We start from the raw sequence: 57,671 nt of genomic DNA on the forward strand, positions 1-57,671 counted from the left end.
ACGCGGTAAATCAGCGGTAATTCGGGTCCCCACTAACTTACCGTTGCGCAGTACAGTGATGCGATCGCAAATACGGTAAACCTGATCGAGGAAGTGGGTGACAAAGATCATCCCCATGCCCTGGCTGCGGAGCTGGCCGAGAATACCCAGTAACATGCTGACTTCTTTGGCATCCAGACTGGCAGTTGGCTCATCCAGGATCAGAACTTTGGCCGACAAGTCGACCGCCCGCGCGATAGCGATAATCTGCTGGATCGCAATGGAGTAATTGCCCAATGGCTGACTGACATCCAACTGTAATCCATACCCCAGCAAAAGCTGCCGGGCCTGGTGCAGCAGCTTTTTTTGATCGACCAGGCCGAAGCGCGTTGGCTCACGGCCAATGAACAAATTAGCCGCCACCGAGATGTTCGGCAGCAAGTTAACTTCCTGATAAACCGTACCAATCCCCAGCAGCTGCGCCTGTGCAGTACTCTGTGGGGCAATGGCGGTACCCTCCAGCAATATCTCACCGGCGGAACGCTGATAAACCCCGGTTAGCGCTTTGATTAGCGTAGATTTCCCCGCGCCATTTTCACCCAGCAGCGCCATAATCTCTCCGCGCTGTAACGTGACATCAACCTGCTCCAGCGCTTTAACGCCAGGAAACTCAACGGATAATCCCTTAATCGCCAATAACGTGGTTTGAGATGTGACCATCTTCTGTCCCGCCGGTGAGTGGATTAATAGCCCATGCTTTTCTTCAGCTCAAATTCCTGTTTCGCGGTATCCGGCTGCAGCAGTTTCGATTCGGTCTGGATAAACTTCGGCGGCTGAGTGCCATCTTTTTTCATCGCCAGCAACGCATCAAACGCCGGGCCGGCCATATTCGGCGTCAGCTCGACCGTGGCGTTGGCTTCACCATTCACCATCGCTTTGAATATGTCAGGGACACCGTCGATAGAGACGATTTTGATCTGTGAGCCCGGTTTTAAGCCCGCCTCTTTGATTGCCTGAATAGCCCCGATCGCCATGTCGTCGTTATGCGCATACACCGCACAAATATTTTTGCCGTTTTGCTCAGCCTTGATAAAGCTTTCCATCACTTCTTTGCCCTTGCTGCGGGTAAAGTCGCCGGATTGCGAGCGGATGATTTTAACGTTGGCAGCGGTGGCTATGCCGTCGGCAAAGCCTTTCTTGCGGTTGATGGCGACGCTGGAGCCCACGGTCCCCTGCAGTTCCACCACGTTACAGGGCTTGCCGGCGACCTCTTTAACCAGCCACTCGCCTGCAACCTTGCCTTCATGCACGCTGTCGGACGCCACCGCTGCGGTATACAGCGAGGGATCGTTCACTTCGATCATCCGGTCGAGCAGGAATACCGGGATCTTGGCCTCTTTGGCCTCTTGCAGTACCGGAGTCCACCCGGTGGCGACTACCGGTGCAATGAAAATGGCATCAACACCCTGGGCGATGAAGGATCGGACCGCTTTGATCTGGTTTTCCTGTTTTTGCTGCGCATCGGCGATTTTTAACGTAATACCACGCTTTTCCGCTTCCTGTTTCGATACCTTGGTTTCCGCAGAGCGCCAGCCCGATTCGGAACCAATCTGAGAAAAACCGACGACCAACGGTGCCGCCTGTACCGTACTTATCAATGCGCCAGTGATGGCGGCCGCTAACAGCAGACGTTTAACCATGTTTGTTCTCCCCGCACTGCCCTGGCTCCTGGTGGCCTCAGACAGCGGTAACTGTTGTTGTGTATGCTGCATATTTTTCTGGTGAACTAGGTATCCAAAGACTCGGACACCCATTAGGTGTAGTCGAAAATCAGGCAGGAATAATGAGCGGCATCACATCACGGGAGAACAACCATTTTGTACATGGATCCAGCTAAAAATGTCTAAATTGGGAACAGGTTTGGTAGGGTTTTTAGGCAATTTATCAGGGGAATAGCGAGGATTTAGGAAAAGTAGAAAGCAAAAAAAACCCTTCGCTTTCGCAAAGGGTTTCTAATATGGCAGGGGCGGAGAGACTCGAACTCGCGACACCCGGTTTTGGAGACCGGTGCTCTACCAACTGAGCTACGCCCCTAAATCATGCTTAACATTATGCCTGCTAAAATTAGCAGGCATAATTTAAATAAGTGGCGGAACGGACGGGGCTCGAACCCGCGACCCCCTGCGTGACAGGCAGGTATTCTAACCAACTGAACTACCGCTCCACCGGTTCTTTCACGTTACATCTTTCGATGTGGCAAAACCGCTCATGGCGATCTTGCTCATTACCGGGTGTCAAACCGATAACGTTTAATTGATGCCTGGCAGTGTCCTACTCTCGCATGGGGAGACCCCACACTACCATCGGCGCTACGGCGTTTCACTTCTGAGTTCGGCATGGGATCAGGTGGGACCACCGCGCTATTGCCGCCAGGCAAATTCTGTTTCATTCCAACCGCCACTCACGTAGCCATCAGAACCAATCTCGGAACATTCGCTGAAAATCTGTCTCTCTAAAACACTTTTGGTGTTGTAAGGTTAAGTCTCACGGATCATTAGTACTGGTTAGCTCAATGCATCGCTGCACTTACACACCCAGCCTATCAACGTCTTAGTCTTAAACGTTCCTTCAGGGGGATCAAGTCCCCAGGGAAGACTCATCTCGAGGCAAGTTTCGCGCTTAGATGCTTTCAGCGCTTATCTTTTCCGCACTTAGCTACCGGGCAATGCCATTGGCATGACAACCCGAACACCAGTGGTGCGTTCACTCCGGTCCTCTCGTACTAGGAGCAACCCCTCTCAATCTTCCAACGCCCACGGCAGATAGGGACCGAACTGTCTCACGACGTTCTAAACCCAGCTCGCGTACCACTTTAAATGGCGAACAGCCATACCCTTGGGACCTACTTCAGCCCCAGGATGTGATGAGCCGACATCGAGGTGCCAAACACCGCCGTCGATATGAACTCTTGGGCGGTATCAGCCTGTTATCCCCGGAGTACCTTTTATCCGTTGAGCGATGGCCCTTCCATTCAGAACCACCGGATCACTAAGACCTACTTTCGTACCTGCTCGAGCCGTCACTCTCGCAGTCAAGCTAGCTTATGCCTTTGCACTAACCTCACGATGTCCGACCGTGATTAGCTAACCTTCGTGCTCCTCCGTTACTCTTTGGGAGGAGACCGCCCCAGTCAAACTACCCACCAGACACTGTCCTCACCCCAGATTATGGGGCCGAGTTAGAACATCAAACATTAAAGGGTGGTATTTCAAGGTTGGCTCCACGCAGACTGGCGTCCACGCTTCAAAGCCTCCCACCTATCCTACACATCAAGGCTCAATGTTCAGTGTCAAGCTATAGTAAAGGTTCACGGGGTCTTTCCGTCTTGCCGCGGGTACACTGCATCTTCACAGCGAGTTCAATTTCACTGAGTCTCGGGTGGAGACAGCCTGGCCATCATTACGCCATTCGTGCAGGTCGGAACTTACCCGACAAGGAATTTCGCTACCTTAGGACCGTTATAGTTACGGCCGCCGTTTACTGGGGCTTCGATCAAGAGCTTCGCCTTGCGGCTGACCCCATCAATTAACCTTCCAGCACCGGGCAGGCGTCACACCGTATACGTCCACTTTCGTGTTTGCACAGTGCTGTGTTTTTATTAAACAGTTGCAGCCAGCTGGTATCTGCGACTGGCTTCAGCTCCGAGAGCAAGTCTCTTCACCTACGCGCCAGCGTGCCTTCTCCCGAAGTTACGGCACCATTTTGCCTAGTTCCTTCACCCGAGTTCTCTCAAGCGCCTTGGTATTCTCTACCTGACCACCTGTGTCGGTTTGGGGTACGATTTGATGTTACCTGATGCTTAGAGGCTTTTCCTGGAAGCTTGGCATCAACTACTTCTGCACCGTAGTGCATCGTCATCACGCCTCAGGGTTAGATAAGTAACCGGATTTACCAAGTCACTCCCCCTACACGCTTAAACCGGGACAACCGTCGCCCGGCTAGCCTAGCCTTCTCCGTCCCCCCTTCGCAGTAACACCGAGTACAGGAATATTAACCTGTTTCCCATCGACTACGCCTTTCGGCCTCGCCTTAGGGGTCGACTCACCCTGCCCCGATTAACGTTGGACAGGAACCCTTGGTCTTCCGGCGAGCGGGTTTTTCACCCGCTTTATCGTTACTTATGTCAGCATTCGCACTTCTGATACCTCCAGCAACCCTCACAGGCCACCTTCAACGGCTTACAGAACGCTCCCCTACCCAACAACGCCTAAGCGTCGCTGCCGCAGCTTCGGTGCATGGTTTAGCCCCGTTACATCTTCCGCGCAGGCCGACTCGACCAGTGAGCTATTACGCTTTCTTTAAATGATGGCTGCTTCTAAGCCAACATCCTGGCTGTCTATGCCTTCCCACATCGTTTCCCACTTAACCATGACTTTGGGACCTTAGCTGGCGGTCTGGGTTGTTTCCCTCTTCACGACGGACGTTAGCACCCGCCGTGTGTCTCCCGTGATAACATTCTTCGGTATTCGGAGTTTGCATCGGTTTGGTAAGCCGGGATGGCCCCCTAGCCGAAACAGTGCTCTACCCCCGAAGATGAGTTCACGAGGCGCTACCTAAATAGCTTTCGGGGAGAACCAGCTATCTCCCGGTTTGATTGGCCTTTCACCCCCAGCCACAAGTCATCCGCTAATTTTTCAACATTAGTCGGTTCGGTCCTCCAGTTAGTGTTACCCAACCTTCAACCTGCCCATGGCTAGATCACCGGGTTTCGGGTCTATACCTTGCAACTATTCGCCCAGTTAAGACTCGGTTTCCCTACGGCTCCCCTATACGGTTAACCTTGCTACAAAATATAAGTCGCTGACCCATTATACAAAAGGTACGCAGTCACCCAACAAAGTAGGCTCCCACTGCTTGTACGTACACGGTTTCAGGTTCTATTTCACTCCCCTCGCCGGGGTTCTTTTCGCCTTTCCCTCACGGTACTGGTTCACTATCGGTCAGTCAGGAGTATTTAGCCTTGGAGGATGGTCCCCCCATATTCAGACAGGATGTCACGTGTCCCGCCCTACTCATCGAACTCACAATTAATGCATTTTAGTGTACGGGACTATCACCCTTTACTGTGCGACTTTCCAGACGCTTCCACTAACACAAGAACTGATTCAGGTTCTGGGCTCCTCCCCGTTCGCTCGCCGCTACTGGGGGAATCTCGGTTGATTTCTTTTCCTCGGGGTACTTAGATGTTTCAGTTCCCCCGGTTCGCCTCATACGACTATGTATTCATCGTATGATAGTGCAACGAATTGCACTGGGTTTCCCCATTCGGGTATCGCCGGTTATAACGGTTTATATCACCTTACCGACGCTTATCGCAGATTAACACGCCCTTCATCGCCTCTGACTGCCTAGGCATCCACCGTGTACGCTTAGTCACTTAACCTCACAACCCAAAAGTGTTTCCACCTTCGTGCTGCTACATTTGAGAGACTCTATGACAGGTTAATCCTTACTCCAATACATCTACGGAGGAGTAAGTTTCAGCTGTCATGTTTCAATTTTCAGCTTGTTCCAGATTGTTAAAGAGCAAAATCTTAAACGTGATTCTTGCGAATCAGTTTTAAGATTTTTTTGATATGGTGGAGCTAAGCGGGATCGAACCGCTGACCTCCTGCGTGCAAGGCAGGCGCTCTCCCAGCTGAGCTATAGCCCCATATCAGAAAAGCATTTTTCTACACCCTGTCTACTACCTTCGCCAATTCGCTTCTAGTCAAAGCGAAGTCCTGCGACGTTTACTCACGTAAACAACCAGGGCGACAACGCAGGATAGGAGGGAATTGGTGGGTCTGAGTGGACTTGAACCACCGACCTCACCCTTATCAGGGGTGCGCTCTAACCACCTGAGCTACAGACCCGACAAGGTGCTTTAAGGCTTAACCGGGAAGATTAAACCTTATGCTCTCTTTCATTTCATCAGACAATCTGTGTGAGCACTACACGCAATCAATATCATTAGGTAAGGAGGTGATCCAACCGCAGGTTCCCCTACGGTTACCTTGTTACGACTTCACCCCAGTCATGAATCACAAAGTGGTAAACGCCCTCCCGAAGGTTAAGCTACCTACTTCTTTTGCAACCCACTCCCATGGTGTGACGGGCGGTGTGTACAAGGCCCGGGAACGTATTCACCGTAGCATTCTGATCTACGATTACTAGCGATTCCGACTTCACGGAGTCGAGTTGCAGACTCCGATCCGGACTACGACGTACTTTATGAGGTCCGCTGGCTCTCGCGAGTTCGCTTCTCTTTGTATACGCCATTGTAGCACGTGTGTAGCCCTACTCGTAAGGGCCATGATGACTTGACGTCATCCCCACCTTCCTCCGGTTTATCACCGGCAGTCTCCTTTGAGTTCCCACCATGACGTGCTGGCAACAAAGGATAAGGGTTGCGCTCGTTGCGGGACTTAACCCAACATTTCACAACACGAGCTGACGACAGCCATGCAGCACCTGTCTCACAGTTCCCGAAGGCACTAAGGCATCTCTGCCGAATTCTGTGGATGTCAAGAGTAGGTAAGGTTCTTCGCGTTGCATCGAATTAAACCACATGCTCCACCGCTTGTGCGGGCCCCCGTCAATTCATTTGAGTTTTAACCTTGCGGCCGTACTCCCCAGGCGGTCGACTTAACGCGTTAGCTCCGGAAGCCACGCCTCAAGGGCACAACCTCCAAGTCGACATCGTTTACAGCGTGGACTACCAGGGTATCTAATCCTGTTTGCTCCCCACGCTTTCGCACCTGAGCGTCAGTCTTTGTCCAGGGGGCCGCCTTCGCCACCGGTATTCCTCCAGATCTCTACGCATTTCACCGCTACACCTGGAATTCTACCCCCCTCTACAAGACTCTAGCTTGCCAGTTTCAAATGCAGTTCCCACGTTAAGCGCGGGGATTTCACATCTGACTTAACAAACCGCCTGCGTGCGCTTTACGCCCAGTAATTCCGATTAACGCTTGCACCCTCCGTATTACCGCGGCTGCTGGCACGGAGTTAGCCGGTGCTTCTTCTGCGAGTAACGTCAATGCAATGTGCTATTAACACACTACCCTTCCTCCTCGCTGAAAGTGCTTTACAACCCGAAGGCCTTCTTCACACACGCGGCATGGCTGCATCAGGCTTGCGCCCATTGTGCAATATTCCCCACTGCTGCCTCCCGTAGGAGTCTGGACCGTGTCTCAGTTCCAGTGTGGCTGGTCATCCTCTCAGACCAGCTAGGGATCGTCGCCTAGGTGAGCCATTACCCCACCTACTAGCTAATCCCATCTGGGCACATCTGATGGCGTGAGGCCCGAAGGTCCCCCACTTTGGTCCGAAGACGTTATGCGGTATTAGCTACCGTTTCCAGTAGTTATCCCCCTCCATCAGGCAGTTTCCCAGACATTACTCACCCGTCCGCCGCTCGTCACCCAGAGAGCAAGCTCTCCTGTGCTACCGCTCGACTTGCATGTGTTAGGCCTGCCGCCAGCGTTCAATCTGAGCCATGATCAAACTCTTCAATTAAAAGCTTGATTTGCTTCAACTCGTGAAGCGATGCTCGAAAATAACTTTCGTAATAGTCGTTCTGTTGGACAAGCCAACGAAACAACGTATTGCTTGGTCACTCTTCAAGACTTGATATTTTTTCGAACCCGAAGGTTCTGGATATCGTCTTGTGGAGTGCCCACACAGATTGTCTGATAAATTGTTAAAGAGCGTTCGTTACTGAGATAACTCTCGGTAACGCGGGAGGTGCATATTACGCTTTCCCGCTGAAGAGTCAAGCTTTTTTCTTATTAAGAAACGGTGTTTTCACCGGCTTGCTTCTTCCTGGCTGGGCGACTGGTTCTCGTTAGAGGAGTCGTTGTTCCCGGTCAGTGGAGGCGCATTATAGGGAGTTCTCAGAACGCCGCAACCCCTAATTTCAATATTTTTTCCGACCGTTGAATGTTTAACCAAAACAGCCTTAAACAGGCAGTTTTTTCAACGATTTAAAGCCATATCCCTGCAGAACGGGCAATAAAGCATCAGTGTCTTCATTTAACGCCATGCAATACGCCAAATTGTCTTCCTGAGTCGACACCAGATTTTCCTGCGTTGAAATCAGCCAGGCGGTACGACGGGCAATCGCCGCGCCGGAATCGATCAGCCGGGTTCCCTCAGGCAACACCTGCATTAACTCTTCTGCTAATAGAGGGAAGTGGGTGCAACCGAGTACGACAGTATCCGGCGGTTCGCGCATGCTCAGCCATGGCTGCAGGATTTTCTTCAGCGTCGCCAACGGTACGACGTCACCGTGCAACTTGGCTTCTGCCAGTTCCACCAGCTCTGAAGACCCCAATAGTTCGATCTTGCAATCGGTAGCGAAGCGGGCAATCAACTCATGGGTATAGGTGCGCTGTACGGTACCACGGGTAGCCAACAGGCCGACGACGCCATTGGCGGTCAGACGGGCAGCAGGTTTGATGGCAGGCACCACGCCGACGACCGGGAAGGTAAAGCGTTCGCGCAAAGCCGGCAGGGATACGGTACTGGCAGTGTTACAAGCGATGATGACTATCGCCAGAGGATGGCGCTGTTGCACCGCGCTGACAATCTCCAGCACGCGCTCAACAATAAACTCTTCGGATTTCTCACCGTAGGGAAACGCCACATTATCGAAGGCGTATATATAGTGGAGGTCCGGCAGCAGTTGCCGAACCTCTTGATACACCGATAACCCGCCGACGCCGGAGTCAAATACCAGTACCGTCGGACGGGCCTTCGCGGTGGTGTTAGAAGGTATAGCTTCCAGTGAGGTAGTATTCTCTTCCTGGAGTAGCGTAGCCATAAGCCGTCTCATAATCTTTATCAAACAGGTTGGCGATTCTACCACGAACTGTCAGATGAGATGTGACCGGATACGAAACTGCGAGATCCCACAGGCTGACGCCGCCGAGTTTGACGCTTTGCTCGGGGTAGGTGCTGTAGTCTTTGTCATAGCGCTCCCCCAGGTATTGATAGGTGACCGCCCAGTCAAAATCATAGACCTGCCAGTCCAGCTCATACTTCACTTGCTGTTTGGCGCGACGCAGCAGCACTTCGTTGGTTTTGGCATTGCGTGGGTCGACATAGTCGTAGCCGATGTGGTGGGTTAATGGCCCGGTATCAAACGAGGCCGTGGCTTCTATACCTTTAATAGTAGCCTTGCCGATATTGTAATAAACGTAATTGGTCTCCCCAGTGGAATCAATCAGGTTATCAATATCATTACGGTAGCCGGAAACGCGCCAGGTCACTGGACCTGTCAAACCTTCAAAACCGCCTTCCCACTGTTTACTTTCTTCCGGCTTCAAATCGGTATTATTACCAAAGTTGCCATACAGCTGGCCCATATTTGGGGCTTTAAACGCCGTGCCATAGGAAGCAATAAAGCGGTACCCTTCGACAAACTCCCAGCCCGCGCTGGTTTGCCAGGTGCCATGCCAGCCGAATTCAGAATGATCGTCACCACGCACCGCCCCTTCCAGGGTTACCGGGCCAACCAACTGCTGTGCGGTCAGATAGATACCGGCGTTACGCTGACTTTTCTCACCGTTGACCGTAGTGGAGTTCGGCTTGATCTCCTGGTGTTGCCAATCAACCCCTGAGCTGACCGTCCCCTGGCCCAACTGCAGGGTATTCCCCCACTGCAGGTTGTATTGCTCTGAATCCACCAAACTTGCCGAACTGTCATGCATACCCAGTCGAGGATCGTAATCATAATCCTTGCTATGGCTATAGCTACCAATCAGTTGTGTCGCGTAGATACCTTCTTTATAACGCAGGCCGGTATCCCAGGTCTGGCTGTACAGCTTGCGAGTATCTACCAGTGGGCTGGTCGGGGAGGAATAATAAGCATCGTAAGCCGTACGGTTGTCATAACCATAACCACGCACAAAGCCGCTAATGGCCTCATTGAACTGATGGTCAACGGCGCCGTACAGCGCTTTACTCATGTAGCCATCGCGATCCTGCTGGCTCTGCATACCGGTACTGCCGTAAGCCACTACATCATAGCCTTTGGTATAGGTATAGTTACCGGCGAGCGTCGCCACCGTGCTGTCGCCCAACTGTTGCTGAGTGGAAGCGTCATAGGCCTGATAGCCGTTTGAACCCACACCGGCAGAAAGCGTAGTGCCGTTCTTTTCACGGGTGGTAATAATGTTCACCACGCCACCGATGGCATCGGAACCATAGACAGCCGAACGCGGTCCGCGAATATATTCGACTTTCTGCACCAGCGAAATCGGGATCTGGCTAAGGTCAGAAGAACCACTGATGCCGGCCTGGTTAAGGCGAATACCGTCGATCAGCACCAGGACATGGCTGGAGTTGGTACCGCGGATAAACAGCGAGCTTTTTTGTCCCAGGCCACCATTCTGCCCGACATCTACCCCCGGCAGGCGGCGCATCACGTCGGTCAGGCTTTTTGCCTGCCAGCGGTCGATATCATTGCGGGTGACGACAGAGGTGGGTGCCAGTACGGAAGAAACCGGCTGTGGAAAGCGGTTGGCGGAAACCACCAGATCATCGCTGTTATTGGCTGTGGTGTTGTCTTGCGCCCATCCAGAAAAAGCCGTGATGGAAGAAACCACCGCCAGCAGTGTATTTTTTGTAATTGTCATGAAAAAGCATCCAAACTTAATTGGTGGATGCCGCAGGATCATGGCCGGTATTTCGCGACGGCCACGGACATTGCGACGTAACACCGGCAGGTCTTCGGGCTTGGGAGTTGCGGGCAGCCTGTGAGCTACCTGCACCGGGCGATGACTTCCCATCCTGCAATGGACAGTGTCTGCGTAAAACGCTATCGCCGTGACTTCCCCTTACCGCTGCGCGTCAGCTCCGGATTCAAACCGGATTCCCTTTTCACTCGCTGCTTGAGGCCGGATGACAATGCTACGATCAATGTAAATAGATGTCTAGACTGCTACCAATGTTACAAATAATAAACACGACAAAACTGGACTTCACGGGCTGATTCCCTACAATCCCCGCTGATCAAATTTGCCTGACGAGAAGAAACATGACGCCCGAGAATTTGCCTATTGAACGTTACGATGACCAACTGGCGGAGAAAACTGCCCGGCTGAAGACGCTGATGTCACCGTTCACGGCACCCGAGCCGGAAGTGTTCCGCTCGCCTGTCAGCCACTACCGCATGCGCGCCGAATTCCGCATCTGGCATGATGAAGACGAGATGTACCACATCATGTTTGATCAACAGACCAAGCAGCGCATCCGTGTCGATCAGTTCCCCGCCGCCAGCGAATTGATTAACCGTCTGATGAGTGCACTGATCGCCGCCATCAAGCCAGAGCCTGTTCTACGCCGCAAACTGTTCCAGATTGACTACCTGTCGACCCGCAGCGGCAAAATCATCGCCTCACTGCTGTATCACCGCAAGCTGGACGACGCCTGGCAGCAGCAGGCAGAAAAGCTGCGTGATGATCTGCGCGCACAGGGCTTTGACCTGCAGCTGATTGGCCGTGCGTCGAAAATGAAAATCATGTTGGATCAGGATTACGTCGACGAAGTGCTGCCGGTCGCCGGCCGCGACATGATCTACCGTCAGGTGGAAAACAGCTTCACCCAGCCGAATGCGGCGCTGAACATACAGATGCTGGAATGGGCGCTGGACGCGACAGCCGGTTCCAAAGGCGATCTGCTGGAGCTGTATTGCGGCAACGGTAACTTCTCGTTGGCACTGGCACGTAACTTCGAGCGGGTACTGGCGACCGAAATCGCCAAACCTTCGGTCGCGGCGGCGCAATACAACATTGCCGCCAACCATATCGATAACGTGCAGATTATCCGCATGGCAGCGGAAGACTTTACTCAGGCGATGAACGGAGTCCGCGAGTTTAATCGGTTGAAAGGTATCGACTTGAGCAGTTATAACTGCGAAACCATCTTTGTCGATCCGCCACGCAGTGGGCTGGATGATGAAACGGTGAAAATGGTGCAGGCCTACCCGCGTATTTTGTATATCTCATGCAACCCGGAAACGCTGTGCGCCAATCTGGAAACCTTGCAGGAAACCCATCGGGTCAGCCGCCTGGCGCTGTTTGACCAGTTCCCGTACACCCATCATATGGAATGCGGCGTACTGTTGGAAAAACGCGTTTAATCTGACAGGGGCGCCATTATTGCTGCGCCCCTGCTTTACGCCCATCAGGCCGGCGTATTCTCATCCAGCGCCTTGCGCGCCTTCAGCTTGATACCAATCCAGAACACCAACGCCACGGAAATGATCGCCGGCAGGAAGTTAGAGCCAATCTGCGGGTATTCGGCCCGGACGATCGCACTGTACAACAACACCCCCAGCAGGAAACTCGCGGCGGCCAGTTTGGGCATGCCGTCCGGCATCGCACGGTGCAAATAACGCTGGTGCAGACAGTAAACCGCCAACACCAAAGTCAGGATAGGGAAAATCGAAAACGGCACCACCGAGCTGAACAGCGCGGCGAACGAACCGTTGATCGACAGGCCGGCAATCAACGCCAGCAGTAAGGTGCCATTCTCACGGCTTGGTTTTTCCATCGCTTTCTACCTTTTATACGTGGGATACAGAAGCTTTTTCTTGTTGGCGGCGATACCAATAATAAGCACCCTTGGAAATCATCCGCAGTTGCAGCACTAAACGTTCCTCAAGCCGACGCCGCTGTTCGATATCGATGTCCAGCGCTTCAGCACCGGCACTAAACACGATGGTCACCATGGCTTCCGCCTGCGCCTCGGTGAAACTGCGCGGCATATGGTTTTCCAGCTCGAGGTAATCTGCCAGTTCGGCGATAAAATGTTGGATCTCACGCGCCACCGCCGCACGGAAGGCCGACGAGGTGCCGGAGCGTTCACGCAGCAACAGACGGAAGGCGTTGGGATTGTTACCGATAAACTCCATAAAGGTGGAGACCGAGGTGCGGATCACGCTGCCGCCCTTGGCAATACGCTGGCGTGCCTGGCGCATCAGTTGACGCAGCATCAGGCCGCTTTCATCAACCATGGTTAATCCCAGCTCATCCACGTCACGAAAGTGACGGTAAAATGACGTCGGTGCGATGCCCGCTTCACGCGAGACTTCACGCAGGCTCAGGCTGGCAAAGCTGCGTTCGGCGCTTAGCTGGCTGAAGGCCGCCTCAATGAGGGAACGACGAGTCCGTTCTTTTTGTTGTGCTCTGACGCCCATATGCATATCCAGATAAGATCCATTTTGTCAGTCTAACGCCGTAGACCCGGCAATATAGCAAATTTTATTGCAACAGCATTTATACAAACGCGTCCTGTCACAGTTTCCGCCTGCACCATTTTGTGCTTTGCCTCAAAAAGCCTAATGGTGATTGGGCACTCAGCGCTATGATGTTAAGATACCGTTGTAATTTTGTATAAGACAGGTCTCTCCCCTATGCAACAGCACTATCAATTTGATGCCATAGTTATTGGCTCGGGCCCTGGTGGTGAAGGTGCCGCTATGGGGTTGGTGAAACAGGGCGCCCGCGTGGCCGTTATCGAACGGTACAATAACGTAGGCGGCGGATGTACCCACTGGGGTACCATCCCGTCCAAAGCCCTCCGCCACGCCGTTAGCCGCATTATCGAATTCAACCAGAACCCGCTTTATAACAATTCACGCACGCTCAGCGCGACATTCCCTGATATTTTACGCCACGCCGATAACGTGATTAACCAGCAAACCCGGATGCGCCAGGGATTCTATGAGCGTAACCAATGCAAGCTGTTCGCCGGCGATGCGCGCTTTATTGACGCCAACACCGTCAGCGTCAGTTATATGGACGGCACCCAGGACACCATCCGCACCGATCATATCGTCATCGCCTGCGGCTCACGCCCTTACAACCCGTCGAGCGTCGACTTTAACCATCCGCGCATTTATAACAGCGATTCCATTCTCGAATTAAACCACGAGCCGCGCCACGTAATCATTTACGGCGCCGGGGTCATCGGCTGTGAGTATGCGTCTATCTTCCGTGGTCTGAACGTGAAGGTCGATCTGATCAACACCCGCGACCGCCTGCTGGCGTTCCTCGATCAGGAAATGTCGGACTCGCTGTCTTATCACTTTTGGAACAACGGCGTGGTGATCCGTCACAACGAAGAGTTCGAGAAGATCGAAGGCACCGACGACGGCGTGATTGTTCACCTGAAGTCCGGCAAGAAAGTGAAAGCAGACTGCCTGCTGTATGCCAACGGCCGTACCGGTAACACCGACTCACTGGGGCTGGAGAACGTCGGTCTGGAGTCAGACAGCCGTGGCCTGCTGAAAGTGAACAGCATGTACCAGACTGCGCTGTCGCACATTTATGCCGTGGGTGACGTGATTGGTTATCCGAGCCTGGCATCTGCCGCTTACGATCAGGGCCGTATTGCCGCGCAGGCGATTGCCTCCGGTGAAGCCAGCGGACATCTGATTGAAGACATCCCGACCGGTATCTACACCATTCCGGAAATCAGCTCCGTCGGTAAAACCGAGCAGGAACTGACGGCGATGAAGGTGCCGTATGAAGTGGGCCGCGCCCAGTTCAAACATCTGGCTCGTGCGCAAATTGCCGGGATGAATGTCGGCAGCCTGAAGATCCTGTTCCATCGCGACACCCTGCAGATCCTCGGGATCCATTGCTTCGGTGAGCGTGCGGCGGAGATCATCCACATCGGTCAGGCGATCATGGAGCAGAAAGGTGAAGGCAATACTATCGAGTATTTCGTTAATACGACCTTCAACTATCCGACCATGGCCGAAGCCTACCGGGTGGCTGCGCTGAACGGCTTAAACCGCCTGTTTTAACTTGGTACCCAGGTAGTTTTGCATGTGCTCGCGGATCGCCTCGGCCAATTGCTCATAACGACTGCGCAATGGAGAGCCGGGGCGGTACACCAGCGCAATGGTGCGCTTGGGTTCGGGTTTATAACACTCGAGATAGCAAACTCCGTCACGCTCACGCTGTGGCGGTACCGCCAATGAAGGCAACAGCGTAATACCGCTGCCTGCCGCTACCATGTTACGCAGCGTTTCCAGACTGGTTGCCCGGAAATGGGTATCCTCGTCAGCCCCGGCCTGGAAGCAAAAGCCCATCGCCTGATCGCGCAAGCAGTGGCCGTCTTCCAGCATCAACAGCTTTTCCCCTGCCAAATCCGGCATTGCCACGCGGTCGCGCTGCGACCATGGGTGATCGGAGTACACCGCCAGCTTCATGGGTTCATCAAACAGCGGGACTTCAATAAAGGCTTCCGTTTCCTTCACCAGGGCCAGGATCGCGCAGTCCAGTTTGCCGCTGTCGAGTTGCGCCAGCAGCTGTTGGGTTTGCGCTTCATGCAGGTACATTTCCAGCTTGGGAAAGGTTTTGTGCAGCGTAGGAATGATCTGCGGCAGCAAATAAGGCCCGACGGTCGGGATCAGGCCGATATGCAGCGGCCCGGACATGGCTTCACCCTGCTGGCTGGCCATCTCTTTCAGAACTTTGACTTCGCGCAGCACGGTACGCGCCTGTTCCACCAGCAGCAGACCTGCCTGGGTGAATAACACCTTGCGGCTGGTACGTTCGAGCAACATCACACCCAGTTCGTCTTCCAGCTTGCGGATCTGCCCACTGAGCGTGGGTTGGCTAACATGGCATGAATCGGCGGCACGGCGGAAATGCCGGTGCTCGGCCAAGGCGACCAGGTACTCTAAATCACGAATATTCATTGTTTCCCTCCAGACCACGATAGCTCATGGCGATAGATAAGATAGCAACGAGCGATTAGATCTATCAAGCCCCGGCGGCAATAATGTGTCCCAACAAAGCGGCACAACGCTGATAGCAAAAATTTATTTTTCCTAATTAAGGGGTTAATTCATGTTTACCAGCCAAGAAGGCAAAAAAATTCCTCAGGTGACCTTCCATACTCGTCAGGGTGACCAATGGATCGATGTCACTACCCAGGATCTGTTTAAAGATAAAACCGTCATCGTATTTTCGCTGCCGGGTGCGTTCACCCCAACCTGCTCTTCCAGCCATTTACCGCGCTACAACGAGCTGTCCAGCGTATTCAAACAGCACGGCGTTGACAGCATCCTGTGCGTCTCGGTGAACGACACCTTCGTGATGAACGCCTGGAAAGCCGATCAACACGCTGAGAACATCACCTTCGTGCCGGACGGCAACGGTGAGTTCACCAAAGGCATGAACATGCTGGTCGAGAAAGCCGATCTGGGCTTTGGCCCACGGTCATGGCGTTATTCGATGCTGGTGCGTAACGGCGTAGTGGAAAAAATGTTCGTCGAACCCAACAAGCCAGGTGACCCATTTGAAGTGTCGGATGCCGACACCATGCTGAAATACCTGGCGCCGGAATTCAAAGTGCAGGAGTCGGTTTCGCTGTTTACCAAGCCGGGTTGCCCGTTCTGCGCCAAAGCCAAACAAATGTTGCAGGAGCGCGGCATTCAGTATGAGGAAATCGTACTGGGTCAGGACGCGACGACCGTCAGCCTGCGCGCCGTCAGCGGCCGTGCCACGGTACCGCAAGTGTTCATCGGCGGCCGTCATATTGGCGGTAGCGATGACCTGGAAACTTTCCTGTCAGCCTGATTAATAAGTAATAACAAAGCCAACGTGAACTTTTGGCGGGCTCTGGCCCGCTCTTTTTTTAGCTTTCAGGAGCGGATATGAAACAGTTGAATGTTGACGTCGCGGTTATCGGCGGCGGCACCGCCGGTCTGGGTGCCTATCGCGCCGCCAAGCTTTCGACCCCCAGCGTGGTGATGATTGAGGGCGGAGCCTACGGCACCACCTGTGCACGCGTTGGCTGCATGCCGTCCAAACTACTGATCGCCGCCGCCGAGGCGGTACATCAAATCGAGCGAGCGCCGGGCTTTGGCGTGTATCCCGCAGGCAAAACCACCGTCAACGGTCGCGAAGTGATGGAGCGCGTCAAACGCGAACGCGACCGCTTCGTCGGCTTTGTGTTGGAAGGCGTCGACCAGATCCCTGCCGGCGACAAAATTAGCGGCTACGCCCGCTTTCTCGACGACAACACCCTGCAGGTGGATGAGCATACGCGCATCGTGGCGCAGCGGATCGTTATCGCCACGGGTTCCCGTCCAAGCTGGCCGGCAGCGTGGAATGCGCTGGGTGACCGACTGATCGTCAATGACGATGTCTTCAACTGGGATGATTTACCACAGTCCGTGGCGGTGTTCGGGCCAGGTGTGTTTGGTCTGGAACTGGGTCAGGCGCTGCATCGTCTCGGGGTCGAGACCAAAGTGTTTGGCGTTGGCGGCGCCGTCGGCCCCTTGACCGACAGCACGGTGCGCAATTACGCGGCCAAAGCCCTGGGCGAAGAGTTCTATCTTGATGCCGATGTGAAAGTCGAGATGATGCAGCGCGAAGGCGACAAAGTGTTTATCCGCTATCAGGATTTACACGGCAAGCCGCAGGAGATCATGGTGGATTACGTACTGGCCGCTACCGGTCGCCGCCCGAACGTCGATAATTTGGGCCTGGAGAATACCGGCCTGCGACTCGACGCCCGGGGCGTACCCGAGGCCGATCGCCTGACGATGCAAACCAGCTTGCCGCATATTTTTATCGCCGGCGATGCCAGCAACCAACTGCCGTTGTTGCACGAAGCCAGCGATCAGGCACGTATTGCCGGGACCAATGCCGGCAGCTTCCCTGAAGTCACGCCGGGCCTGCGCCGCAGCGCGATCTCGGTAGTATTTTCCGATCCGCAGATCGCCATGGTCGGCTCCACCTTCCGCGAATTGAGCGAGAAATTCAGCGCCTGCGGCTGTTTTGAAATCGGTGAGGTGTCGTTCGAGAATCAGGGTCGCTCGCGCGTAATGTTGCGCAATAAGGGCATCCTGCACGTCTACGGCGAACAGGGCACCGGGCGTTTTCTCGGCGCGGAGATGATGGGGCCGGACGTTGAGCATATCGCCCACCTGCTGGCCTGGGCACACCAACAACAAATGACCATCAACCAGATGCTGGACATGCCGTTCTACCATCCGGTCATCGAAGAAGGCCTGCGCACCGCGCTGCGCGATCTGCAAGCCAGGCTCAAACTGGGCGAGGCCGAGGCGGAACGCTGCCAGCGCTGCCCGGGCGAGTAATCCTTCCAAAAACAAAGGGCACAGTTCTGCATATGAACTGCGCCCTTTATACATGTCAGAATCAAACGGACTCAGCGTTTAACTCTTTCCATCCATCACCTTCACTATCATTCGCCTTTAATTCCTGCAAAGTAACACTGAGGAAGTATCGACGAGGATTCCCGCACATCCAGCAACTGCAATCAGGCGCTGTAGTAACTAACTTACCTGCTCTGCGGGCAATTCCCTGCGCCGTAGATAGCTCCGGATAAATTATTCCGCCGTAGTAATCTTTACGATTACTTTTTAGACGATAATAGTGATGACGACGTAATCCACGCTTTCTGTTTTTGTACATTGATTTCTCCATATCCGGCAGAGACTTTGTTTGCCTCTGCCTTGCGTATGTAGAAATCAGTAAAAACAGGCACTAACTGTAAATAATGCATAAACATCCTTGTTATTTACTTTGAGTTAAGCCAAGCGCTGTTTCGCTGCGGCGATCGCGCTGGCGACCTGCTGAGGAGAAACGCCGCCTTTGGCTGAGCGCTTATCCAGGCAAGATTGCAGCGCCAGAATCGGGTACACATCGTCGCCAATGATCGCACTGAACTTCTGCAAATCAGTCAACGGCAGGGCTTCCAGCGCCTTGCCCTGACGGATGGCTTCCACCACCGCTTCACCGACAATATGGTGCGCCTCACGGAACGGCACGCCTTTGGCGACCAGATAGTCCGCCAGTTCTGTCGAGTTGGCGTAACCCTGCTCCGCCGCTTCTTTACAGCGCGGACGTTTCACCTGAATACCATCCAGCACCAGGGCCGCCATCTGCAGGCAGTCCATCCAGGTATCGAGCGCGTCAAACAGCCCTTCCTTGTCTTCCTGCATGTCTTTGTTGTAAGCCAACGGCAGGCCTTTCAACGTCATCATCATGCCGGTCAATGCGCCCTGCACGCGGCCACACTTACCGCGGATCAGCTCCAGCGCATCCGGGTTTTTCTTTTGCGGCATCAGCGAGGAGCCGGAGGTCACGCGGTCAGACAGATCGACAAAGGCTGCTTCGCCGCTGTTGAAGAAGATCAGGTCTTCGGCAAAGCGCGACAGGTGCACCATGCTGATGGAGGCATTGGATAGCAACTCCAGCACGTGGTCACGGTCGGAAACGCTGTCCAGACTGTTGCGGGTGGCGGAGGCAAAACCCAGCCAACCGGCCAGTTGTTCACGATCAATCGGATAGGCGGTACCGGCCAGCGCGCCGCTGCCCAACGGGCTGACGTCCAGGCGCTTCAGCGTGTCCTGCAGGCGGCTTTCGTCGCGCGCCAGCATTTCCACATAGGCCAAACACCAGTGGGCAAAGGTTACCGGCTGCGCGCGCTGCAGGTGAGTATAGCCCGGCATCACCGCGTCCTGGTTGGCTTCGGCGGTTTCCACCAGCGCCAGTTGCAGTTGCACAATCGCCTGATGCAGCTCGCCGATCTGCTGTTTGCACCACAATTTCAGATCGGTCGCGACCTGATCGTTACGGCTGCGGCCGGTGTGCAGCTTTTTGCCCAGATCGCCGACTTTGTCGATCAGCTTCTGCTCCACCCAGCTGTGAATATCTTCTGCATCGCTGCTGACAATCGCCTGCGGATCGGCCTGCACTTCCGCCAACAGCCCGTTCAACGCCTGTTCAAGCTGCTGCTGCTCGGTTGCCGTCAATACGTTGACGGTGACCAGCGCTTTCGACCAGGCCACGGAACCCACGATGTCCTGTTCCGCCAGGCGATAATCAAAGCGCAGAGAATCGTTTAATTGTTTGAACCGCTGATCTGCCGCCTGACTGAACCGTCCGCCCCAAAGTGCCATACCTTTACTCCTGTACCCGTCATACTTCAAGCAGCAGGTGTGTTGGCTACGAACGCTCACCCAAATCACTTACCAGCGTAAGCTCATCGGGACTCTCGCTCTTGCCGCCTTCCTACAACTCGAATTATTTAGGGTATAAATTTTATACGAAAAGGGCGCTGTACGCTGCGCCCCTATCAAGTCACGCCGAATGGTTAATAAGTTACTTGTTCTTTATCTCGTTCAGCGCGCGAATGCGTGAAGAGAGTGAGAACAGACGGATAAAACCGCCCGCGTGGCTGTGATCGTAAACTTCGTCTTCGCCGAAGGTCGCGAACTCTTCGGAATACAGGCTGTTGGCGGATTTTTTCTGAATCGCCGTCACCTGGCCTTTGTACAGCTGCAGTACCACTTCACCGTTAACTTCTTCGGCCAGCGCTTCGGCAGAGGCCTGCAGTGAACGACGCAGTGGAGCAAACCAGCGGCCATCGTACACCACGTAAGACATTTCCAGGCCCAACTGCTCACGCCATTTGAAGCTGTCGCGATCCAGTACCAGTTGTTCAACGCCACGCAGTGCCGCCACCATGATGGTCCCGCCCGGGGTTTCGTAGCAGCCACGGGATTTGATGCCCACCAGACGGTTTTCTACGATGTCGATACGGCCCACGCCATGCTTGGCACCCAGCACGTTCAGGGTTTCCAGACATTTGTACGGGCTCAGTGCTTCACCGTTAACCGCCACTACGCAGCCTTTTGCTACGGTGATGGTTACTTGCTCAGGCTGATCCGGCGCTTCCTGTGGGTCAACAGTCCAAACCCAACAGTCTTTGTTCGGTGCATTCCACGGGCTTTCCAGCACGCCGCCTTCGGTAGAGATATGCCAGGCATTCTCGTCACGGCTGTAGATTTTTTCCAGTGATGCGGTGGTCGGGATGTTGCGCTCTTTCAGGTAGTCCAGCAGCGCTTCACGGGAACGCAGGTCCCACTCACGCCAAGGGGCAACCACTTTCAGGTGTGGGGCCAGCGCGGTATAGGTGGTTTCGAAACGCACCTGGTCGTTACCTTTACCGGTTGCGCCGTGGCACACCGCATCAGCACCGACTTTCAGCGCCAGTTCAACCTGCGCTTTAGCGATAATCGGGCGCGCCATTGAGGTGCCCAGCAGGTAGCTGCCTTCATACAAGGCGCCGGTCTGCAGCACTGGGTAAACATAGTCACGGATGAATTCTTCACGCAGATCAACCACGTGACACTCAGAGGCACCGGATTGCAGGGCTTTTTGCTCCACACCTTCCAGATCGCTGCGCTCCTGGCCGATATCCGCGACGAACGCCACCACTTCGCAGCCGCCGTAGTTTTCTTTCAGCCAGGGAATGATGGCCGAAGTATCCAGACCGCCAGAGTACGCCAGAACGATTTTTTTGATGCCTTGGTTTTGCATGGTCTTTTCCTTTTTAATTCTAAATTTAAGCGAGGATCCGGGTGCCAATTGACACGCCGTTAAACAGAGCAGGAAGCTGATCGGCATGGCGCCAACTGGCGATATCTACCGGGCGACCGAGGGTACGGGCTGCATCGAGCGCCGCATTCACCTTCACCACCATACCATCAGTGATGATGCCCTGAGCAATCAGTTGTTCTGCTTTTTGCGCCGTCATTTCTGCGATGCGTTGTCCTTTCCCGTCGAGGATGCCACTGACATCCGACAGCAGGATCAAATCCGCACCCAGCGTGGCGGCCAGGGCCGTCGCCGCCTGATCGGCGTTCACATTCATTAACTGCCCATCGGCGGTAATGCCGATAGAGCTGATCACCGGCAGGTAACCGGCAGCCAGCAGGGTATTAAGCAGCAGCGGGGAGCCCGGTTGCGCATTGCCCACGTGGCCCAGCGCCGGATCCAGCGGGGTGACGGTGACGCTGCCACCGTCTGCCAGGCTCAGGCCGACCGCATTAATCTGATGCTTGATGGCCCACGCCAACAAGGTTTTGTTGGCAGTGCCGGCCAGTGCGCCGGTGATAATGTCGATCTGATCGGCCGGCGTCACACGCAGGCCATTCTTCTTCACCACTGGCAGGGAAAGCTTTTTCATCAGCTCATCCACCACGCAACCGCCGCCGTGAACGATCACCAACGGGCGCTGATGCTGCTGACGGTAGCTGTCCAGTGCGGTAAACAGACGCTCCAGCGCCTCTTCACTGTCTAATAACACGCCACCTAATTTGATAATTAACGGGTTCATCGCTGTTTACATCCCACGCTGGTGATTTATTAAAGTAATGACTGGGTTTCCGGGAACCCAAAACGGATATTCAGGCATTGCACCGCCTGAGCGGCTGCGCCTTTCAACAGGTTGTCTTCCGCCGCCACCGCGATCAGGTGTTCGCCCTGTACGGCAAAGCCGATATCACAGAACGGCAGCCCGACGACTGACTTCAATGCCGGTACGCCCTGGTCATACAGCCGTACCAGCGGTTTGTCGTCATAGGCGGCGTGGTAAACGGCGGCCACATCCTGTGCGGTCACACCGGCTTTCAGGCGACAGGTAATGGTTTCGAGAATACCACGCGGGAAGTTACCCAAATGTGGCGTAAAGATGACCGGCACGCCCAGATGCGCGACGATTTCCGGATGGTGACGGTGGTTGAAAATACCGTACGGCTGCAGGCTCACCTCGCAAAAACTGGTGTTCACGCTGGCCTTACGGCCCGCACCGCTCACGCCGCTGGTCGCGTTGATCACCGGCCACTGATCCAGGTTCAGCAAGTCTTGATCGATCAGCGGTTTTAGCGCCAACTGCGCCGCCGTCGGATAACAACCCGGTACGGCGATCAATTGTGCCTGTTTGATTTTGTCGCTCTGCCACTCCGCCAGGCCATACACCGCCTGCTCCAGCAGGTCAGCATGCTGATGTTCAAAACCGTAGTATTGGCTATAGAAGGCGGTATCTTTTACGCGGAACGCGCCAGAGAGATCGAACACCACGCAACCTGCAGCCAGAAACGCCGGCGCGATGTCGTGGCTGACCTCATGCGCCGTGGCCAGAAACACCACGTCGATGCCCACCGCGGCTTTGGCAACGTCAACCAGCGGTTGTAACGGCAGATCGACGATACCTTTTAACTGGGGGTGCAAATCGGAAAGCAATTTTCCTGCATCTGCACTTTGCGCTGAAACCGCTAAAGCGGTTATGTTCATGTGTGGGTGACGATTAAGGTACGCCGTGAGCTCTGCTCCGGCATAACCGCTGGCACCGACAATCAGCGTATTCAACATGGGGCCTTTCACCTTCTTGACTTGCGTTGGGTCGTATTCGACTCAGGTTTCCAGGCTCACCAGCGTTGTTTTGCCGTTCACCCACGAGGTCGAGCGTTGATGTTTTTATAATCATCCGGGAATCGGGTTCCCTTACGCTCCAGCTTACTGTATTTTTATTCACAATAACTGCATGAATATTGATACCAACCTAACCAAAGGCTGTCAACAGTGAAGATGAAATTACCTCCATTTATTGAGCTGTACCGGGCGTTGATCGCCACTCCGTCGATCAGCGCCACCGATGGCGCCCTCGATCAGAGTAATGAAGCGTTAATCAACTTGCTGGCCGGCTGGTTTGCCGATTTGGGCTTTAGTGTCGACGTACAACCGGTGCCGGACAGCCGCAATAAATTTAACCTGCTGGCCAGTATTGGCGAAGGCAGCGGTGGCCTGCTGTTGGCAGGGCATACCGATACCGTACCTTATGATGAAGGGCGCTGGACACGCGACCCCTTCACCCTGACCGAACACGACAATAAGCTGTACGGTCTGGGCACTGCCGACATGAAAGGCTTCTTTGCCTTTATTCTGGATGCCGTGCGCGACATCGACGCCAGCAAGCTGACCAAGCCGTTGTACATTCTGGCAACCGCAGATGAAGAAACGACGATGGCCGGCGCACGTTATTTCGCCGCCTCGACCAGTATCCGTCCGGACTTTGCCATTATCGGTGAACCAACCTCGCTGCAGCCGGTACGCGCACACAAGGGTCACATGGCCAACGCCATCCGCATCGTCGGCCAATCCGGTCACTCGAGCGACCCGGCGCGCGGCGTGAACGCTATCGACTTGATGCATGAAACCATCGGCCGCCTGATGGAGCTGCGCAAAACGCTGCAAGAGCGCTTTAACAACCCGGCCTTTGCCGTGCCCTACCCGACTATGAACTTCGGTCATATCAGTGGTGGCGACGCAGCCAACCGCATTTGCGCCTGCTGCGAGTTGCATCTGGATATCCGTCCGTTGCCGGGCATGACGCTCGACAACATCAATGAACTGATGCACCAAACGCTGGAGCCAGTCAGCCAGCGCTGGCCGGGCCGCTTGAGCATTGAGGAACTGCATGCTTCGGTGCCGGGTTACGAGTGCCCGACCGATCACCAGATGGTGGCCGTGATTGAGAAACTGTTGGGCACCCGCACGCAGGTGGTCAATTACTGCACCGAAGCCCCGTTCGTCCAGCAGGTCTGTCCAACGCTGGTGTTGGGCCCCGGCTCTATCGACCAGGCACATCAGCCGGATGAATACATCGATACCGGCTTTATCGAACCGACACGCAAGCTGCTGAGTCAATTGGTCAGCCACTTCTGTCGCCAATAAACCGGATACAAGGTAGGGTTAATGATTTATCATCCTCCTACCTCTTAAGGCGTAGAAAACCAATGAAATAAGCCAGACTGATAACCGGCGTGCCGTAATTAAATTTCAGAAAATGCGCCGATTTTGATGTTTTTTTGCTAAAAATAGTGTCAATTGACCATTGGACAGGAACGTGGCGAGATGAAACAGGCGCTGTTGGCCTGACACGTGAAATTTACTTACAAGATAAAAATCATACAGAATTGGGTCAGGGGTTATATGAACGAACAATATTCGGCAATGCGAAGTAATGTCAGTATGCTCGGCAAATTGCTCGGCGATACCATCAAAGAAGCGCTGGGCGAGCATATTCTCGATCGCGTTGAAACTATCCGTAAGCTTTCCAAATCTTCACGTGCAGGTAACGAAGCGCATCGTCAGGAGCTGCTTTCCACCTTGCAAAACCTGTCCAACGACGAGTTGTTGCCGGTCGCACGCGCCTTCAGCCAGTTTCTCAATCTGACCAATACCGCTGAGCAGTACCACAGCATTTCACCTAATGGTGAAGCCGCCAGCAACCCGGAAGCGCTGGCGCAGTTGTTCACCCGGCTAAAAGACAAAAAGCTCAGCACCAAAGAACTGCAAAATGCCGTGTCGCAGCTTTCCATCGAGCTGGTGCTGACCGCGCACCCGACGGAAATCACCCGCCGCACCCTGATCCACAAGCTGGTTGAGGTCAACACCTGCCTCAGCCAACTCGACCATAACGATCTGGCCGACTACGAGCGCAACAAGATCATGCGCCGCCTGCGTCAATTAGTGGCGCAGTCGTGGCACACCGACGAGATCCGTAAAAACCGTCCGTCACCGATCGACGAAGCCAAGTGGGGCTTTGCGGTGGTGGAAAACAGCCTGTGGGAAGGGGTCCCGGCCTTCCTGCGCGAATTCAACGAACAACTGGAAAACTCCATCGATTACAGCCTGCCCGCAGAAGCGGTGCCGGTACGTTTCACCTCCTGGATGGGCGGTGACCGTGACGGCAACCCAAACGTGACGGCTGAAATTACCCGCCACGTGCTGCTGCTGAGCCGCTGGAAGGCCTGCGATCTGTTCACCCGCGATATTCAGGTGCTGGTGTCCGAGCTGTCGATGACCGAATGTACCCCGGAACTGCGCGCACGGGCCGGTGGCGACGAGGTGCAAGAACCGTACCGCGAGATCATGAAGCAACTGCGCAGCCAGTTGATGAGCTCTCAGGCTTATCTGGAAGGCCGCCTGAAAGGCGAGCGTGTCCTGAAGCCACACGACCTGCTGGTGAAAAACGATCAGCTGTGGGAACCGCTGTTCGCCTGTTATCAGTCGCTGCAGGCCTGTGGCATGAGCATCATCGCCAATGGTCAGCTGTTGGATACGCTGCGTCGCGTGCGCTGCTTTGGCGTGCCGCTGGTACGTATCGACGTGCGTCAGGAAAGCACCCGTCACACCGAAGCCATCGCCGAGCTGACCCGTTATCTGGGCCTGGATGACTACGAAAGCTGGTCGGAAGCCGACAAACAGGCATTCCTGATCCGCGAACTGAATTCCAAACGCCCGCTGGTGCCACTGAAATGGGAACCGAGCGCCGATACTCAGGAAGTGCTGGAAACCTGCCGGGTGATCGCCGAAGCGCCGGAAGGCTCAATTGCCGCCTATGTGATATCCATGGCGCGCACACCTTCTGACGTCCTGGCGGTCCATCTGCTGCTGAAAGAAGCCGGTTGCCCGTTCGCGCTGCCGGTGGCCCCGCTGTTCGAAACCCTCGACGACCTGAATAACGCCGATGACGTGATGACCCAGTTGCTGAATATTGACTGGTATCGCGGCTTTATCCAGGGCAAACAGATGGTGATGATTGGCTATTCTGACTCGGCAAAAGACGCCGGGGTGATGGCGGCCTCCTGGGCGCAGTACCGCGCGCAAGACGCACTGATCAAAACCTGTGAAAAAGCCGGAGTAGCGCTGACCCTGTTCCATGGCCGCGGCGGCTCGATTGGCCGTGGCGGTGCTCCGGCACATGCGGCACTGCTGTCGCAACCGCCGGGCAGCCTGAAAGGGGGCCTGCGTGTCACCGAACAGGGCGAGATGATCCGCTTCAAATTTGGCCTGCCGGAAGTCACCATCAGCAGCCTGGCGCTGTACACCGGTGCGATCCTGGAAGCCAACCTGTTGCCGCCGCCAGAACCGAAAAAAGAGTGGCGCGCGCTGATGGATGACCTGTCAGACACCTCATGCAAAATGTACCGTGGCTACGTGCGTGAAAATCCGGACTTCGTGCCGTATTTCCGCGCCGCAACGCCGGAACTGGAGCTGGGCAAGTTGCCGCTGGGTTCACGCCCCGCCAAACGTAAGCCAAACGGCGGTGTAGAAAGCCTGCGTGCCATTCCGTGGATCTTCGCCTGGACACAGAACCGCCTGATGTTGCCGGCCTGGCTGGGCGCCGGTGCCGGTTTGCAGGAAGCGGTGAAAGCAGGCAAACAGGATCAACTGGAAGCCATGTGCCGCGACTGGCCATTCTTCTCCACCCGTATTGCGATGCTGGAAATGGTGTTCGCCAAAGCCGACCTGTGGCTGGCGGAATACTACGATCAGCGCCTGGTCGACAAATCACTGTGGCCACTGGGCCAGCAGTTGCGCGACCAGTTGGCAAGCGACATTAAGGTGGTACTGACCATTGCCAATGACGCGCACCTGATGGAAGACCTGCCATGGATCGCCGAATCCATCGCGCTGCGTAACGTGTATACCGATCCGCTGAACGTGCTGCAGGCCGAACTGCTGCACCGTTCGCGTCAGCAGGAACACCCGGATGCCCGCGTTGAGCAGGCGCTGATGGTGACCATTGCCGGCGTTGCCGCCGGGATGCGTAACACCGGCTAGGTTGAGCGTTGTAAAAAACGGCTCCTGTTCACAGGGGCCGTTTTTTTATCCGTCGCTGATGGGTTATAAGGCACTCAGCCGTAGCCGCCGGTTGCCGTCAACTTCGGGGTAATTCTCGAACGTATGCGGGTAGGCGAACAGCTGACGGTGGGCGAACCACGTTCGCTGTTTCCTTTGATTCCCGACGCATCGCGCTACCGCTTTATTGCCTGCGGTATTGGCATCACGCCGATTCGCAGCATGATCCTGTGGTGCCGGCGGCACGGATATTTATGGCAACGGCCATGAGGGCCATTGCCATGGGGGAGCACATTTACTGTTGTGGGCCGGAGTCGTTAATGGAAGAAGTACAGCGTCTTGCCCTGGCACAGCAGATCCCTGCCGACAGGCTTAATTTCGAATGTCTTACCGCCGGTGAGGCTATCAGCGAGGAGGGGTTGTGCCGCAGTTATGAAGTCACCTTATTGGCGGGTGAAGCAGACCATCGGGATTATGTTTTAAGTGATGAAGAACGTGCCGCCAACCGCTCGATTCTGATCTGCGTTGCTCGCGCTCGTTCATCAACACTGGTGCCGGATGTGTAACCCGTCATCGGCAAATAACCCTGCCAGTCAGTTTGCACTGACCGACATTTTCTTCAGGCCACGGCCGCCGGACGCACACCCAGCGTGTGGCAAATCGCGTAACTCATTTCGGCGCGGTTCAGCGTATAGAAATGGAAATCCTTCACCCCTTCGCGGCTAAGGATTTTCACCATGTCCATCGCGATATTGGCGCCGACCATTTTGCGGGTTTCGGCATCGTCATCCAGCCCTTCAAACATGCTGGTCATCCAGCTCGGCACGCGCACGTTGGTCATGGTGGCGAAACGCTGCAACTGCTTGAAGTTGGACACCGGCAGAATGCCCGGTACGATCTCCACGTCGATACCCGTCGCCACGCAGCGGTCACGAAAACGCAGGTAACTTTCTACATCAAAGAAGAACTGGGTAATCGCGCGGTTGGCACCGGCATCGATTTTACGCTTCAGGTTGATCAGATCCGCCTGCGGGCTTTTGGCTTCCGGATGCACTTCGGGGTAGGCCGCCACCGAGATGTCGAAATCACCGACGTCTTTCAGCAGCGTCACCAGATCGGTGGCATACATCTCAGGCTTGCCACCGCCCGGCGGCAGGTCGCCACGCAGCGCCACGATATGGCGGATACCACTGTTCCAGTAATCGGTGGCAATCTCACGCAGCTGAGCCGGGCTGGCATCGATACAGGTCAAGTGCGGTGCCGCTTCCAGGCCGGTACGCTCCTTAATCCCTTTGATGATGCTGTGGGTGCGATCGCGCTCGCCAGAGTTGGCGCCATAGGTCACAGAGACAAATTTTGGTTTCAGGCTGCTCAAACGATCAATGGACTGCCACAGGGTGTCTTCCATCTCGCTGGTGCGCGGCGGGAAGAACTCGAATGATACGTTAATCTGGCCGTTTAACTCCGCCAGACTCTGATTCAGCGCTTCCCGCTGGTTTGCGTGAAAAAAACTCATACCCTGTCCGCCTCTTATCGATCACTGTTTTGCTTTGTTTTGATAAGCGTCTATACGTTTAGACGTCTAGATAGAAAATGCCGTATGTTGGCTAAAGAGTCAACAGGAAACTGAGGGTAATAGGATGATTAATCCTCACCCGTTAAGAGAAAGAATTTCATGTTCAGGATAAAGAGAATTATGGCAGGAAAAACGAGGGGCGCGGCAGATCCGCGCCCACAAGAAAATTAAAGCAGCTGCGCCAAACGGTTAAGGTCTGACTGGATAGCCCCCGCGGTGACGTCACGACCGGCACCCGGTCCGCGGATCACCAGTGGGTTATCGCGGTACCAGCGGCTTTCGATGGCAAACACGTTATCGCACGGCAACAAAGATGCCAGCGGATGTTCAGGCCGAACCGCTTCCACACCAACACGCGCCTTGCCATTGGCATCGAAGCGCGCCACGTGTCGCAGCACCAGACCCATTTCACTGGCGGCCTCGAAACGCTGCAGCATCTGCTGGTTCAGCGCATCGCCGTTTTCGAAGAACTGATCGACAGAACCCTGCTCGGCACCCGCAGGCACCAGCGATTCAACTCGCACCTGATTCGGTTCAATATCGTAGCCCGCCTCGCGCGCCAGGATCACCAGCTTGCGCATCACGTCCTGGCCGGAGAGATCGACCCGCGGATCGGGTTCGGTCAGCCCCTGCTGCCAGGCCTGATCCACCAGTTCGGTAAACGGCACCGTGCCGTCGAACTGCAGGAACAACCAGGAAAGCGTGCCGGAGAAGATGCCGCTGATCGCCAGAATGCTGTCACCGCTGTCGCGCAGATCGCGCACCGTATGGTTGACCGGCAGGCCGGCGCCGACGGTAGCGTTATACAACCAGTGGCGACCGGTTTTGGCGAAGGCATCGCGGATTTGACGATAATTATCGCTGCACGATGCACCCGCCAATTTATTGGCGCTGATCACATGGAAGCCGTAGCTGGCGAAATCCAGATACTGCTCGGCCAGTTCTTCACTGGCGGTCACGTCAAGCACCACCAAATCGTCGAACGGATGAGCCCGCATCCACAGGAACAGGGACTCTTCATCCAGCTCCTGCGCTTCGTCCTCAAAGAATGCCAGGGCGCGGCTGGCATCCAGCCCGTCGTAATTCAGCAGGCTACGGCGGCTGTCCACCACTCCCGCCAGGCTGAACTCAAAGCCGCTGCGGGCAGAAATATTTTTCTGCTCGCGGGCAAACAGCTCCAGCCAGCGTGCGCCGATGTTGCCTTTGCCGAACAGCACCAGGCCAATACGTTTTTCCGCGCGGAACAGAGTCTGGTGCAGGCCCTGGATCAGCAACGCGGTCGGCCCCTGACGCAACACCGCCACCAGACTGATGCCGTCTTCGGCCTGCCAGATAAACTCGACCGGCTGGTCTTTCAACTGTTGATAGAAGCGGTGACTGTGCAGCGGGTTCTTGCACACACCCGCGCCCACCAGCGCCACCAGCGCCAGTCCTTCACGCAGTCGCAGCTCACCTGGCAGCCCCGCGTCCTGCAGAGTACGCAGCACGCTGTTCACCACTTCCGAGGTGTAACACAGCTGGACCAGATTACGGTCCGGATGAATGCCGATCGCCAGCGGTTTGATCTGCGCGCGCTTAAGCACCAAATCCAGCTCTTTCTGAGCCAGTTTGAAATCATGCTGACTGGCAACGTTCAGCTCAATCAAACACACGTCGTCATGGCTGGTGACAATCTTCGCGCCGGTGCCGGAGGCCAGCACGCGCTCGATGCGCGTTGAGCCTTGTTCCGGCTGATAACTGCAACGCAGTTGCAGATCGATATCACTGCCGGACACCGGCTGCAGGGTGCGTGTATGCAGCACCGGTGCCGCCAGGCGTGCCAGTTCACTGGCCTCATCTAACCGCAGCAGCGGCAACAGGCAGGCATCTTTCACCTTGCGTGGATCGGCGCTGTAAACCCCGGCCACGTCGCTCCAAATGGTCACGCGTTCCGCACCGGCCAGCGCACCGACCTGGGTAGCGGAATAGTCACTGCCGTTACGCCCCAACAGCACGGTTTCACCGGCGTCGTTGCGTGAAATAAAGCCGGTCACCACCAGGCGTTTACCCGGGTGCTGAGCCAGCAACTGTTGCAGCAGCGGGTAAGAGCGGCCTTCATCCACTTGTGGCTGAGCGGCGCGTTCCGCACGCAGGAAATCGCGCGCATCCAGCCAGGCCGCCTGCATATCCAGTTTGTTCAGCACCGCCGCCATCAGCCGCGCCGACCAGATCTCACCGTGCCCCACCACTTCGGCATACACGGCATCGTCGAGCTTTTCATCTAGCAACACCGCCAGACGCTCCAGATCCTGAATAAATTCGGCGATCAGCGGCTCGGCGGTTTCCGGCGGTAACAGACCACCGATCAATTCGCTGTGATAGCGGCGCAGCGTCTGCTGAACCTGATGCGCAGAAAGACGATCGCTCTGGCTAAGCTTCAGCCAGCTAATCAGTTGGTTGGTGGTGCTGCCGGCAGCCGACACCACCATCATGTCACCCGGCTGGCTGTATTCGGCCATGATCCCGGCCACCCGCAGATAACACTTCACGTCCGCCAGGCTGCTGCCGCCAAACTTGTGCAGTTGACGCCCGCTCACCGGCCCTGCTACCGCAATTGCATTCATGCTTACCTCGTTGCCGCCGCCTGGAAGGCTCGTTCCAGATCGGCAATCAAATCTTCACTGTCTTCAATACCCACGGAGATACGCAGCAGGCTTTCGGAAATACCGGCTGCCGCACGGGCTTCTGCCGCCATACCTGCGTGGGTCATGGTCGCTGCATGCGAGATCAGGCTTTCTACGCCGCCCAGGGATTCTGCCAGAGTAAACAGCTCAAGGGCAGACAGGAAACGACGCAGCAGCGCTTCATCACCGTCCAGTTCAAAGCTGAGCATCGCGCCAAAGCCGCGTTGCTGACGACGTGCAATCTCGTGCCCAGGGTTCTGTGGCAGAGAAGGATGATACAGCTTTTTCACCAAGGGTTGCTGCTGTAAATAACTGACAATCGCATCGGCGTTTTGTTGCGCCGCCTTGATGCGTGGCGACAGAGTACGCATGCCGCGCAGCAGCAAATAACTGTCGAACGCGCCGCCGGTTACGCCGATATTATTGGCCCACCACGCCAATTCCACCGCCAGATCTTTATCTTTGGCAATCACCGCGCCGGCCACCACGTCGGAATGGCCATTGAGGTATTTGGTACAGGAGTGCACCACCAGATCGGCACCCAACCCAATCGGCTGCTGTAACGCCGGGCTGAGGAAGGTGTTGTCCACCACCGTTAACGCCCCCACGGCATGGGCCGCATCGCAAATCGCCGCGATATCTACCACGCGCAGCAGTGGGTTGCTTGGGCTTTCAATCAGCACCAGCTTGGGTTTTTGCGCCAGCGCCTGCTGCAACGCCTCTTCATTCCCCTGATCGACAAAGAGTACGCGGTAAGCACCACGCTTGCTCAGGCTGTCGAACAGACGATAGCTGCCACCGTAGCAATCATGCGGTGCCACCAGCAGATCGCCGGGTTGCAGGAACACCGTGGTCACCAGGTGGATCGCCGACATCCCGCTGCTGGTCATCACCGCACCGGCGCCGCCTTCCAGTTCTGCCAGCGCCCGCTGGACCACATCACGCGTCGGGTTGCCGCGACGTGAGTAGTCATGAGCACGAGGCTGATTGAAGTCGGTGAAATTATAGGTACTGGAAAGGTGGATCGGCGGGACAACGCAGCCGTACTGTTCGTCATCGTTCAGGCCGCTACGTACGGCAATCGTGGCAGGTTTACGCGTCATAGGGTCTCTCGGCTCTCGGGATTCGGATGAATGAGGCCTAAAGATTAATCGCAGCGAGGATAGACGTCAATACATCTGGACATCTAAACTTCTTTGCGTATAGATTGAGCAAAGCCTTAATACCCGCTAAAATTATGCCAGTTTGAGATGACGATACGATGTTAACCCGGAATGCATAGGCGACGCCTATTGATCGTCCGCATTCAGTGACCCTGGTCGCGTAAAATTGACATTTATTTAGTGAGAACAGTGAAGATCGGGCATAATTGGCCGGTTTTTAGAATTTTGTAATTTTTCTGACAAATTTAAGGTGTCCCATGGCTGAGTGGAACGGCGAGTATGTCAGCCCTTACGCTGAACACGGTAAAAAGAGCGAGCAAGTAAAAAAAATCACGGTATCTATTCCGCTGAAGGTCCTGAAAATCCTCACCGATGAACGGACGCGTCGCCAGGTGAATAACCTGCGCCATGCCACCAACAGCGAATTGCTGTGCGAAGCATTTCTGCACGCCTTTACCGGCCAGCCGCTGCCGAACGACGAAGACCTGCGCAAAGAACGCAGCGATGAAATCCCGGAAGCCGCGAAACTGCTGATGCGTGAATTGGGTGTGGATCCCGATACCTGGGAATACTAAGCGCCGGTCTGCAACTGCAGACGGTAGAAACGAAAAAAGGCGCCGAAGGCGCCTTTTTCATCTGACGATAAGAAATCTTATTTCTTAGCGCCTGGCACGCTGAAACGCTTGTTGAAGCGGTCAACGCGGCCACCGGTAGCAACATCACGCTGCTTGCCAGTGTAGAACGGGTGACATTCGCCACAAACGTCCAGGTTCAGATCGTGACCCACTGTAGAGCGGATTTTGATCACGTTACCGCAAGAGCAGTTAGCAGTAACTTCTTCGTATTTTGGGTGGATACCTTGTTTCATGGGAAACCTCAGTTAAGGCCGTGTCGCTATCCAGCCCTGTTTCGCCAGACACCACACGTGGTTGATAAAAAATTTGGTATCGAATTATACCAAAGGCGGCAAATTATACAGAATTAAAAGTACCGCGCAATCGGAACCGTACATTTGCCGGTGCGCCGTGTAAACTGATGGACTGTTTTTTTTACTCTGGATGACCCCATGCCTGTTGTTCACGTTGCTTTGCCGGTACCCCTCGCCCGCACCTTCGACTATCTGCTGCCGCAAGGCCTGCAGCCGGCTGTCGGCGCTCGCGTAGCCGTGCCCTGGGGCAAGCAACGGGCGATCGGTATCGTCACCGGCTGCAGCGAGACCAGCGAATTACCGCTCGATAAGCTCAAACCCATCGACAGCGTAATCGACCACGCCTCCCTGTTCTCCCCCAGCCTGTGGCGCATTCTGCGCTGGGCCAGCGACTATTATCATTATCCGATCGGTGAAGTGCTGTTCCACGCGCTGCCCATCCTGCTGCGCCAGGGGAAACCGGCTGAAACGGCCCCGCTGTGGCAATGGTTCGCTACCGAACAGGGCCGCGCCACGCTGCCAGAGAGCCTGAAGCGAGCGCCCAAACAGCAGCAGGCGCTGGCCGCGCTGCTGCAGCGCCCGGTCTATCGCCACCAGATCAGTGAACTGGCATTAACCGAGAGCGCCTTGCAGGCATTGCGCGCCAAGGGGCTGATCGATCTACGGGCACAGACGGTGGTAACGCAGGACTGGCGGCCCGGCTTTGAAGTGTTGGGTGAGCGGCTGCGGCTGAATACCGAACAGGCCACCGCAGTAGGTGCCATCCGCAGCGAAGACGACCAGTTTGCCACCTGGCTGCTGGCCGGGGTCACCGGTTCCGGCAAGACCGAAGTCTATCTCAGCGTGCTGGAAAATATTCTGGCAGCAGGTAAGCAGGCGCTGGTGCTGGTACCGGAAATCGGCCTGACACCGCAGACCATTGCCCGCTTTCGCGAGCGCTTCAATGCGCCGGTGGAGGTGCTGCACTCCGGCCTCAATGACAGCGAACGTCTGTCAGTCTGGCTGCGCGCCCGCAGCGGCGAGGCGGCGATTGTCATCGGTACCCGTTCGGCGCTGTTTACCCCGTTCTCTCGACTGGGCGTGATCATCATCGACGAAGAGCACGACAGCTCTTATAAACAGCAGGAAGGCTGGCGCTACCACGCCCGCGATTTGGCGGTATTCCGCGCCCGCGAGGAAAACATCCCAATGGTGATGGGCACCGCCACACCGGCGCTGGAAACCCTGCACAATGTGCAATTGGGTAAATATCGCCAGCTCAAACTCACCCAACGTGCGGGTAACGCCAAACCAGCGGCGCAGCACCTGATCGATCTAAAAGGCCTGCCGCTGAAGGTGGGTCTTTCGCAGCCGTTGCTGAAAAGCATGCAACACCATTTGAAGGCCGGTAATCAGGTGATGCTGTTCCTGAACCGGCGCGGTTATGCCCCGGCGCTGCTATGCCACGAGTGCGGCTGGATCGCCGAGTGCCAGCGTTGCGATCATTACTACACCTTCCACCAGAATCATCGTCAACTGCGCTGCCACCACTGTGACAGCCAGCGACCGGTCCCCCACCAGTGCCCTCAATGCGGCTCTACCCATCTGGTGTCGGTCGGCGTCGGCACCGAACAGTTGGAAAACGAACTGGCGCCGCTGTTCCCGGAAACCCCGATCACCCGTATCGATCGTGACACCACCAGCCGCAAGGGTTCGCTGGAGCAGCATCTGGCGGATATTCACCGCGGCGGCTCGCGCATTTTGATCGGCACCCAGATGCTGGCCAAGGGTCACCACTTCCCGGATGTCACGCTGGTAGCCCTGCTGGACGTCGATGGCGCGCTGTTCTCAGCCGACTTCCGTTCCGCAGAACGCTTTGCCCAGCTGTACACCCAGGTCTCCGGTCGGGCAGGCCGCGCCGGTAAGCCCGGAGAGGTGCTGTTACAGACCCACCACCCGGAACACCCACTGCTGCAAATTCTGCTGCAACAGGGCTACGACGCCTTTGCCAAACAAACGCTGGCAGAGCGCAATAGCGTGTTCCTGCCGCCTTACACCAGCCATATTATCGTGCGTTCGGAAGATCACGATAACCAGCAGGCCCCCCAATTCTTGCAGCAGCTGCGCAACCTGTTGGAGGCCAGCCCGCTGAAAGACGATTCGCTGTGGGTGATGGGGCCGGTCCCGGCACTGCAGTCGAAACGCGGTGGCCGCTTCCGCTGGCAATTGCTATTGCAACACCCTTCTCGGCGGGTGCTGCAACAGATAATGAAAAGCTCCCTGCCCCTGGTCAGCACCCTGCCACAGGCGCGTAAGGTGAAGTGGACGCTGGACATTGATCCTATAGACAGTTGAACCCAGAAAAGTCCGATTCAGTTCCTACCAGGCAAACGTTTACCCTTGAAATTGCGAGCGAACGCTAAAAAACCTTCCCAGGTCACACTTTTTATGCAAATTAGGTAACAAAGGCAGGACATATTCTGTTTAGAATGTCTGTGAAGGCAATTTTGTCACCTCTTGCAGCAGCGTGACGGAATGTTTGAACGCGGATGGCGCTAAATGATAACAACACCACCGCACGGTAAGAATTTGTGAGCAACTGAAGTAGTCGCGTTGGCATGGGGCTAACGCAAGGAGAAAGGCGTTGGAACACAAGAAAGAGTTACCCATGGCAACCATGAAAGACGTTGCCGAAATGGCGGGCGTTTCAACGGCAACCGTGTCGCGTGCGCTGATGAACCCGGAAAAGGTGTCAACGCCGACGCGTCAGAAAGTGGAACAGGCCGTGCTGGCCGTGGGCTATTCTCCTCATGCCCTCTCCCGCAATATCAAGCGTAACGAATCCCGAACCATCCTGGTGATCGTCCCCGACATTTGCGATCCGTTTTTCGCCGATGTGATCCAGGGGATCGAGCAAACCGCCGCACAACAGGGCTACCTGGTGCTGATTGGCGATTGCGCGCAGCAAAACCAGCAGGAACGCACCTTCGTCAATCTGATTATCACCAAACAAATCGATGGCATGCTGCTGCTCGGTTCCAATTTGCCGTTCGATGCCAGCAAGGAAGAGCAGCGTAATCTGCCGCCGATGGTAATGGCCAACGAGTTTGCCCCGGAGCTGGAACTGCCGACGGTTCACATCGATAACCTGACCGCCGCCTTCGAAGCCGTACATTATTTGCATCAGCTCGGTCACAAGCAAATCGCCTGTGTCGCCGGGCCGGAGCAGATGCCGCTCAGCCATTATCGGCTGCAAGGTTACATTCAGGCGCTACGTCGTAATGGCATTAGCGTCGAAAGCAGCTATATTACCCGGGGTGATTTCACCTACGAAGCGGGTGCTCAGGCGCTCGCGGCGTTGATGGCACAGCCAAAACCGCCGACGGCCGTCTTCTGCCACAGTGACGTAATGGCGATTGGCGTGCTGTCGCAGGCGAAAAAGATGGGGTTGCGAGTCCCGCAGGACCTGTCTATCGTCGGCTTTGACGACATCAAACTGGCACAGTATTGCGACCCGCCGTTAACCACGGTGGCTCAACCCCGTTACCAGATTGGCCAGCAGGCAATGTTGTTGCTGTTGGAGCAGCTACACGGACAGACAGTGGCAAGTGGCTCCCGGCTATTGGACAGTGAATTGATTATCAGAGGCAGCACCGCTGCCCCTAAACGCTAGTCAAATATTTTAGGGTTCAGTAACATGACGGACTTATCCCCTCATCAGGACACAGCGGAATAATAGTGGCACAAAAAGACTATGTAAGCCGAGGGCGCGCAGCAGGAGCTAAGCGTAAAACCCCCAGCCGTAAAAAACGCAGTTCTCCGAAGGTCTCCAAAACCGTGTTGGCGCTGGCCGTCGCACTTCTGGTGATCTTTATCGGTGGCCTCTATTTCATAACGCACAACAAGCCGGATGACGCACCGCTGCTGCCTGTGCACAGCAGTCGTCCGGGCAACGGCTTGCCGCCGAAGCCGGAGGAGCGTTGGCGCTACATCAAAGAGCTGGAGAATCGTCAGATTGGCGTGCAAACCCCGACCGAACCTACGGCCGGCGGCACCACCAACACCAAGACTCAGTTGACTGCAGAACAACGCCAACTGCTGGATCAGATGCAGGCAGATATGCAACAACGCCCAACGCAGCTGAATGAAGTGCCGTATAACGACCCTTCACAGGCCGCTGCCCGTAGCCGTCTGCAGCAACAGCAGCAGGTGCAACAACAGCAGATCCAGCAGCAGCAGGTACAGCAACCGCAGGTAGCTCAACCGCGCAATCCGTTTAACAGCGGCGCGACGACAGCACCGGTGCAGCAGCCGGCTCAGCCCAAGCCACAACCCAAGCCGCAGACGGTGACACCGCCGCCGGTGCAGGTTAAGCAGCCGAAACCTGAGGTCAAACCGGAAACCAAGCCGGAAGTAAAACAGGAAACGGCCAAGCAGGAAACCAAACCTGAGTCGAAGCAGAAGTGGATGGTGCAGTGTGGCTCATTCCGCGCAACCGATCAGGCGGAGTCCGTGCGTGCGCGTCTGGCGTTTGAAGGTATTGAAAGCCGTATCACCGCCGGCGGTGGCTGGAACCGTGTGGTGCTCGGCCCTTACAGCAGCCGGGCTGCTGCGGACAAAACCCTGTCGCGCCTGAAGGGCGTAGGCATGTCAAGTTGCATTCCCCTCTCCGTTGGGGGTTGAAAAGCGTCAATCCCCCCCCATCTATACTCTCAATATGCCTCGTAGTGTCTGTGCAAGCAGATACTGCGAGGGCTTCTTTCCGTCTTCAACGAGGGTCTGCTCGTGACAACAATTGTAAGCGTACGCCGCAACGGCCAGGTAGTGATCGGTGGCGATGGCCAGGCTACCTTGGGCAATACGGTAATGAAGGGCAACGTGAAGAAAGTGCGTCGCCTGTATAACGATAAAGTGATTGCCGGTTTTGCCGGTGGTACCGCGGATGCCTTCACGCTGTTTGAGCTGTTCGAGCGCAAGCTGGAAATGCATCAGGGTCACCTGGTGAAAGCGGCCGTTGAATTAGCAAAAGACTGGCGTACCGACCGCATGCTGCGCAAGCTTGAAGCGCTGCTGGCGGTAGCGGATGAAAACTCCTCGCTGATCATCACCGGTAACGGTGACGTGATCCAGCCTGAAAATGATTTGATTGCGATTGGCTCCGGCGGTCCGTACGCCCAGGCAGCCGCCCGCGCGATGTTGGAAAATACCGAGCTGAGCGCCCGCGAAATTGTTGATAAGTCCCTCAACATCGCCGGTGACATCTGTATTTACACCAACCATTTCCACACCATTGAAGAATTGCCTTCCAAAGCGTAAGGATCGAATACTATGTCTGAAATGACCCCGCGCGAGATCGTCAGCGAACTGGACAGCTACATCATTGGCCAGAACAAAGCCAAACGTGCCGTTGCCATTGCCCTGCGTAACCGCTGGCGCCGGATGCAGCTCAACGAGATGCTGCGTCATGAAGTCACGCCAAAGAACATTCTGATGATCGGCCCGACCGGTGTCGGTAAAACCGAAATCGCCCGTCGCCTGGCAAAACTGGCCAATGCGCCGTTCATCAAGGTTGAAGCCACCAAGTTCACCGAAGTGGGCTACGTCGGGAAAGAAGTGGATTCCATCATCCGCGATCTGACCGATGCCGCGATCAAAATGGTGCGTCTGCAGTCCATCGACAAGAACCGTACCCGCGCCGAAGAGCTGGCAGAAGAGCGCATCCTTGACGCATTGCTGCCTCCGGCCAAGAACAACTGGGGCCAGGCGGAAGAGCATCAGGAGCCGTCCGCGGCACGCCAGGCATTCCGCAAGAAACTGCGTGAAGGCCAGTTGGACGACAAAGAAATCGAGATCGATCTGGCTGCTGCGCCGATGGGCGTAGAAATCATGGCGCCTCCAGGCATGGAAGAGATGACCAACCAGCTGCAGTCGATGTTCCAGAACCTCGGCGGCCAGAAGCAGAAACCACGCAAGCTGAAGATCAAAGAAGCCTTCAAACTGCTGGTGGAAGAAGAAGCGGCCAAGCTGGTGAACCCGGAAGAGCTGAAAGAACAGGCGATCGAAGCGGTTGAACAGCACGGCATCGTGTTTATCGACGAGATCGACAAAATCTGTAAGCGCGGCGGCCAAAGCTCCGGCCCGGACGTCTCTCGCGAAGGCGTGCAGCGCGACCTGCTGCCGCTGGTGGAAGGCTGTACCGTTTCCACCAAGCACGGCATGGTGAAAACCGATCACATTCTGTTTATCGCTTCCGGCGCATTCCAGACCGCCAGCCCGTCAGACTTGATCCCTGAGCTGCAGGGCCGCTTGCCGATCCGCGTTGAGTTGCAGGCGCTGACCACCGAAGATTTCGAGCGTATTCTGACCGAGCCAAGCGCTTCGCTGACCGAGCAGTACAAAGCGCTGATGGGCACCGAAGGCGTCAATATTGAGTTCACCGCCGAAGGTATCCGTCGTATCGCTGAAGCCGCATGGCAGGTTAACGAAAGCACCGAAAATATCGGCGCGCGTCGTTTGCACACCGTGCTTGAGCGTCTGATGGAAGATATTTCCTATGATGCGAGTGAAATTAACGGTCAATCCATTACAATTGATGCGGATTACGTACGTAATCATCTGGATGAACTGGTAGCGGATGAAGATTTGAGTCGTTTTATCCTATAATCGCTCAATCATGTCCAGTCAGTCATCTGTGGGAGGCATTATGCCTCCCACAATTATTTCTAACGGACGCAGCCACTAACTCTGAAGCGAAAAATGAGCTCATCAACTACCACCTCCCCGGCCAGAGCCTGGCTTGAAAGTTTACGACCGCGCACCCTGCCGCTGGCCTTTGCCTCGATCGTCGTCGGTTCTGCCATTGCCGCCTGGCAAGGTAGCCTGAAGCCTGGCGTGGCACTGCTGGCACTGCTGACGGCCGGCCTGCTGCAAATTCTCTCCAACCTGGCGAACGACTATGGCGATGCGGTAAAAGGCAGCGACAAAGAAGACCGTATCGGGCCGCTACGTGGCATGCAAAAAGGCATGATCACCCAGGCGCAGATGAAACGTGCGCTGATAGTGACGGTGGTGTTGATCACTCTGGCTGGCTGTTCACTGATCGCCGTAGCCTGTGAACAACCCAGCGACGTGGTGGGCTTCCTGGTGCTGGGCGGGCTTTCTATCGTCGCCGCCATTACCTATACCGTGGGCAACAAACCCTATGGTTATTTAGGCCTGGGTGATATTTCGGTGCTGGTATTTTTCGGCTGGCTAAGCGTGGCAGGCACCTTCTACCTGCAAACCCACACCTTTGACAGCATCGTGATGCTGCCGGCCACCGCCTGCGGCCTGCTGGCTGCTGCCGTGCTCAATATCAATAATCTGCGCGATATCGAAAGCGACCGTGCCAACGGCAAGAATACCCTGGCAGTCCGACTTGGGCCGCAGAAGGCACGTTATTACCACGTGTTGCTGCTGATCGGTGCGGTGGCGTGCTTTACGCTGTTCACGCTGCTTAACCTGCATAGCCTGTGGGGCTGGCTGTTTGTCTTGGCCATCCCGTTGCTGGTCCGCCATGGCTTGCGCGTGTTGCGCGATCCGACCCCTGCCGGCATGCGACCTATGCTGGAACATATGGTTAAGGCGGCGTTGCTGGCCAATGTGTTGTTCGCTATTGGCGTGGTGCTCAGTTAGCCATCGAACTGATGATTTTGCCAACAGGGCGAATAAAGGGATATACTGGTTATTCCAGCGGCAAACAGACGTAAAATCCTATGAAATACGATACTTCCGAACTTTGCGACATCTATCACGAAGAGGTGAACGTAGTTGAGCCTCTATTCTCCAATTTTGGCGGGCGTACTTCATTTGGCGGGCAAATCACTACGGTGAAATGCTTTGAGGATAACGGCCTGTTATTCGAGTTGCTTGAAGAAAACGGCCGCGGTCGCGTCCTGGTGATTGACGGTGGCGGCTCGGTACGTCGTGCCCTGATCAACGCAGAACTGGCGCGTCTGGCAACCCAGAACGAATGGGAAGGCATCGTGGTTTACGGTGCGGTTCGTCAGGTAGACGATCTGGAAGAGTTGGACATCGGCATTCAGGCGATGGCGGCCATTCCGGTGGGTGCCGCCAGTGAGAGCATTGGCGAAAGTGACATCCGCGTTAACTTCGGCGGTGTGACGTTCTTCTCCGGCGATCATCTGTATGCTGACAATACCGGTATTATCCTGTCCGAGGATCCACTCGATATCGAGTAATCTTCAGATATGAAAAAGGGCGCCTTGGGCGCCCTTTTCGATCGTGCAATCCGGAATCAGACTTCTTCCATTTTGCCCAACAGCGCACGCAGGCGGTCTTGCCATACGTGCTGCTCTTCTTTCAGTTGCTGGTTCTCACGTACCAGCGATTCGTGGTTGCCGGAGGCAGCCTGAACTTCCTGTGAAAGAGTGTTGTTTTTGTCTTTCAGCTCTTCAATTTCCATCTGCAGCAGGGTGATGGTATCGATCGCCTGCTGAACTTTTGATTCCAATTTCTCAAATACTTCAAATGACATTCTTCAGTCCCCTCATGATAGCAAGGCGTACATCTATAGGTAACGGCCGCAACTCAGGTTGCAACTGCTGCGAATATGCATCGCGCCAAGTGACACACGCTTTTATTGAAAATAACGCGCCTGTCTCGATAAAACGCTTCTTTCGATAAAAACGATTGTAAGTAGCCTGTCCCCGACTGTCTAGCAACATCCGGCTCAACGCGCAGTCTGTTGCAATTTTCCTGCCGTCACCATCAGCAAAAACTGAAAATACCCAGGGTGCGTAAATTGATTTGTTAACGAACGGTGGCTGGAACACTGGTCAGATCACAGTTTTATGGTGCAGAAAGAACACAAAACGACGCGAATTCGCTCAATTTTATGACTCAGCACACACATTTTGATTTCGCTATTTCTCGTTTATGTTCGTTAACGATAAATTTACATCACGTCCTCAATTAATAATTGGACGAGATGAAAAAAACTGTACCCATAGGCCGGGTTGATGCACACCCTGAGCCTATAAACCCACAACCGCCGTTTTGCAGGACAACAACATTATGAGCCAAACCACCAGTCCGACCCTAAAAGGCCAATGTATCGCTGAGTTCCTCGGCACCGGCCTGTTGATATTTTTTGGCGTAGGCTGCGTTGCCGCGCTGAAACTGGCTGGCGCCAGCTTCGGTCAATGGGAAATCAGTATCATTTGGGGCCTGGGCGTTGCCATGGCCATCTACCTGACCGCTGCCATCTCCGGTGCGCATCTCAACCCGGCGGTGACCATCGCGCTGTGGTTGTTTGCCTGCTTTGACGGACGCAAAGTACTGCCTTACATCGTCGCACAGATCGCCGGAGCCTTCTGCGCAGCAGCGCTGGTCTACGGGTTGTATTACAACCTGTTCTTCGACTTTGAAGCGGTCAACCATATGGTGCGCGGCAGCGACGAAAGCCTGGCCCTGGCCGGTATCTTCTCCACCTACCCTAATGCACACATCTCCGTTGGCCAGGCTTTCCTGGTTGAAACGGTGATTACCGCGATCCTGATGTGCCTGATCCTGGCGCTGACCGATGACGGTAACGGTATTCCACGCGGCCCGCTGGCACCGCTGTTAATCGGTATTCTGATTGCCGTGATCGGCGCCTCTATGGGACCATTGACCGGCTTTGCGCTGAACCCGGCCCGTGACTTCGGCCCGAAAATGTTCGCTTATCTGGCTGGCTGGGGCAAAGTGGCCTTCACCGGTGCGCGTGATATTCCGTACTTCCTGGTGCCTATCTTTGGCCCAATCATCGGTGCCTGCCTGGGTGCCTTTGGCTACCGCATGCTCATTGGCCGCAATCTGCCGTGTGATGTCTGTGTAGACGAAGAGCAACCCGCCGCCAAGGCTCAGCAGCGTAAAGCGTGATTGGCACAGTTTTAAAACGGTTAACAACAGCAGGACTAAAATCATGACTGTAGAAAAAAAATACATTGTCGCTCTCGACCAGGGAACTACCAGTTCACGTGCCGTAGTGCTAGACCACGATGCCAATATTGTTGCGGTGTCGCAGCGTGAATTCACGCAGATTTACCCGAAAGCCGGCTGGGTTGAGCATGATCCGATGGAGATCTGGTCGTCACAAAGCTCCACGCTGGTGGAAGTGCTGGCAAAAGCCGACATCAATTCCGATCAGATCGCCGGTATCGGCATCACCAACCAGCGCGAAACCACCATCGTCTGGGAAAAAGAGACCGGCAAACCGATCTATAACGCCATCGTCTGGCAATGCCGCCGCACCGCCGACATCTGTGAAAAACTCAAACGCGATGGCATGGAAGAGTACATTCGTCACAACACCGGTCTGGTGGTTGACCCGTACTTCTCCGGCACCAAGGTAAAATGGATCCTCGATCACGTTGAAGGCGCCCGTGAACGCGCCAAACGCGGTGAGCTGCTGTTCGGTACTGTCGACACCTGGCTGGTGTGGAAAATGACCCAAGGGCGGGTGCATGTGACCGATTACACCAACGCCTCACGTACCATGATGTTCAACATCCATGAGCTGGACTGGGATGAACGCATGCTGGAAGCGCTGGATATCCCGCGCGCCATGCTGCCAAAAGTCCGTTCGTCTTCTGAAGTGTACGGCCAGACCAACATCGGGGGTAAAGGCGGTACGCGTATTCCTATCGCCGGTATCGCCGGTGACCAGCAGGCGGCGCTGTACGGCCAACTGTGCGTTCAACCGGGCATGGCGAAAAACACCTACGGCACCGGCTGCTTCCTGCTGATGAACACCGGCAAAGAAGCGGTACGTTCTAACCACGGCCTGCTGACCACTATCGCCTGCGGCCCACGCGGCGAAGTGAACTACGCGCTGGAAGGAGCGGTCTTCATTGGCGGCGCCTCCATTCAGTGGCTACGCGATGAGCTGAAACTGATCAGCGATGCGGCCGACTCCGAATACTTCGCCACCAAGGTGAAAGACAGCAACGGCGTGTACGTGGTACCGGCCTTCACCGGTCTGGGCGCACCTTACTGGGACCCGTATGCCCGTGGCGCCATCTTCGGCCTGACCCGCGGCGCGAACAGCAACCACATCATTCGTGCCACGCTGGAATCCATTGCCTACCAGACGCGCGACGTGCTGGATGCCATGCAAGCCGACTCCAACACTCGCCTGCAATCGCTGCGTGTGGACGGTGGCGCGGTCGCTAACAACTTCCTGATGCAGTTCCAGTCTGACATCCTCGGTACTCGTGTAGAGCGTCCTGAGGTGCGTGAGTCGACGGCACTGGGTGCCGCATTCCTGGCAGGCCTGGCTATCGGCTACTGGAATGACCTGGATGAAGTGAAGAGCAAAGCGGTCATCGAGCGTGAGTTCCGCCCAAGCATTGAAACCACCGAGCGTAACTTCCGTTACAGCGGTTGGAAAAAAGCGGTTGCCCGCGCACAAGCCTGGGAAGAGCACGACTAACGCTTGTTTGCCCGGTTAACCCCCATCATGCGCTGCCTCCGGGCGGCGCATTTTTTTGCCCCGTCCCCGCCGCCGCGTGCTGTGATAAACTTTGCCGATATTTTCTTCCTTTCTCACAGACAGGTTTTGCCATGAAACGTGAATTAGCCATCGAATTTTCCCGCGTTACCGAAGCCGCCGCGCTGGCGGGCTATAAATGGCTGGGACGCGGCGACAAGAACGCCGCCGACGGCGCTGCGGTCAACGCAATGCGCATTATGCTCAATAAAGTGGATATCGACGGCCGCATCGTGATCGGCGAAGGCGAAATTGATGAAGCGCCGATGCTGTATATCGGCGAACAGGTTGGCAGCGGCCAGGGAGACGCGGTGGATATCGCCGTCGATCCCATCGAAGGCACCCGCATGACCGCCATGGGCCAGCCCAATGCGTTGGCAGTGCTGGCGGTGGGCGATCGCGGCACCTTCCTGCACGCCCCTGACATGTATATGGAAAAACTGGTGGTGGGCCCGGCAGCGCGCGGCGCTATCGATCTTAACCTGCCGCTGGCTGAGAACCTGAACAACGTCGCGGTCTGCCTGGGCAAGCCACTGAGCCAACTGACGGTGGTGATCCTGGCCAAGCCGCGTCACGATGGCGTTATTGCCCAAATGCAGCAGCTCGGGGTGCGAGTGTTCGCTATCCCCGACGGCGACGTGGCGGCCTCAATCCTGAGCTGCATGCCAGACAGTGAAGTCGACGTGATGTACGGTATCGGCGGCGCGCCGGAAGGGGTAATTTCTGCCGCGGTGATCCGTGCTCTGGACGGTGATATGCAGGCACGCCTGCTGCCGCGTCATCAGGTCAAAGGCGACAGCGCCGAGAATCGTCGCATCGGCGAAGAGGAGCTGGCACGCTGTAAAGAGATGGGGATTGAAGCCGGCAAGGTGCTGCTGCTGGATGACATGGCGCGCAACGACAACGTGATTTTCTCCGCCACCGGCATCACCAAGGGCGATTTGTTGGAAGGCATTAGCCGTCAGGGCAATATGGCCACCACGGAAACGCTGTTGATCCGCGGCAAGTCACGCACTATCCGCCGCATCCGCTCGACCCATTATCTGGATCGTAAAGACCCGGCGCTGCACGAGTTTCTGCTGTAATTAAACAGGGCGCCGAAGGCGCCCTGTTCGTTTTATACGGTATGTCCCTGATGCTGCATCCGGTGGGACAACGGCCACCAGCACAGCAGAATCAGTAACGCCATGGCAAACATCAGCAGGCCAAGGCTAAACTGCCCGGTCTGCGGCAACATGGCGGAAAGCCAGGTCGCCAGGCCGGAGCCCATATTCTGCATGCCCCCGACCAACGCGCCAGCCGCACCGGCCAGATAGGGGAATGGCTCCATCGCCCCGGTGGTCGCCAGCGGAAACATCATACCGGCCCCGAAGAAGAACAACGCCGCAGGTACAATCAGCGTCCAGATGTTCATCACGCCAAACCACCCAGGGATCCACATCATCAGGCCCGCCAGCAGGCAACTGATCACCGAATGCCACACCAGGCTGTGGAAGGTTTTACCGTCACGACCGGCATACCAGGCCCCAAAGAACGCCGCCGGAATTGGCAGAATAAACAGGATACTGACGGTCAGACCGCTCAGACCCAGCACGCCGCCCATCAGCACGCCACAGCTGGCTTCAAAGACCGCGATCCCCGCCAAAGCGCCAATCAGCATCACCAGATAGCAACTGAAGGTCCCGTCGGCCAACAGCTTGCGGAAGCTTGCCAGCATTCGTCGTTTCTCGGTCTGCTGCGGGCGGGTTTCCGGTAGCCAGCGGAACATGGCGAAAGCCACACCGGCACAGAGTACCAACAGGAAGGCATAGCAGGCACGCCAGCCAAATACCATCGCCAATGCTCCGCCGATGATCGGCGCCAGCAGCGGGCTAACCAGAATCCCCATGTTAAGCAGGCTGTTGGCATAGCGCAGCGAGGTACCGGCATACAGATCACGCGGCATGGTTCGCGCCATCACCCCAGCCACACCGGTCCCCATCCCCTGAATGGCACTGGCGGCAACCAGCATCGTCAGGTTATTGGACAACAGCGCACCCAGAGCGCCAATCATGAAAATCATCATCCCGGCCAGGATCACCGGGCGGCGGCCAATACGGTCCGACAGCGGGCCGTAAATCAGCTGCGAGAAACCATAGGTCATCAGATAGGCCGCCATCACGCGCTGCACCGCACCGGATCGTACCGAGAAATCTTTAGCAATATCAGCGACAACGGGGACATAAATGGTTTGTGCCATCTGACCGACGGCCACTAACAGGGTAAGCATCACCAACAGGTGAAAGTTTTCTATTTTTCTCATTATCTTCGTTAACGTATTAACTCGTCACAGCGTCCCGGTATGGCCCGAAAATCAGCCAGAACGGCGAGCAGCCCTCTATGGCGGCATAAGCTAACAAATTTGATTTTTTTAGCGAGTTTCAGACAGATATTGATCTCCGTCACAGTGGCAGCAAAGCCAACCAGCCTCGTAAATTAAACTGTACGTCTACCGCTTATGGGTTAAAAATGGCAAACTTTCAATAGTTTGGCTTTAGCATTTAATCGATAATTATTTTCATCATCTTGAAATAAAATAACACCATAGGGATTGGGTTTATGAAAACAACAGAGCTGATTTTATTGCAGTTAAAAACCCTGGGGCCACATTCAGCCAAAATGCTGGCTGAGCGTCTGGACATCACCCCCATGGGTATCCGTCAGCATCTGCAATCCCTGGAGAAACGTGAGCTGGTTGATTACGAGGAAGCGCGTACCAAAGTAGGTCGCCCCACCCGTTACTGGTCGCTGACCCATCAGGGCCACGCCCAGTTTGCCAATGGCCACGATCGGCTGGCGGCAGAGATGTTGGGATCTGCCCATCAGCTGTTTGGCGCTGAAGAGGTGGAGCAGCTACTGAATGCGCGCGAAGACAAGCTTTATCATCGCTATGCCGAAGAGCTGTCAGAGGAAACCTGCCATCAGGCCAAACTCACCCGACTGGTGCGTCTGCGGCAGCATGATGGCTACATGGCCGAACTGGTTGAGCATCCGCAGGGCATGTTACTGGTGGAAAACCACTGCCCGATCGGCGTGGCGGCCACCGCCTGCAGTAGCCTGTGCAACTCGGAGCTGCAACTGTTTAACCGTTTGTTTGGCCACGGCTATCGCATAGAGCGTACTGCGCACGCTATTTCCGGTTCACGACATTGCGCTTATTTGATTCGACGATTGGAGCTTTAGAGTATGGCTGACTGGGTTAATGGCAAGGTTACGCAAGTCACGCAATGGACAGACGGGCTGTTCAGCATTACCGTCCATGCCCCCATTGCTCCTTTTACCGCCGGGCAATTTGCCAAACTGGCGCTGGAAATTGACGGCGAGCGCGTGCAACGCGCCTATTCCTACGTCAACGCTCCCAGTGACCCAAATCTGGAGTTTTATCTGGTTACCGTGCCGGAAGGTAAACTGAGCCCACGCCTCAATCAGCTGCAGCCGGGATCGGAAGTGATGGTGACCAAAGAGGCCGCCGGATTTTTCGTGCTGGAGGAAGTGCCTGAATGCGACACCCTGTGGATGTTGGCGACCGGAACCGCGATTGGCCCTTACCTGTCGATGCTGCAGGAAGGCAAAGACCTGGAGCGTTTCAAAAACCTGGTGCTGGTACATGCCACCCGCTTTGCGCGCGATCTCAGCTACCTGCCGCTGATGCAACAATTACAGCAGCGCTACAACGGTAAACTGCGCATTCAGACTATCGTTAGTCGCGAAGAAGTCAGCGGTTCACTGACGGGCCGCGTGCCGGCGCTGATCGAGGATGGCCGGCTGGAAGCAGCGGTGGGATTACCCCTAGACGCTGAAACTGACCACGTCATGCTGTGCGGTAACCCGCAAATGGTGCGGGATACCCAACAAACGCTGAAAGATCAGCGGCAGATGCGCAAGCACCTGCGCCGCAAGCCGGGCCATATCACCAGCGAGCAATACTGGTAAGCTGTTACCTCAGTCCGCGCCGAACTTCACCGGTTCGGCCGGTGGGCCAAAACGGTTGGTGTCGGGCGTGCCGACAAACGCGCCCAAATCGATCATCATCATCACAATGATCAGCGTCGGGACAAACCGCCCGACGCCCCATTGCCAGAGCGGGGCCAGCATTTGCCAGTTGCCCGCCGCCAGCAACCACGCCAGGATCAGCAACAACGCCCACCAGCCTGCTTTGTTGCGGTCGTGCAGCCGTTTCACCAGCACCGCCGCCGTCGGCCACAGCAACCCCACGATAAAGAATGCAATGGTCTGGATATCCACCAGCTCACGACTGGCCAGAGAAAAAGCCACCGCCATCAGCAGCAACCATAACACCATCCAAATCCAGAAATCACGCCGCCCAATTCGGCCCTTAAACGAAAAGCACCACTGTTGTATTGTCATTGAATCCTGCATTGTTAGCCTGCCCATATTCTGCCGTGCAGTGTAACATAGGCGCTGCAGGGCGAAGATTTCCGCCCTGCATTACGCGGAGTAACGCACAGCTTTCCTGTCAGCAAGCGATAATGGCGCGGGATCTTTGACAACCCCCCTCGGTTATCGCTTTAATCGGAGCCATCTTTGTTCTTGATGTCGTATGCCATGCTGAGAAAAACCATCGCCATCGCCTGCCTGTTGTTGGGTATCAGCAGTGCCTGGGCCGATCCGCCGGATGCCGCCGTCAGTGCGTCGCCCACCGCGCCGTACCTGCTGGCCGGGGCGCCGACGTTTGATCTGACGGTGGTAAAATTCCGCGAAAAATATAACCGCGACAACCCAACGCTGCCGATTGGTGAATTTCGTGCCATCGCAACGGCAGAAGACGACACGCCGTTGCTGACGCGTGCCGCCAGCAAGTTGAACGAAAATCTCTACGCCTCCATCGCGCTGGAAAAAGGCACCGGCAAAATCAAAACGCTGCAGATCACCCACCTGCCGCTGCAGCAGAGCAGTGAAGAAAAGGCCGCCCGCACCAGCGCCATCAGTTATATGGCCGCACTGATGCGCCAGTTTGAACCGGCGCTGACGGTGGAAAAAAGCCTGAGCAAAGTGGCTAACCTGTTGGAAAAAGGCAAAGGTTCACGCTTCTACCAACAGCAGATCGGCGCAATCCGTTATGTGGTGGCAGACAACGGCGATAAAGGGATAACTTTCGCTGTTGAACCGGTTAAGCTGGCGTTATCCGAGCCGTAACAGCTGGCTATTTAATGACGAAAAGCAAAGCCTTCGCGCTTAATCATCTCTATACTGTTGGGCAGGTAAACTGCCGGTCCGGCAGTGGTTATTTCGACTCTCGCGTTCCCTTGTTGGAGGAAAAAACATGCGTCATCCATTAGTTATGGGTAACTGGAAGCTCAACGGCAGCACTCACATGGTTAACGAACTGATCGCCGCGCTGCGCAATGAGCTGAGCAGCGTTGACGGTTGTGGCGTTGCTATCGCACCACCGGTCATGTATCTGGACCAGGCCAAGCACGCACTGGCCGGCAGCCGCATTGCCCTGGGCGCCCAAAACGTAGACGTGAACCTGTCCGGCGCATTCACCGGTGAAGTTTCCGCCGACATGCTGAAAGATGTTGGTGCTCAATACATCATCATCGGCCACTCCGAGCGTCGCACTTACCACAAAGAAACTGACGCTGCGATCGCCGAAAAATTTGCCGTGCTGAAAACTGCCGGTCTGATCCCAGTGCTGTGCATCGGTGAAACTGACGCAGAAAACGAAGCGGGTAAAACCGAAGAAGTTTGTGCACGCCAGATCGACGCCGTGCTGAAAACCCAGGGTGCTGAAGCCTTTAAAGGCGCGGTTATCGCTTATGAACCAATTTGGGCTATCGGTACCGGTAAGTCTGCTACCCCTGCGCAAGCACAGGCAGTACACAAATTTATCCGCGATCACATCGCCAAGCAGGACGCAGCCGTGGCTGCAGAAGTGATCATCCAGTACGGCGGTTCCGTGAACGACAAGAATGCCGCAGAACTGTTCACCCAGCCGGATATCGACGGCGCGCTGGTTGGCGGCGCATCACTGAAAGCCGATGCTTTCGCCGTGATCGTCAAAGCCGCTGCTGCTGCTAAAAAAGCCTGATTTCACTCGGCTTATAAATAAAAAACCCCGGCTTGCCGGCAATGCCGTTCACTTAAGTGGTGAGGCATAACGATTCACCGGATAACGGGTTTTTGATATCTTAACCGCCCTCGGCCTTGATGGTCGGGGGCGTTTTGTTATGAACATCGCCTCCAAACTCCCCCTCAGGTGCATCAGCCGTTTCGGTATCGTTCCGGGGGATACCGTATTACCCAGCACTATCAGTTCCGTCGCTATTACCCCAAAAGCAAATTTAAAACTCATCTCCGACGGCGCTCTTTTATACTGTTTTGCCGTCAGCGCCGCTTCCCGCCTGATAAGGTTGTAAGCCAGCAGCAACCCCCACACTTCCTGATGCAGCAACTCCACTTTGCGCCTTCTCAGCACCATCGCATTACTCTGCAGGCTGCTTTTGATATTGCGAAAACCCACTTCGATTTCCCATCGGGAATGATAAAGCTCCGCCACCGCTTTGGCCGGATAACGATCCGCAGGCAATGAAGTCAGCACGGTTTTCTCCACACCGCCGATATCGTAACTGACCGCCCGGGCATACCAGGACTCAGGAAGGGCCGGGTTTTGCTTTCGAGCCTGCGCAGAGACTTTCATTTTTAGCAGACGGTCGCCCGCTCCGTAGCTTTCCTGCACGTCTGCGACCATCCCTTTGCGGGCAGGCAGTAGCCAGTGGCGATTTTCGCCGCCATGGTTCACCCCTGTTAGTAAATCCGCACTAAAAAATAGCTTATCAAACAGGGTGATGGAGTTATCCGGTAACGCCTTAATCAGGTCATGCGCCAACCGGGTCTCGCTACACCGGTAAGGCCCGGTGACCGCATCCAGCAGAACATGACTGCTCAGGTTCATCAACGCCACCAGACGCATCACCGGAAAAGGACTCTGTCGGTCTGTAGAGGTGTTACTGGAACCAAAATGCGCACGAAGTTCCGGTTCATCGGGCGTACGCAGTTGTGCACCGTCGACGGCAAAGAGCTGCAATCCTCTCCAGTCATCTTTGGGATAGCGTTCAGTCCCCCAGGTTCGTGCTGTCTGGCGAAACAGCCATTCAACAGGGGCAGCACCGACACGCTGGCGTGCCTGTGTAATGGCGCTGCGTGCCAGAAGCTGCGTGCCGGCTTCGCCATCGGCACTGAGGTTAAGGCGGCGGACAATATCGGTAATGGGCTCATTACGAAAGAAGGCCATACAAACGACCATCCAGACCACCATGTCCCCGGGCAGGCGGCGGCGTCTGACGGTGGCATGGGTAGACAGAGAAAGGCAATGCTGGAGCCATTCAACAGGAAGATGTTCAGCAAAAATCTGCGCAGAAGGTGGCGGTAACAAAGGCTGGTCGCTAAAACTGAGCAGGTCATCGAGAAGTGGCATAAGAAAACGGCTCCCTGTAATGGAAGCCGTTATATTGCCGCAGATTAAGGATCGGTCAACCGATCCTTAACTGATCGGCATTGCGGCTTGCCGGGGTTTTTTATTGTTGCCATTCGTCATCAACGCTTGCTGATTTCGTCGAACACACCGCCAGTGGCGAAGTGCACCTTCTGCGCCTGAGTCCAGCCACCGAAAGTATCATCTACGGTGAACAGCTTCAGTTTCGGGAACTGGTCGGCAAACTTGGCCGCCACTGCCGCATCACGTGGACGGTAATAGTTTTTCGCCGCGATGGTTTGCCCTTCTGGCGTATACAAATACTTCAGGTAAGCCGTAGCGATATCACGGGTACCGCGCTTATCAACCACCTTATCCACCACCGACACGGTCGGCTCAGCCAGAATCGATTCACTCGGGGTGATAATTTCAAACTTGTCCTTGCCCAGCTCTTTTTCCGCCAGCAGCGCTTCGTTTTCCCAGGCGATCAACACATCGCCGATACCACGTTCAACGAAAGTATTGGTTGAGCCGCGCGCACCGGAGTCCAGCACTTCGACGTTCTTATACAGGTTTTTAACGAATTCCTGCGCCTTGGCCTGGTCGTTATTGTTCTGATGCAGCGCGTAACCCCAGGCAGCCAGATAGTTCCAGCGTGCACCGCCGGAGGTTTTCGGGTTCGGAGTAATCACCGAGACACCCGGTTTAATCAAATCTGCCCAATCGTGAATTTGTTTTGGGTTGCCTTTTCGCACCAGGAACACAATGGTCGAGGTGTAAGGTGCCGAGTTATCCGGCAGGCGTTTGATCCACTCTTTATCAATGCGTCCGCGCTCGGCGATAGCATCCACGTCATAAGCCAGCGCCAGTGTCACCACGTCGGCCTCAATGCCGTTAATGACCGAGGTCGCCTGCTTGCCTGAACCACCATGCGACTGGCGTACAGTGACTTTATCGCCGGTCTGTTGCTGCCAGTATTTACCGAATGCGGTGTTATATTCCTGATAGAATTCACGCGTCGGGTCGTATGAAACGTTCAGCAATTGGATATCTTTCGCCATGGCACCAGACGCCAGCAGCATGATTGTCAGACCTACACCCCATTTACGCATACGCATCGACTCGCTCTCCCAGGAAAAATAATCGCAACCTCAATCGGTTGATTTAGCATCAGAGCCTGCCAGAAACTCTCCTATCAATTAAAGAATAAAAAATGTTGGGCTAGACGATTATGGAATATATCTGCTGCTGGGGATAAAAAAAGCCTCCGCATGCGGAGGCTTCTATTGCCTGAATTAAAACGGGATCAGTAGAGTTTTTTCGCCGTTTCCAGCCAGTCGCCCTTGAAGGGACGCTTCATATTTTCGATCGCATCGATGATGTCGTGATGCACCATCTTCTCGTTTTGGATACCGACACAGCGACCACCGTAGCCCTGCAACAACAGCTCGATGGCGTAAGCGCCCATGCGGGAAGCCAGAATGCGGTCGTAAGCTACCGGCGAACCACCGCGCTGAATATGACCCAACACGGTGGCGCGGGTTTCACGCTTGGTTTCTTGCTCGATATGGCGCGCCAACTCATCGATATCGCAGATGTGTTCGGTGATCGCCACGATCGCGTGTTTTTTACCTTTGTCGATGCCAGCCTTGATTTCACACACCAGATCTTCGCGGTTGAACTCAATCTCAGGCAACACGATAAACTCGCAACCACCGGCGATAGCCGCCGCCAGCGTCAGATCGCCGCAATAACGTCCCATCACTTCAACGATGGAAATACGCTGATGTGAGGATGAGGTATCGCGCAACCGGTCAATCGCTTCCACCACGGTTTCAAGCGCAGTGAAATAACCAATGGTGTAGTCGGTACCGGCCACGTCGTTATCGATGGTGCCAGGCAGACCGATACAAGGGAAACCCTCTTCCGTCAGGCGTTTGGCACCCATATAGGAACCATCACCGCCAATGACCACCAGCGCATCGATATCGCGGTTTTTCAGGTTTTCAATCGCCTTGGCGCGTACGCTGTCGTCTCTGAATTCCGGGAAACGGGCTGAACCGAGGAAGGTGCCGCCGCGATTGATCATATCGGACACGCTGTAGCGGTCCAATTTTTCCATGCGATCTTCGTACAAACCAAGGTAGCCATCGTAAATACCAAAAACTTCCAGACCCTCTGAAAGGGCAGCACGCACAACGCCACGGATCGCAGCGTTCATACCCGGCGAATCACCGCCACTTGTCAGTACACCGATTTTCTTGATCATGACTACCTCTGAACTGTAGATGCAATTTCTTAAGAATTCTGTATTCGCCGATTGTCTTGAAACCTCTCCGGCTGCAGAAAACCAGCTTTACGGCTTATTGCTGGATATTATAACAAAAACACCCAGCTGAATTGATTCAAGTCACGCAATATTGCGGTAAAAAACCACCATGGCACGCTGAGCTAACCGCAAAACGGCTCTCACCGGCCCTACATTGATTATAGCTCCCAACGCCCCTGTCGCCCCTCTGGTACCACGGAACAGGGGTCCTGATGGATGAGGACATCCGCTCCGGGGAAACGATGCAACAATGCCTGTTCCACCTGCTCGGCCAAAAGATGTGCCTGCATCAGTGGCAACGCATCGTCCATCTCCAGATGCAACTGGATAAAACGCGTCGGGCCAGACTGGCGGGTACGCAAATCGTGTGCACCTTTCACCCCTGGCCAGGAAGAAACCACATCGATGATCGCCTGACGTTCATCGTCCGGCAATGCCCTGTCCAGCAGCGATTGCACCGCCTCATGACCCATCCGCAGCGCGCTATAAAGAATGTAGACGCCAATGCCCAATGCAAACAGCGCATCCGCCCGTTGAAAACCGTACCAGCTTAGCGCAAGCGCTATAAGAATAGCACCATTCATCATGACATCTGACTGATAATGCAGCATATCTGCTCGCACCGCCTGACTGCGGGTTTTTCTTACCACCCAACGCTGATATGTGACCAAGAGCAAGGTGCTGAACAAGGCCACCACCGTCACGGCAATACCAATGCCGGGATCACGTAGCGTTTCCGGGGAGTACAGATGTTGGAAACCCGTCAGGAACAAAAACAGGGCCGAGCCGGAAATAAACATGCTTTGTGCCAGCGCAGCCAATGACTCGGCCTTACCGTGCCCGAAAGTGTGTTCCTCGTCAGCCGGCTGCAGCGAATAACGCACCACCAGCAGATTAGTCAGCGATGCGGCAATATCCACCAAAGAATCCACCAACGCCGCCAGCAAGCTCACTGAACCGGTGTGGTACCAGGCGACAATTTTGATCATTAACAGTATGGAGGCCAATGCGGTGGCAGCTAACGCAGCGGATTTCACCAGACGCGCATATTGCGGTTCCATAACCCATCCCGGTTAAACATTAAGAGGGTCAATATAGCGGAATGATGGACAAAAAAAACCCCGCCATCATGGCGGGGGAAGACAGGGATGGTGTCTATGGCAAGGAAAAACAGGGACTACTCAGTCATACTTAACTTCTGGGCAGAAGTTTGCTGCAAACCAGAAATTTGTTGCTCCATCTGCTGCATGCGCTGCTGATGCTTCTGGTCTAAAACACTTTTTTGCTGTGGCGTCAGCAGGTTATACATTTGGTTGCGCACTCTGGCCATTTCGACCTGGCGCTTAACCTGTTGCTGAGCCATCTGTTCCGCCTGGGCATACACGGCGGCTTCATCAAATTTGTCTGCGGTCACCAGCTTATGCATGGCTTCCATTTCAGCTACATTGACACCAGGCAGATCGTGGCGCGCCTGGCGCATTAAATCGCGCATTCGCTGACGCTGCTCTTCGGTCAGGCTGACACCATCAAACATATGGTGCTGACCGGGTGCTCTGGTCATCGCGTCGCTTCCGGGAGTCGGTACAGTTTCCGATGTAGTGTCGGCAGCGAACGCAGCGGTAGAACCTATTGCCAGCATTGATGCCATAACTAATGCGGTCACCTTACGCATTTTAACTCCTCGTGCTTTCTCACTTTGCGAATCAACGAGGAGCAGTGTACTGCTGCACCTGCAAACATGCGTCAGTGCATGTAAAACTACGTAAAGTCATGGAATGCCAACAGTTGATGACGTATTTTGCGTCAGGAGGAAAATACACAATGAATAAAATTCTGTTAGTTGACGACGACCGCGAGCTGACCTCGCTGTTAAAAGAACTGCTTGAAATGGAAGGCTTTACCATCGTCGTGGCTTACGATGGTGAACAGGCGTTGTCGCTTCTGGACAGCTCCATCGATCTGCTGTTGCTCGATATCATGATGCCGAAGAAAAACGGTATCGATACCTTAAAAGAACTGCGTCAGCACCACCAGACGCCGGTCATTATGCTGACCGCACGCGGCAGTGAACTCGACCGCGTGTTGGGCCTGGAACTGGGTGCCGATGACTACTTGCCAAAACCTTTTAACGATCGTGAGCTGGTGGCGCGTATTCGTGCGATCCTGCGCCGTTCCAACTGGAGCGAACAGCAGCAAAACGTGGATACCGGCGCACCCACGCTGGACGTTGACGGTTTGCAGCTCAACCCGGGCCGTCAGGAAGCCAGTTTCGACGGCCAAACGCTGGATCTCACCGGCACCGAATTTACCCTGCTGTACCTGCTGGCGCAGCATCTCGGCCAGGTGGTTTCACGTGAACTGCTGAGCCAGGAAGTGCTGGGCAAACGCCTGACACCGTTCGATCGCGCCATCGACATGCATATCTCCAACCTGCGACGTAAACTGCCGAACCGCAAAGATGGCCATCCGTGGTTCAAAACGTTGCGTGGTCGGGGTTACTTAATGGTATCTGCGACATGATCA

Annotated in this window: 48 protein-coding genes, 4 tRNA genes, 3 rRNA genes and 1 riboswitch (2 of these 56 only partly in view); of the genes, 24 read left to right on the top strand and 31 right to left on the bottom strand. The window is 55.3% G+C overall.

Features of this window, described 5'->3' with window-relative positions; genetic code table 11:
* The 11 genes from ytfR to btuB form a co-directional block, all read right to left on the bottom strand.
* Positions 1-699, bottom strand: the 5' end (the start) of a protein-coding gene (gene ytfR / locus QOT07_RS24280; RefSeq protein ID WP_112349210.1) for a galactofuranose ABC transporter, ATP-binding protein YtfR. It extends 816 nt beyond the left edge of the window; the window shows 699 of its 1,515 coding nt (coding positions 1-699); the start codon lies at positions 697-699; its stop codon lies off the left edge, out of view.
* A 23-nt stretch (positions 700-722) separates the two neighbouring features.
* Positions 723-1,679 carry a galactofuranose ABC transporter, galactofuranose-binding protein YtfQ gene (gene ytfQ, locus QOT07_RS24285; protein WP_261427806.1) on the bottom strand — a complete coding sequence of 319 codons (957 nt, stop codon included), beginning with the start codon at positions 1,677-1,679 and terminating at the stop codon, positions 723-725.
* 318 nt (positions 1,680-1,997) lie between these two features.
* Positions 1,998-2,073, bottom strand: a tRNA-Trp gene (locus tag QOT07_RS24290).
* Between the two features lie 53 nt (positions 2,074-2,126).
* Positions 2,127-2,203: transfer RNA gene (locus QOT07_RS24295), tRNA-Asp, on the bottom strand.
* Positions 2,204-2,297: 94 nt separating this feature from the next.
* Positions 2,298-2,413, bottom strand: a 5S ribosomal RNA gene (gene rrf, locus QOT07_RS24300).
* Positions 2,414-2,512: 99 nt separating this feature from the next.
* A 23S ribosomal RNA gene (locus QOT07_RS24305) occupies positions 2,513-5,422 on the bottom strand.
* 194 nt (positions 5,423-5,616) lie between these two features.
* Positions 5,617-5,692 (bottom strand) — tRNA-Ala (locus tag QOT07_RS24310).
* A gap of 125 nt (positions 5,693-5,817) precedes the next feature.
* Positions 5,818-5,894, bottom strand: a tRNA-Ile gene (locus tag QOT07_RS24315).
* Positions 5,895-5,996: 102 nt separating this feature from the next.
* Positions 5,997-7,539, bottom strand: a 16S ribosomal RNA gene (locus QOT07_RS24320).
* The 16S, 23S and 5S rRNA genes sit together here with 4 tRNA genes alongside, the layout of an rRNA operon.
* Before the next feature lie 442 nt (positions 7,540-7,981).
* On the bottom strand, positions 7,982-8,845 hold the full coding sequence (murI, locus tag QOT07_RS24325) for a glutamate racemase (RefSeq protein ID WP_099063860.1): 864 nt from the start codon (positions 8,843-8,845) through the stop codon (positions 7,982-7,984).
* Positions 8,790-10,661 (bottom strand): TonB-dependent vitamin B12 receptor BtuB, encoded by a 1,872-nt coding sequence (gene btuB, locus QOT07_RS24330; protein ID WP_099063861.1) that lies wholly within the window; start codon positions 10,659-10,661, stop codon positions 8,790-8,792. Before btuB ends, murI begins: the two co-directional genes overlap by 56 nt.
* Before the next feature lie 68 nt (positions 10,662-10,729).
* A riboswitch (cobalamin riboswitch) is annotated at positions 10,730-10,941 on the bottom strand.
* Between the two features lie 121 nt (positions 10,942-11,062).
* On the opposite strand from btuB, the gene trmA reads away from it, so the two are divergent.
* Positions 11,063-12,166: a tRNA (uridine(54)-C5)-methyltransferase TrmA gene (gene trmA / locus QOT07_RS24335; protein WP_099063862.1), complete on the top strand. Its 1,104-nt coding sequence runs from the start codon at positions 11,063-11,065 to the stop codon at positions 12,164-12,166.
* 44 nt (positions 12,167-12,210) lie between these two features.
* On the opposite strand, the gene QOT07_RS24340 is transcribed toward trmA, so the two are convergent.
* Together QOT07_RS24340 and fabR are read right to left on the bottom strand one after the other, a co-directional pair.
* Positions 12,211-12,579: a YijD family membrane protein gene (locus QOT07_RS24340; protein WP_099063863.1), complete on the bottom strand. Its 369-nt coding sequence runs from the start codon at positions 12,577-12,579 to the stop codon at positions 12,211-12,213.
* Between the two features lie 13 nt (positions 12,580-12,592).
* On the bottom strand, positions 12,593-13,225 hold the full coding sequence (gene fabR, locus QOT07_RS24345; protein WP_085120094.1) for an HTH-type transcriptional repressor FabR: 633 nt from the start codon (positions 13,223-13,225) through the stop codon (positions 12,593-12,595).
* A 216-nt stretch (positions 13,226-13,441) separates the two neighbouring features.
* Between fabR and sthA the strand changes: the two genes are divergently transcribed.
* The gene (gene sthA / locus QOT07_RS24350; protein WP_283604114.1) at positions 13,442-14,839 is read left to right on the top strand and encodes a Si-specific NAD(P)(+) transhydrogenase; all 1,398 of its coding nucleotides are present in this window, start codon (positions 13,442-13,444) and stop codon (positions 14,837-14,839) included.
* Here sthA and oxyR read toward each other — a convergent pair.
* Complete coding sequence (oxyR, locus tag QOT07_RS24355; RefSeq protein WP_099063864.1) at positions 14,822-15,739, bottom strand: DNA-binding transcriptional regulator OxyR; 918 nt, start codon at positions 15,737-15,739, stop codon at positions 14,822-14,824. The genes sthA and oxyR overlap by 18 nt on opposite strands.
* 151 nt (positions 15,740-15,890) lie before the next feature.
* Here oxyR and QOT07_RS24360 point away from each other — a divergent pair, with 151 nt between their 5' ends.
* Complete coding sequence (locus QOT07_RS24360; RefSeq protein ID WP_085120000.1) at positions 15,891-16,622, top strand: glutathione peroxidase; 732 nt, start codon at positions 15,891-15,893, stop codon at positions 16,620-16,622.
* Between the two features lie 77 nt (positions 16,623-16,699).
* A complete protein-coding gene (locus QOT07_RS24365) occupies positions 16,700-18,148 on the top strand; it encodes a dihydrolipoyl dehydrogenase (protein WP_283604117.1) in 1,449 nt (482 codons plus the stop codon).
* Between the two features lie 61 nt (positions 18,149-18,209).
* On the opposite strand, the gene QOT07_RS24370 is transcribed toward QOT07_RS24365, so the two are convergent.
* From QOT07_RS24370 to argC, 5 genes are all read right to left on the bottom strand, one after another.
* A complete protein-coding gene (locus QOT07_RS24370; RefSeq protein WP_283604119.1) occupies positions 18,210-18,485 on the bottom strand; it encodes a hypothetical protein in 276 nt (91 codons plus the stop codon).
* Positions 18,486-18,601: 116 nt separating this feature from the next.
* Entirely contained in the window at positions 18,602-19,975 is a 1,374-nt protein-coding gene (gene argH / locus QOT07_RS24375) for an argininosuccinate lyase (RefSeq protein WP_085120002.1), read from the bottom strand.
* A 202-nt stretch (positions 19,976-20,177) separates the two neighbouring features.
* Positions 20,178-21,398 carry an argininosuccinate synthase gene (locus QOT07_RS24380; RefSeq protein WP_085120003.1) on the bottom strand — a complete coding sequence of 407 codons (1,221 nt, stop codon included), beginning with the start codon at positions 21,396-21,398 and terminating at the stop codon, positions 20,178-20,180.
* Between the two features lie 25 nt (positions 21,399-21,423).
* Positions 21,424-22,197 (bottom strand): acetylglutamate kinase, encoded by a 774-nt coding sequence (gene argB / locus QOT07_RS24385; protein WP_099063866.1) that lies wholly within the window; start codon positions 22,195-22,197, stop codon positions 21,424-21,426.
* Between the two features lie 29 nt (positions 22,198-22,226).
* Entirely contained in the window at positions 22,227-23,231 is a 1,005-nt protein-coding gene (gene argC, locus QOT07_RS24390) for an N-acetyl-gamma-glutamyl-phosphate reductase (protein WP_099063867.1), read from the bottom strand.
* Between the two features lie 216 nt (positions 23,232-23,447).
* On the opposite strand from argC, the gene argE reads away from it, so the two are divergent.
* The 3 genes from argE to QOT07_RS24405 all read left to right on the top strand — a co-directional run bounded on the left by argE (position 23,448) and on the right by QOT07_RS24405 (position 28,072).
* Positions 23,448-24,593, top strand: coding sequence for an acetylornithine deacetylase (gene argE / locus QOT07_RS24395; protein WP_165366392.1), 1,146 nt, complete (start codon positions 23,448-23,450; stop codon positions 24,591-24,593).
* 258 nt (positions 24,594-24,851) lie between these two features.
* Positions 24,852-27,488: a phosphoenolpyruvate carboxylase gene (ppc, locus tag QOT07_RS24400; RefSeq protein WP_283604121.1), complete on the top strand. Its 2,637-nt coding sequence runs from the start codon at positions 24,852-24,854 to the stop codon at positions 27,486-27,488.
* Between the two features lie 338 nt (positions 27,489-27,826).
* The gene (locus QOT07_RS24405) at positions 27,827-28,072 is read left to right on the top strand and encodes a 2Fe-2S iron-sulfur cluster-binding protein (RefSeq protein ID WP_283604122.1); all 246 of its coding nucleotides are present in this window, start codon (positions 27,827-27,829) and stop codon (positions 28,070-28,072) included.
* A gap of 53 nt (positions 28,073-28,125) precedes the next feature.
* Here QOT07_RS24405 and metF read toward each other — a convergent pair whose 3' ends face one another.
* From metF to metB, 3 genes are all read right to left on the bottom strand, one after another.
* Positions 28,126-29,022: a methylenetetrahydrofolate reductase gene (gene metF, locus QOT07_RS24410; RefSeq protein ID WP_099063870.1), complete on the bottom strand. Its 897-nt coding sequence runs from the start codon at positions 29,020-29,022 to the stop codon at positions 28,126-28,128.
* A gap of 227 nt (positions 29,023-29,249) precedes the next feature.
* Positions 29,250-31,685, bottom strand: a complete 2,436-nt coding sequence (locus tag QOT07_RS24415; protein ID WP_099063871.1) for a bifunctional aspartate kinase/homoserine dehydrogenase II — start codon at positions 31,683-31,685, stop codon at positions 29,250-29,252.
* A 2-nt stretch (positions 31,686-31,687) separates the two neighbouring features.
* The gene (gene metB / locus QOT07_RS24420; protein ID WP_012147460.1) at positions 31,688-32,848 is read right to left on the bottom strand and encodes a cystathionine gamma-synthase; all 1,161 of its coding nucleotides are present in this window, start codon (positions 32,846-32,848) and stop codon (positions 31,688-31,690) included.
* A 317-nt stretch (positions 32,849-33,165) separates the two neighbouring features.
* On the opposite strand from metB, the gene metJ reads away from it, so the two are divergent.
* Entirely contained in the window at positions 33,166-33,483 is a 318-nt protein-coding gene (gene metJ, locus QOT07_RS24425) for a met regulon transcriptional regulator MetJ (protein WP_012147461.1), read from the top strand.
* A gap of 77 nt (positions 33,484-33,560) precedes the next feature.
* Here metJ and rpmE read toward each other — a convergent pair whose 3' ends face one another.
* Positions 33,561-33,776 (bottom strand): 50S ribosomal protein L31, encoded by a 216-nt coding sequence (rpmE, locus tag QOT07_RS24430; protein ID WP_012147462.1) that lies wholly within the window; start codon positions 33,774-33,776, stop codon positions 33,561-33,563.
* A 198-nt stretch (positions 33,777-33,974) separates the two neighbouring features.
* Between rpmE and priA the strand changes: the two genes are divergently transcribed.
* The 7 genes from priA (at position 33,975) to rraA (ending at position 42,055) form a co-directional block, all read left to right on the top strand.
* Positions 33,975-36,170 (top strand): primosomal protein N', encoded by a 2,196-nt coding sequence (priA, locus tag QOT07_RS24435; RefSeq protein ID WP_283604125.1) that lies wholly within the window; start codon positions 33,975-33,977, stop codon positions 36,168-36,170.
* Between the two features lie 289 nt (positions 36,171-36,459).
* Entirely contained in the window at positions 36,460-37,488 is a 1,029-nt protein-coding gene (gene cytR / locus QOT07_RS24440) for a DNA-binding transcriptional regulator CytR (protein WP_099063873.1), read from the top strand.
* Positions 37,489-37,553: 65 nt separating this feature from the next.
* Positions 37,554-38,498: a cell division protein FtsN gene (gene ftsN / locus QOT07_RS24445; RefSeq protein ID WP_112349224.1), complete on the top strand. Its 945-nt coding sequence runs from the start codon at positions 37,554-37,556 to the stop codon at positions 38,496-38,498.
* Positions 38,499-38,600: 102 nt separating this feature from the next.
* Positions 38,601-39,131: an ATP-dependent protease subunit HslV gene (hslV, locus tag QOT07_RS24450; RefSeq protein ID WP_012147466.1), complete on the top strand. Its 531-nt coding sequence runs from the start codon at positions 38,601-38,603 to the stop codon at positions 39,129-39,131.
* A 12-nt stretch (positions 39,132-39,143) separates the two neighbouring features.
* The gene (gene hslU / locus QOT07_RS24455; RefSeq protein ID WP_085120017.1) at positions 39,144-40,478 is read left to right on the top strand and encodes an ATP-dependent protease ATPase subunit HslU; all 1,335 of its coding nucleotides are present in this window, start codon (positions 39,144-39,146) and stop codon (positions 40,476-40,478) included.
* 93 nt (positions 40,479-40,571) lie between these two features.
* Positions 40,572-41,489: a 1,4-dihydroxy-2-naphthoate polyprenyltransferase gene (locus QOT07_RS24460; RefSeq protein ID WP_099063875.1), complete on the top strand. Its 918-nt coding sequence runs from the start codon at positions 40,572-40,574 to the stop codon at positions 41,487-41,489.
* A gap of 80 nt (positions 41,490-41,569) precedes the next feature.
* On the top strand, positions 41,570-42,055 hold the full coding sequence (gene rraA / locus QOT07_RS24465) for a ribonuclease E activity regulator RraA (RefSeq protein WP_020837546.1): 486 nt from the start codon (positions 41,570-41,572) through the stop codon (positions 42,053-42,055).
* 56 nt (positions 42,056-42,111) lie between these two features.
* Here rraA and zapB read toward each other — a convergent pair whose 3' ends face one another.
* Positions 42,112-42,351: a septal ring assembly protein ZapB gene (zapB, locus tag QOT07_RS24470; protein ID WP_012147470.1), complete on the bottom strand. Its 240-nt coding sequence runs from the start codon at positions 42,349-42,351 to the stop codon at positions 42,112-42,114.
* 539 nt (positions 42,352-42,890) lie between these two features.
* Between zapB and QOT07_RS24475 the strand changes: the two genes are divergently transcribed.
* From QOT07_RS24475 to glpX, 3 genes are all read left to right on the top strand, one after another.
* Positions 42,891-43,736 (top strand): MIP/aquaporin family protein, encoded by an 846-nt coding sequence (locus QOT07_RS24475; protein WP_099063876.1) that lies wholly within the window; start codon positions 42,891-42,893, stop codon positions 43,734-43,736.
* A 43-nt stretch (positions 43,737-43,779) separates the two neighbouring features.
* Positions 43,780-45,288: a glycerol kinase GlpK gene (gene glpK, locus QOT07_RS24480; protein ID WP_099063877.1), complete on the top strand. Its 1,509-nt coding sequence runs from the start codon at positions 43,780-43,782 to the stop codon at positions 45,286-45,288.
* A gap of 131 nt (positions 45,289-45,419) precedes the next feature.
* Entirely contained in the window at positions 45,420-46,430 is a 1,011-nt protein-coding gene (gene glpX / locus QOT07_RS24485; protein ID WP_099063878.1) for a class II fructose-bisphosphatase, read from the top strand.
* Between the two features lie 32 nt (positions 46,431-46,462).
* On the opposite strand, the gene emrD is transcribed toward glpX, so the two are convergent.
* Positions 46,463-47,647, bottom strand: coding sequence for a multidrug efflux MFS transporter EmrD (emrD, locus tag QOT07_RS24490; protein WP_099063879.1), 1,185 nt, complete (start codon positions 47,645-47,647; stop codon positions 46,463-46,465).
* 296 nt (positions 47,648-47,943) lie between these two features.
* Here emrD and QOT07_RS24495 point away from each other — a divergent pair, with 296 nt between their 5' ends.
* Both QOT07_RS24495 and fpr read left to right on the top strand, forming a co-directional pair.
* A complete protein-coding gene (locus QOT07_RS24495) occupies positions 47,944-48,567 on the top strand; it encodes a helix-turn-helix transcriptional regulator (RefSeq protein ID WP_283604130.1) in 624 nt (207 codons plus the stop codon).
* A 3-nt stretch (positions 48,568-48,570) separates the two neighbouring features.
* Positions 48,571-49,317: a ferredoxin--NADP(+) reductase gene (gene fpr, locus QOT07_RS24500; RefSeq protein ID WP_099063881.1), complete on the top strand. Its 747-nt coding sequence runs from the start codon at positions 48,571-48,573 to the stop codon at positions 49,315-49,317.
* A gap of 9 nt (positions 49,318-49,326) precedes the next feature.
* Here fpr and QOT07_RS24505 read toward each other — a convergent pair whose 3' ends face one another.
* The gene (locus tag QOT07_RS24505) at positions 49,327-49,752 is read right to left on the bottom strand and encodes a DUF805 domain-containing protein (protein WP_099063882.1); all 426 of its coding nucleotides are present in this window, start codon (positions 49,750-49,752) and stop codon (positions 49,327-49,329) included.
* Positions 49,753-49,950: 198 nt separating this feature from the next.
* Between QOT07_RS24505 and QOT07_RS24510 the strand changes: the two genes are divergently transcribed.
* Complete coding sequence (locus tag QOT07_RS24510) at positions 49,951-50,541, top strand: DUF1454 family protein (protein WP_207980031.1); 591 nt, start codon at positions 49,951-49,953, stop codon at positions 50,539-50,541.
* Positions 50,542-50,668: 127 nt separating this feature from the next.
* Positions 50,669-51,436, top strand: a complete 768-nt coding sequence (gene tpiA, locus QOT07_RS24515; RefSeq protein WP_085120028.1) for a triose-phosphate isomerase — start codon at positions 50,669-50,671, stop codon at positions 51,434-51,436.
* Between the two features lie 48 nt (positions 51,437-51,484).
* Here the strand turns inward: tpiA and QOT07_RS24520 are convergent, their stop codons facing one another.
* From QOT07_RS24520 to cpxP, 5 genes are all read right to left on the bottom strand, one after another.
* On the bottom strand, positions 51,485-52,822 hold the full coding sequence (locus QOT07_RS24520) for an IS4 family transposase (protein ID WP_283604132.1): 1,338 nt from the start codon (positions 52,820-52,822) through the stop codon (positions 51,485-51,487).
* A 119-nt stretch (positions 52,823-52,941) separates the two neighbouring features.
* Positions 52,942-53,931 (bottom strand): sulfate ABC transporter substrate-binding protein, encoded by a 990-nt coding sequence (locus QOT07_RS24525; protein ID WP_099063943.1) that lies wholly within the window; start codon positions 53,929-53,931, stop codon positions 52,942-52,944.
* Positions 53,932-54,125: 194 nt separating this feature from the next.
* Positions 54,126-55,088 carry a 6-phosphofructokinase gene (gene pfkA, locus QOT07_RS24530; RefSeq protein WP_085120029.1) on the bottom strand — a complete coding sequence of 321 codons (963 nt, stop codon included), beginning with the start codon at positions 55,086-55,088 and terminating at the stop codon, positions 54,126-54,128.
* A 218-nt stretch (positions 55,089-55,306) separates the two neighbouring features.
* Entirely contained in the window at positions 55,307-56,209 is a 903-nt protein-coding gene (fieF, locus tag QOT07_RS24535) for a CDF family cation-efflux transporter FieF (RefSeq protein ID WP_099063884.1), read from the bottom strand.
* Between the two features lie 116 nt (positions 56,210-56,325).
* Complete coding sequence (gene cpxP / locus QOT07_RS24540) at positions 56,326-56,820, bottom strand: cell-envelope stress modulator CpxP (protein ID WP_207979986.1); 495 nt, start codon at positions 56,818-56,820, stop codon at positions 56,326-56,328.
* A gap of 149 nt (positions 56,821-56,969) precedes the next feature.
* Between cpxP and cpxR the strand changes: the two genes are divergently transcribed.
* Positions 56,970-57,668, top strand: coding sequence for an envelope stress response regulator transcription factor CpxR (gene cpxR / locus QOT07_RS24545; RefSeq protein WP_004953234.1), 699 nt, complete (start codon positions 56,970-56,972; stop codon positions 57,666-57,668).
* A protein-coding gene (cpxA, locus tag QOT07_RS24550) for an envelope stress sensor histidine kinase CpxA (RefSeq protein WP_099063886.1) crosses the window boundary here: on the top strand, positions 57,665-57,671 show its beginning. Its footprint extends 1,367 nt past the window's final position; 7 of the gene's 1,374 nt are visible here — the first part of the coding sequence; its start codon is at positions 57,665-57,667; the stop codon falls past the right edge of the window. Before cpxR ends, cpxA begins: the two co-directional genes overlap by 4 nt.

The organism is Serratia proteamaculans (assembly GCF_949794035.1).
GTDB classification, from domain to species: Bacteria; Pseudomonadota; Gammaproteobacteria; order Enterobacterales; family Enterobacteriaceae; genus Serratia; species Serratia proteamaculans.

What these genes read in the sequence shown, in the direction of transcription:
- ytfQ (WP_261427806.1), bottom strand. Translation starts at nt 1,679, where the DNA reads ATGGTTAAACGTCTGCTGTTAGCGGCCGCCATCACTGGCGCATTGATA.
- murI (WP_099063860.1), bottom strand. Translation starts at nt 8,845, where the DNA reads ATGGCTACGCTACTCCAGGAAGAGAATACTACCTCACTGGAAGCTATA.
- btuB (WP_099063861.1), bottom strand. Translation starts at nt 10,661, where the DNA reads ATGACAATTACAAAAAATACACTGCTGGCGGTGGTTTCTTCCATCACG.
- trmA (WP_099063862.1), top strand. Translation starts at nt 11,063, where the DNA reads ATGACGCCCGAGAATTTGCCTATTGAACGTTACGATGACCAACTGGCG.
- QOT07_RS24340 (WP_099063863.1), bottom strand. Translation starts at nt 12,579, where the DNA reads ATGGAAAAACCAAGCCGTGAGAATGGCACCTTACTGCTGGCGTTGATT.
- fabR (WP_085120094.1), bottom strand. Translation starts at nt 13,225, where the DNA reads ATGGGCGTCAGAGCACAACAAAAAGAACGGACTCGTCGTTCCCTCATT.
- sthA (WP_283604114.1), top strand. Translation starts at nt 13,442, where the DNA reads ATGCAACAGCACTATCAATTTGATGCCATAGTTATTGGCTCGGGCCCT.
- oxyR (WP_099063864.1), bottom strand. Translation starts at nt 15,739, where the DNA reads ATGAATATTCGTGATTTAGAGTACCTGGTCGCCTTGGCCGAGCACCGG.
- QOT07_RS24360 (WP_085120000.1), top strand. Translation starts at nt 15,891, where the DNA reads ATGTTTACCAGCCAAGAAGGCAAAAAAATTCCTCAGGTGACCTTCCAT.
- QOT07_RS24365 (WP_283604117.1), top strand. Translation starts at nt 16,700, where the DNA reads ATGAAACAGTTGAATGTTGACGTCGCGGTTATCGGCGGCGGCACCGCC.
- QOT07_RS24370 (WP_283604119.1), bottom strand. Translation starts at nt 18,485, where the DNA reads ATGTACAAAAACAGAAAGCGTGGATTACGTCGTCATCACTATTATCGT.
- argH (WP_085120002.1), bottom strand. Translation starts at nt 19,975, where the DNA reads ATGGCACTTTGGGGCGGACGGTTCAGTCAGGCGGCAGATCAGCGGTTC.
- QOT07_RS24380 (WP_085120003.1), bottom strand. Translation starts at nt 21,398, where the DNA reads ATGCAAAACCAAGGCATCAAAAAAATCGTTCTGGCGTACTCTGGCGGT.
- argB (WP_099063866.1), bottom strand. Translation starts at nt 22,197, where the DNA reads ATGAACCCGTTAATTATCAAATTAGGTGGCGTGTTATTAGACAGTGAA.
- argC (WP_099063867.1), bottom strand. Translation starts at nt 23,231, where the DNA reads ATGTTGAATACGCTGATTGTCGGTGCCAGCGGTTATGCCGGAGCAGAG.
- argE (WP_165366392.1), top strand. Translation starts at nt 23,448, where the DNA reads ATGAAATTACCTCCATTTATTGAGCTGTACCGGGCGTTGATCGCCACT.
- ppc (WP_283604121.1), top strand. Translation starts at nt 24,852, where the DNA reads ATGAACGAACAATATTCGGCAATGCGAAGTAATGTCAGTATGCTCGGC.
- QOT07_RS24405 (WP_283604122.1), top strand. Translation starts at nt 27,827, where the DNA reads ATGGAAGAAGTACAGCGTCTTGCCCTGGCACAGCAGATCCCTGCCGAC.
- metF (WP_099063870.1), bottom strand. Translation starts at nt 29,022, where the DNA reads ATGAGTTTTTTTCACGCAAACCAGCGGGAAGCGCTGAATCAGAGTCTG.
- QOT07_RS24415 (WP_099063871.1), bottom strand. Translation starts at nt 31,685, where the DNA reads ATGAATGCAATTGCGGTAGCAGGGCCGGTGAGCGGGCGTCAACTGCAC.
- metB (WP_012147460.1), bottom strand. Translation starts at nt 32,848, where the DNA reads ATGACGCGTAAACCTGCCACGATTGCCGTACGTAGCGGCCTGAACGAT.
- metJ (WP_012147461.1), top strand. Translation starts at nt 33,166, where the DNA reads ATGGCTGAGTGGAACGGCGAGTATGTCAGCCCTTACGCTGAACACGGT.
- rpmE (WP_012147462.1), bottom strand. Translation starts at nt 33,776, where the DNA reads ATGAAACAAGGTATCCACCCAAAATACGAAGAAGTTACTGCTAACTGC.
- priA (WP_283604125.1), top strand. Translation starts at nt 33,975, where the DNA reads ATGCCTGTTGTTCACGTTGCTTTGCCGGTACCCCTCGCCCGCACCTTC.
- hslU (WP_085120017.1), top strand. Translation starts at nt 39,144, where the DNA reads ATGTCTGAAATGACCCCGCGCGAGATCGTCAGCGAACTGGACAGCTAC.
- QOT07_RS24460 (WP_099063875.1), top strand. Translation starts at nt 40,572, where the DNA reads ATGAGCTCATCAACTACCACCTCCCCGGCCAGAGCCTGGCTTGAAAGT.
- rraA (WP_020837546.1), top strand. Translation starts at nt 41,570, where the DNA reads ATGAAATACGATACTTCCGAACTTTGCGACATCTATCACGAAGAGGTG.
- zapB (WP_012147470.1), bottom strand. Translation starts at nt 42,351, where the DNA reads ATGTCATTTGAAGTATTTGAGAAATTGGAATCAAAAGTTCAGCAGGCG.
- QOT07_RS24475 (WP_099063876.1), top strand. Translation starts at nt 42,891, where the DNA reads ATGAGCCAAACCACCAGTCCGACCCTAAAAGGCCAATGTATCGCTGAG.
- glpK (WP_099063877.1), top strand. Translation starts at nt 43,780, where the DNA reads ATGACTGTAGAAAAAAAATACATTGTCGCTCTCGACCAGGGAACTACC.
- glpX (WP_099063878.1), top strand. Translation starts at nt 45,420, where the DNA reads ATGAAACGTGAATTAGCCATCGAATTTTCCCGCGTTACCGAAGCCGCC.
- emrD (WP_099063879.1), bottom strand. Translation starts at nt 47,647, where the DNA reads ATGAGAAAAATAGAAAACTTTCACCTGTTGGTGATGCTTACCCTGTTA.
- QOT07_RS24495 (WP_283604130.1), top strand. Translation starts at nt 47,944, where the DNA reads ATGAAAACAACAGAGCTGATTTTATTGCAGTTAAAAACCCTGGGGCCA.
- fpr (WP_099063881.1), top strand. Translation starts at nt 48,571, where the DNA reads ATGGCTGACTGGGTTAATGGCAAGGTTACGCAAGTCACGCAATGGACA.
- QOT07_RS24505 (WP_099063882.1), bottom strand. Translation starts at nt 49,752, where the DNA reads ATGACAATACAACAGTGGTGCTTTTCGTTTAAGGGCCGAATTGGGCGG.
- QOT07_RS24510 (WP_207980031.1), top strand. Translation starts at nt 49,951, where the DNA reads ATGCTGAGAAAAACCATCGCCATCGCCTGCCTGTTGTTGGGTATCAGC.
- tpiA (WP_085120028.1), top strand. Translation starts at nt 50,669, where the DNA reads ATGCGTCATCCATTAGTTATGGGTAACTGGAAGCTCAACGGCAGCACT.
- QOT07_RS24520 (WP_283604132.1), bottom strand. Translation starts at nt 52,822, where the DNA reads ATGCCACTTCTCGATGACCTGCTCAGTTTTAGCGACCAGCCTTTGTTA.
- QOT07_RS24525 (WP_099063943.1), bottom strand. Translation starts at nt 53,931, where the DNA reads ATGCGTAAATGGGGTGTAGGTCTGACAATCATGCTGCTGGCGTCTGGT.
- pfkA (WP_085120029.1), bottom strand. Translation starts at nt 55,088, where the DNA reads ATGATCAAGAAAATCGGTGTACTGACAAGTGGCGGTGATTCGCCGGGT.
- fieF (WP_099063884.1), bottom strand. Translation starts at nt 56,209, where the DNA reads ATGGAACCGCAATATGCGCGTCTGGTGAAATCCGCTGCGTTAGCTGCC.
- cpxP (WP_207979986.1), bottom strand. Translation starts at nt 56,820, where the DNA reads ATGCGTAAGGTGACCGCATTAGTTATGGCATCAATGCTGGCAATAGGT.
- cpxR (WP_004953234.1), top strand. Translation starts at nt 56,970, where the DNA reads ATGAATAAAATTCTGTTAGTTGACGACGACCGCGAGCTGACCTCGCTG.